The 57,485-nt window shown below is 64.6% G+C and carries 50 protein-coding genes (2 of these 50 cut by a window edge); 14 read left to right on the forward strand and 36 right to left on the reverse strand.

Annotated elements, in window-relative coordinates; translation table 11 throughout:
* From araH to A3CW_RS0103875, 7 genes are all read right to left on the reverse strand, one after another.
* A protein-coding gene (gene araH / locus A3CW_RS0103845) for an L-arabinose ABC transporter permease AraH (RefSeq protein WP_028202386.1) crosses the window boundary here: on the reverse strand, positions 1–253 show its 5' end (the start). It extends 758 nt beyond the left edge of the window; only the first 253 of its 1,011 coding nucleotides appear in the window; the start codon lies at positions 251–253; the stop codon falls past the left edge of the window.
* 81 nt (positions 254–334) lie between these two features.
* Positions 335–1,873: an L-arabinose ABC transporter ATP-binding protein AraG gene (gene araG, locus A3CW_RS0103850; RefSeq protein WP_154677849.1), complete on the reverse strand. Its 1,539-nt coding sequence runs from the start codon at positions 1,871–1,873 to the stop codon at positions 335–337.
* 55 nt (positions 1,874–1,928) lie between these two features.
* Complete coding sequence (locus tag A3CW_RS0103855; RefSeq protein ID WP_028202388.1) at positions 1,929–2,933, reverse strand: arabinose ABC transporter substrate-binding protein; 1,005 nt, start codon at positions 2,931–2,933, stop codon at positions 1,929–1,931.
* Positions 2,934–2,989: 56 nt separating this feature from the next.
* On the reverse strand, positions 2,990–3,919 hold the full coding sequence (locus A3CW_RS0103860) for a Gfo/Idh/MocA family protein (RefSeq protein WP_028202389.1): 930 nt from the start codon (positions 3,917–3,919) through the stop codon (positions 2,990–2,992).
* 56 nt (positions 3,920–3,975) lie between these two features.
* A complete protein-coding gene (locus A3CW_RS0103865; RefSeq protein ID WP_028202390.1) occupies positions 3,976–4,905 on the reverse strand; it encodes a dihydrodipicolinate synthase family protein in 930 nt (309 codons plus the stop codon).
* 40 nt (positions 4,906–4,945) lie between these two features.
* Positions 4,946–6,301, reverse strand: a complete 1,356-nt coding sequence (locus A3CW_RS0103870; protein WP_028202391.1) for an MFS transporter — start codon at positions 6,299–6,301, stop codon at positions 4,946–4,948.
* 142 nt (positions 6,302–6,443) lie between these two features.
* Entirely contained in the window at positions 6,444–8,195 is a 1,752-nt protein-coding gene (locus A3CW_RS0103875; RefSeq protein ID WP_028202392.1) for an IlvD/Edd family dehydratase, read from the reverse strand.
* A gap of 166 nt (positions 8,196–8,361) precedes the next feature.
* On the opposite strand from A3CW_RS0103875, the gene A3CW_RS0103880 reads away from it, so the two are divergent.
* Complete coding sequence (locus tag A3CW_RS0103880; protein WP_028202393.1) at positions 8,362–9,345, forward strand: LysR substrate-binding domain-containing protein; 984 nt, start codon at positions 8,362–8,364, stop codon at positions 9,343–9,345.
* Between the two features lie 33 nt (positions 9,346–9,378).
* Positions 9,379–10,239 (forward strand): class I SAM-dependent methyltransferase, encoded by an 861-nt coding sequence (locus A3CW_RS0103885; RefSeq protein WP_028202394.1) that lies wholly within the window; start codon positions 9,379–9,381, stop codon positions 10,237–10,239.
* 269 nt (positions 10,240–10,508) lie between these two features.
* On the opposite strand, the gene A3CW_RS0103890 is transcribed toward A3CW_RS0103885, so the two are convergent.
* The 3 genes from A3CW_RS0103890 to A3CW_RS0103900 are packed head-to-tail and all read right to left on the reverse strand — an operon-like array spanning position 10,509 to position 15,870.
* Positions 10,509–11,501, reverse strand: a complete 993-nt coding sequence (locus A3CW_RS0103890) for a PoNe immunity protein domain-containing protein (protein WP_028202395.1) — start codon at positions 11,499–11,501, stop codon at positions 10,509–10,511.
* A 2-nt stretch (positions 11,502–11,503) separates the two neighbouring features.
* A complete protein-coding gene (locus A3CW_RS0103895) occupies positions 11,504–13,048 on the reverse strand; it encodes a hypothetical protein (protein WP_028202396.1) in 1,545 nt (514 codons plus the stop codon).
* Positions 13,045–15,870 (reverse strand): type VI secretion system Vgr family protein, encoded by a 2,826-nt coding sequence (locus A3CW_RS0103900; protein WP_028202397.1) that lies wholly within the window; start codon positions 15,868–15,870, stop codon positions 13,045–13,047. Before A3CW_RS0103900 ends, A3CW_RS0103895 begins: the two co-directional genes overlap by 4 nt.
* Positions 15,871–16,320: 450 nt before the next feature.
* Here A3CW_RS0103900 and A3CW_RS0103905 point away from each other — a divergent pair, with 450 nt between their 5' ends.
* A complete protein-coding gene (locus tag A3CW_RS0103905; RefSeq protein WP_028202398.1) occupies positions 16,321–17,322 on the forward strand; it encodes an alpha/beta fold hydrolase in 1,002 nt (333 codons plus the stop codon).
* Positions 17,323–17,472: 150 nt separating this feature from the next.
* Here the strand turns inward: A3CW_RS0103905 and A3CW_RS0103910 are convergent, their stop codons facing one another.
* The 12 genes from A3CW_RS0103910 to A3CW_RS0103965 form a co-directional block, all read right to left on the reverse strand.
* Positions 17,473–18,279, reverse strand: coding sequence for a tetratricopeptide repeat protein (locus tag A3CW_RS0103910; protein ID WP_211254041.1), 807 nt, complete (start codon positions 18,277–18,279; stop codon positions 17,473–17,475).
* A gap of 29 nt (positions 18,280–18,308) precedes the next feature.
* Entirely contained in the window at positions 18,309–19,235 is a 927-nt protein-coding gene (gene ku / locus A3CW_RS0103915; protein ID WP_028202400.1) for a non-homologous end joining protein Ku, read from the reverse strand.
* A gap of 76 nt (positions 19,236–19,311) precedes the next feature.
* Positions 19,312–21,828, reverse strand: coding sequence for a DNA ligase D (gene ligD / locus A3CW_RS0103920; RefSeq protein ID WP_028202401.1), 2,517 nt, complete (start codon positions 21,826–21,828; stop codon positions 19,312–19,314).
* A 73-nt stretch (positions 21,829–21,901) separates the two neighbouring features.
* A complete protein-coding gene (locus A3CW_RS0103925) occupies positions 21,902–23,278 on the reverse strand; it encodes an amino acid permease (protein ID WP_028202402.1) in 1,377 nt (458 codons plus the stop codon).
* Positions 23,279–23,395: 117 nt separating this feature from the next.
* Positions 23,396–24,337, reverse strand: coding sequence for a citrulline utilization hydrolase CtlX (gene ctlX / locus A3CW_RS0103930; protein ID WP_028202403.1), 942 nt, complete (start codon positions 24,335–24,337; stop codon positions 23,396–23,398).
* Positions 24,338–24,384: 47 nt separating this feature from the next.
* Positions 24,385–25,455 carry an ornithine cyclodeaminase gene (locus A3CW_RS0103935; protein ID WP_028202404.1) on the reverse strand — a complete coding sequence of 357 codons (1,071 nt, stop codon included), beginning with the start codon at positions 25,453–25,455 and terminating at the stop codon, positions 24,385–24,387.
* A gap of 176 nt (positions 25,456–25,631) precedes the next feature.
* The gene (locus A3CW_RS0103940; protein WP_028202405.1) at positions 25,632–26,063 is read right to left on the reverse strand and encodes an Lrp/AsnC family transcriptional regulator; all 432 of its coding nucleotides are present in this window, start codon (positions 26,061–26,063) and stop codon (positions 25,632–25,634) included.
* A 311-nt stretch (positions 26,064–26,374) separates the two neighbouring features.
* Complete coding sequence (locus A3CW_RS0103945; protein ID WP_028202406.1) at positions 26,375–27,115, reverse strand: 3-ketoacyl-ACP reductase; 741 nt, start codon at positions 27,113–27,115, stop codon at positions 26,375–26,377.
* 375 nt (positions 27,116–27,490) lie between these two features.
* Positions 27,491–27,742 carry a hypothetical protein gene (locus A3CW_RS45140; RefSeq protein ID WP_051481208.1) on the reverse strand — a complete coding sequence of 84 codons (252 nt, stop codon included), beginning with the start codon at positions 27,740–27,742 and terminating at the stop codon, positions 27,491–27,493.
* Positions 27,743–27,826: 84 nt separating this feature from the next.
* The gene (locus A3CW_RS45145; RefSeq protein WP_081771519.1) at positions 27,827–29,782 is read right to left on the reverse strand and encodes an AI-2E family transporter; all 1,956 of its coding nucleotides are present in this window, start codon (positions 29,780–29,782) and stop codon (positions 27,827–27,829) included.
* Between the two features lie 170 nt (positions 29,783–29,952).
* Complete coding sequence (locus A3CW_RS0103960; RefSeq protein WP_028202407.1) at positions 29,953–30,603, reverse strand: MlaC/ttg2D family ABC transporter substrate-binding protein; 651 nt, start codon at positions 30,601–30,603, stop codon at positions 29,953–29,955.
* A gap of 148 nt (positions 30,604–30,751) precedes the next feature.
* Complete coding sequence (locus A3CW_RS0103965; protein ID WP_028202408.1) at positions 30,752–30,982, reverse strand: hypothetical protein; 231 nt, start codon at positions 30,980–30,982, stop codon at positions 30,752–30,754.
* 373 nt (positions 30,983–31,355) lie between these two features.
* On the opposite strand from A3CW_RS0103965, the gene A3CW_RS0103970 reads away from it, so the two are divergent.
* The 9 genes from A3CW_RS0103970 (at position 31,356) to A3CW_RS0104010 (ending at position 39,714) form a co-directional block, all read left to right on the forward strand.
* The gene (locus tag A3CW_RS0103970; RefSeq protein ID WP_028202409.1) at positions 31,356–32,222 is read left to right on the forward strand and encodes an STAS domain-containing protein; all 867 of its coding nucleotides are present in this window, start codon (positions 31,356–31,358) and stop codon (positions 32,220–32,222) included.
* A gap of 39 nt (positions 32,223–32,261) precedes the next feature.
* On the forward strand, positions 32,262–32,621 hold the full coding sequence (locus tag A3CW_RS0103975) for an STAS domain-containing protein (protein WP_028202410.1): 360 nt from the start codon (positions 32,262–32,264) through the stop codon (positions 32,619–32,621).
* 42 nt (positions 32,622–32,663) lie between these two features.
* Positions 32,664–33,089: an ATP-binding protein gene (locus tag A3CW_RS0103980; protein ID WP_051481209.1), complete on the forward strand. Its 426-nt coding sequence runs from the start codon at positions 32,664–32,666 to the stop codon at positions 33,087–33,089.
* The gene (locus A3CW_RS0103985) at positions 33,074–34,231 is read left to right on the forward strand and encodes an ATP-binding protein (protein WP_028202412.1); all 1,158 of its coding nucleotides are present in this window, start codon (positions 33,074–33,076) and stop codon (positions 34,229–34,231) included. Before A3CW_RS0103980 ends, A3CW_RS0103985 begins: the two co-directional genes overlap by 16 nt.
* On the forward strand, positions 34,224–35,633 hold the full coding sequence (locus tag A3CW_RS45150; RefSeq protein ID WP_051481210.1) for an ATP-binding protein: 1,410 nt from the start codon (positions 34,224–34,226) through the stop codon (positions 35,631–35,633). Before A3CW_RS0103985 ends, A3CW_RS45150 begins: the two co-directional genes overlap by 8 nt.
* On the forward strand, positions 35,630–37,153 hold the full coding sequence (locus A3CW_RS0103995; protein ID WP_028202413.1) for an ATP-binding response regulator: 1,524 nt from the start codon (positions 35,630–35,632) through the stop codon (positions 37,151–37,153). Before A3CW_RS45150 ends, A3CW_RS0103995 begins: the two co-directional genes overlap by 4 nt.
* Before the next feature lie 154 nt (positions 37,154–37,307).
* A complete protein-coding gene (locus tag A3CW_RS0104000) occupies positions 37,308–37,685 on the forward strand; it encodes a DUF2306 domain-containing protein (RefSeq protein ID WP_028202498.1) in 378 nt (125 codons plus the stop codon).
* Entirely contained in the window at positions 37,682–38,818 is a 1,137-nt protein-coding gene (locus A3CW_RS45155) for a sensor histidine kinase (protein ID WP_051481211.1), read from the forward strand. The genes A3CW_RS0104000 and A3CW_RS45155 overlap by 4 nt, the downstream gene beginning before the upstream one ends.
* Positions 38,815–39,714 (forward strand): LytR/AlgR family response regulator transcription factor, encoded by a 900-nt coding sequence (locus A3CW_RS0104010; RefSeq protein WP_081771512.1) that lies wholly within the window; start codon positions 38,815–38,817, stop codon positions 39,712–39,714. The genes A3CW_RS45155 and A3CW_RS0104010 overlap by 4 nt, the downstream gene beginning before the upstream one ends.
* A gap of 27 nt (positions 39,715–39,741) precedes the next feature.
* Here the strand turns inward: A3CW_RS0104010 and A3CW_RS0104015 are convergent, their stop codons facing one another.
* The 5 genes from A3CW_RS0104015 to A3CW_RS0104035 form a co-directional block, all read right to left on the reverse strand.
* Entirely contained in the window at positions 39,742–40,530 is a 789-nt protein-coding gene (locus tag A3CW_RS0104015; RefSeq protein ID WP_028202415.1) for an AraC family transcriptional regulator, read from the reverse strand.
* Between the two features lie 181 nt (positions 40,531–40,711).
* Entirely contained in the window at positions 40,712–41,473 is a 762-nt protein-coding gene (locus A3CW_RS0104020; protein ID WP_035512255.1) for an ABC transporter ATP-binding protein, read from the reverse strand.
* Complete coding sequence (locus A3CW_RS0104025) at positions 41,464–43,323, reverse strand: branched-chain amino acid ABC transporter ATP-binding protein/permease (protein ID WP_028202417.1); 1,860 nt, start codon at positions 43,321–43,323, stop codon at positions 41,464–41,466. Before A3CW_RS0104025 ends, A3CW_RS0104020 begins: the two co-directional genes overlap by 10 nt.
* A gap of 3 nt (positions 43,324–43,326) precedes the next feature.
* Entirely contained in the window at positions 43,327–44,226 is a 900-nt protein-coding gene (locus tag A3CW_RS0104030; protein WP_028202418.1) for a branched-chain amino acid ABC transporter permease, read from the reverse strand.
* Between the two features lie 16 nt (positions 44,227–44,242).
* Positions 44,243–45,409 (reverse strand): branched-chain amino acid ABC transporter substrate-binding protein, encoded by a 1,167-nt coding sequence (locus tag A3CW_RS0104035; protein ID WP_035512257.1) that lies wholly within the window; start codon positions 45,407–45,409, stop codon positions 44,243–44,245.
* Between the two features lie 273 nt (positions 45,410–45,682).
* Here A3CW_RS0104035 and A3CW_RS0104040 point away from each other — a divergent pair, with 273 nt between their 5' ends.
* Together A3CW_RS0104040 and A3CW_RS0104045 are read left to right on the forward strand one after the other, a co-directional pair.
* Positions 45,683–46,927: a D-amino acid dehydrogenase gene (locus A3CW_RS0104040; protein WP_028202420.1), complete on the forward strand. Its 1,245-nt coding sequence runs from the start codon at positions 45,683–45,685 to the stop codon at positions 46,925–46,927.
* Complete coding sequence (locus A3CW_RS0104045) at positions 46,924–47,712, forward strand: maleate cis-trans isomerase family protein (RefSeq protein ID WP_028202421.1); 789 nt, start codon at positions 46,924–46,926, stop codon at positions 47,710–47,712. The genes A3CW_RS0104040 and A3CW_RS0104045 overlap by 4 nt, the downstream gene beginning before the upstream one ends.
* A gap of 23 nt (positions 47,713–47,735) precedes the next feature.
* Here the strand turns inward: A3CW_RS0104045 and acs are convergent, their stop codons facing one another.
* The 9 genes from acs to A3CW_RS0104085 form a co-directional block, all read right to left on the reverse strand.
* Positions 47,736–49,676 (reverse strand): acetate--CoA ligase, encoded by a 1,941-nt coding sequence (acs, locus tag A3CW_RS0104050; RefSeq protein WP_028202422.1) that lies wholly within the window; start codon positions 49,674–49,676, stop codon positions 47,736–47,738.
* A 60-nt stretch (positions 49,677–49,736) separates the two neighbouring features.
* A complete protein-coding gene (locus A3CW_RS0104055; protein ID WP_028202423.1) occupies positions 49,737–50,315 on the reverse strand; it encodes an acetate uptake transporter in 579 nt (192 codons plus the stop codon).
* A gap of 232 nt (positions 50,316–50,547) precedes the next feature.
* Positions 50,548–51,513, reverse strand: coding sequence for a chemotaxis protein (locus A3CW_RS0104060; RefSeq protein ID WP_035512258.1), 966 nt, complete (start codon positions 51,511–51,513; stop codon positions 50,548–50,550).
* Between the two features lie 140 nt (positions 51,514–51,653).
* Positions 51,654–53,975, reverse strand: a complete 2,322-nt coding sequence (locus tag A3CW_RS0104065) for a sensor domain-containing phosphodiesterase (RefSeq protein WP_081771513.1) — start codon at positions 53,973–53,975, stop codon at positions 51,654–51,656.
* A 473-nt stretch (positions 53,976–54,448) separates the two neighbouring features.
* Entirely contained in the window at positions 54,449–55,048 is a 600-nt protein-coding gene (locus tag A3CW_RS52210) for a hypothetical protein (protein ID WP_154677850.1), read from the reverse strand.
* Complete coding sequence (locus A3CW_RS50550) at positions 55,045–55,611, reverse strand: transglycosylase SLT domain-containing protein (protein ID WP_063750797.1); 567 nt, start codon at positions 55,609–55,611, stop codon at positions 55,045–55,047. Before A3CW_RS50550 ends, A3CW_RS52210 begins: the two co-directional genes overlap by 4 nt.
* Positions 55,608–56,189 carry a PAAR domain-containing protein gene (locus A3CW_RS50740; RefSeq protein ID WP_211254036.1) on the reverse strand — a complete coding sequence of 194 codons (582 nt, stop codon included), beginning with the start codon at positions 56,187–56,189 and terminating at the stop codon, positions 55,608–55,610. Before A3CW_RS50740 ends, A3CW_RS50550 begins: the two co-directional genes overlap by 4 nt.
* A gap of 523 nt (positions 56,190–56,712) precedes the next feature.
* Complete coding sequence (locus A3CW_RS0104080; protein ID WP_028202427.1) at positions 56,713–57,006, reverse strand: hypothetical protein; 294 nt, start codon at positions 57,004–57,006, stop codon at positions 56,713–56,715.
* Between the two features lie 16 nt (positions 57,007–57,022).
* On the reverse strand, positions 57,023–57,485 hold the 3' portion of the coding sequence (locus tag A3CW_RS0104085) for a hotdog family protein (RefSeq protein WP_211254037.1). Its footprint extends 62 nt past the window's final position; only the last 463 of its 525 coding nucleotides appear in the window; the start codon falls outside the window, past its right edge — the gene reads right to left on this strand; it ends in the stop codon at positions 57,023–57,025.

Below are 57,485 nucleotides of genomic sequence, written 5' to 3' on the forward strand. Positions count from 1 at the left end.
CGCCGAGCGCGAGCACGAACATCATCGTGACGGCGATCGAGCCGATCAGCGTGACGGAGAGCAGCAGGCCCTGAATGTTGCGGGTCGTGAGGAAGTCGGGCACCGTTGCGGATAGCACCGCGAACAGCACCACGAACACCACCGCGATGCCCGATTTGTTGATCATGTCCCAGGCCCGCGCGCGCTGGGGGGTAATCGGCGCGGCGGCTTCGTTGACGGTAGGCGTGCCCTGTGGCTGCATGGCTTCACTCATTTCTGGTTCATCGTTTCGGATCGGTCGCGAGCGTCGCTTGAAGACGTTTCAGACGCGACCGGCAAGGCAAAAAAACAGGCTTTAGCGCGGCAGCGCCATCTTGATCAATTCGTCGGGCGAGGCTTCGGCCTTCGGCAGGCTGCCCGCAATCCGGCCTTCGCGCATGACGATGATGCGGTCCGATACGCCGATCACTTCGGCCAGATCGCTCGACACCATGATCACGGTCTTGCCCGCTTCCGCGAGCTCGTACAGAAGGTTGTAGATCTCGGCGCGCGCGCCCACGTCGATGCCGCGCGTGGGCTCGTCCATCAGGAACACCTCGATGCGTTCGGCGAGCCAGCGCGACAGAATCACCTTCTGCTGGTTGCCGCCCGACAGCGTGCCGATTGCCGTGTCGCCGTTGCGCGTCTTGATCGCGAGTTTCTTGATGTAGTCCTGCGCGAGGTCGCGCTCGCGCCGCGCGTCGAGCAGGAAGCGCGCGGGGCTGAAGTGGCGGCGCGCGCTGATGTTGAGGTTGTCGGCCACCGAGGCGATCGCGACGATGCCTTCCTGCTTGCGGTCCTCGGGGCATAGCGCGAGGCCCGCGCGCACGGCGTCGCGGGGGCTGGCGAAATTGACGCGCTTGCCGTCGAGTTCGACGTGGCCCGCGCTGGCGCGCGTCGCGCCGTAAATCAGCTTCATGAGTTCCGAGCGCCCCGCGCCCACGAGCCCGAAGAAGCCGACGATCTCGCCGCGCCGCGCCGCGAACGACACCGGCTCGGCCAGCCCAGGACCTAGCAGGCCCTTCGCTTCGAGCAGCACGTCTCCCGCTTCGCGCGCACGATAGCCGTACACGTCCTCGATCGAGCGGCCCACCATCGCCGCAATCAGGCGATTGCGGTCGAGATCGGCCACCGAATCGAACGTTTCGATGCGCTTGCCGTCGCGGAACACCGTCACCCGGTCGCAGAGCTCATAGACTTCGTCCATGCGGTGCGTGACGTAGATGATCGCGCGGCCATCCGCGCGCAGCGCGTTGATGATGCGAAAGAGGTTCTCCGTCTCGCGCGCCGAGAGCGAGCTGGTCGGTTCGTCGAAGGCGATCACGCGCGCGTCGCGCATGAGCGCCTTGCCGATTTCGATCATCTGGCGCTGGCCGATGGAGAGATTCTTCACCGGCGTGCGCGGATCGATGCGCTCGCCAAGCCGCTTGAGTTCATCCATCGCGCGCTTGACGAGCGTGCCTTCGTCGAGCACGCCGAGGCGGTTGGGCAACTGCCCGAGCATCAGGTTTTCCGCCACCGTCAGCTCGGGCACGAGATGCAGTTCCTGATAGATGATCGCGATACCCGCTTCGAGCGCCGCCTTCGTGGTCGTGAAGCGGTGCTCCGCGCCACCCAGCTTGAGCGTGCCTTCCTGCGGCTGGTTCACGCCCGAGAGCACCTTGAGCAGCGTGGATTTACCCGCGCCGTTCTCGCCCATCAAGCCGTGCACTTCGCCGGCACGCACTTCCAGCGCCACGCGATCGAGCGCGCGCACGCCCGGGAAGCTCACGGTAATGCCGTCGAGTTCCAGGTACGCGCGATTCCCCTGTTGAGCGCCCTTCACCGCGTTCGCTTGCGCGTTCGCGTCAGTCATGGTTTCAGTCATTGCATCCCTGCCCTTTGCTTCGCCTCAGTCTTCTACGCAGTGCTTAGATACCCAGCTCGCTGCGCACGGCCGTCCAGTTGTCGCGCGTCATCAGCTTGCCGGTGGTCTGCGTGTCGGCGGCCGGCTGCTTGCCGTCGCGAATCCACTCGACGAGGTTCTCGGCGCTTTCCTTGCCGTGGTTCGTCGAGCTCACGGCGATCGTGCCGTAGAAGCCCGTAGGCTGCTTCTTCTGGAACTCGGCGAACGCTTCGCCTGCGCCGTTGATGCCCACGCCGATCACGTCAGCCGAAGGGATGTGCAGCTGTTCGGTCGCGCGCACGGCGCCCAGCACGCTTTCTTCGTTGAGTGCGAACACCACCCACTTCTTGATGGTCGGATGCTGTGCGAGCACCGGCGACGCCGCATTGAAGCCGCCTTCGTCGTCGGTGGTCTTTTGCGGGGCGTCGAAGATGTTTTCCTTCTTGAAGCCGCCGGCCAGCAGCGATTGCGTCGCGCCATCCGTGCGCAGCTTCGCCGTGGGCAGTTCATAGTCGGTGATACGCAGCGCGCCCACTTCTTCCGGCTTCCAGCCGCGGCGCTTCATTTCGTCGGTGATCGCCTGACCGACCTGATTGCCGATCTTGACCGCCGACATGCCAAGATGCGGCACGCTGGCGATCGGCTTGCCCGACGAGTCGACGAGCTGGTCGTCCACCGTCACGAACTTCATGTTGTAGCGCTTGGCGCGCGCCTGGATCGCCGGTCCGAGACGCACGTCGGGCGCGCAGATCACGAAGCCCTGTGCGCCTTGCGCGCCGAGGTTGTCGATAGCGGCGAGCACCTTCTCGCCGTCCGGCGTGCCGATGTTCACCACCGAGAAGTTCTCCTTCTGGCCGAGCGCCGTGGCGGCCTTCTGCTCGTTGATGAACCATGCCTGTTCCGGCATCTTCACGAGGAAGCCGATCTTCACGGGCGAGTCGGCGTGCGCCGCCACGTTCATGCCGAGCGGGGCGATGCACATCGCCGCGAATGCGGCACGAAGGGTCAAACGGCGGATCTTGCTGGTCATGCTTCTGTCTCCTCAGGTGTGGTTTGCTGCGTGTGTAGTGCTTGAAAGAAGTGTCGTCAGTGGCCGAAGGCCTCGACTTCGACGTGCCTGCCGAGCAGGAACGCGTCTGCCACGAGGCGCAGCGGGCGCACGTCCACGTCGTCGGTGCCGTGGGCGATCAACCAGTGAAAACGCTCATAGAGCGCCGAATATTCCCGTTCCGCGTCGAGCGCGACCGGCTCGCCCGCAATCGCGAGGCGCTTGCCGCCTTCGGCGATCGAGAGCAGGCCGTCCGTGGTTTCCACATCGATTTCCCATTGCTCGACCGGACCGTGGCGCCAGTCGAACTCGGCGCGCACGGGCACGCCATCGGTGTCGATGCAGTCGAGTTCCGCCGCGATCGGCGTTGCGCAGTCGCCCGGCACGTGCAGCGTCGCGCCCTGCAGCAGCACTTCGCGCGGCAGGATGCGCGTGACGATGGAAAGCGCGTTGATGCCCGGATCGAACACGCCGAGGCCGCCCGGCTCCCAGATCCACTGCTGACCCGGATGCCAGCGGCGCACGTCTTCCTTCCAGCGCACGTGCACGGCGCGAATGGTGCGCTCGGCGAGCCACGCGCGCGCGGGCTCGACAGCGCTCGCGCAGCGCGAATGCCACGTGGTGAACAGCGTGCGCCCGCGCTTTTGCGCGAGTTCGCGCAGCGCCTCGACTTCGCTCACGCTCGCGCCAGGCGGCTTTTCGAGCATGACGTGCTTGCCCGCTTCGAGCGCGGCGCGCGCCTGCGCGTAGCGCACCTGCGGCGGCGCGCACAGCGAGACGGCGTCGAGATCGGACTCGGCGGCCAGCAGCGCACCGATGTCCTTGTAGTTGCGCACGTTCTCCACTTGTGCGTTGCGGCTCGCGCTCGCGACGAGTTCGAAGCCCGGATTGCCCGCGATCGCGGGCAGATGCTGGTCGCGCGCAATCTTGCCGACGCCGACGATACCCAACGTATAGGACGCTTTCATGACGTATCTCCGCCCCTTCTTTTCAGGGAGATTTTTTATTCTGGATGACGAATGATTTATTTACCCCAGCGCAGCACGAGCGGATCGAGGCGGCGCGCAATGTCGATCAGCTCGGCGCGCGTCGCGGGATTCATCACGGGCAGCGGGTGGCGCGGCAGTTCGCACTCGATCACGCCGCCTTCCTTCATCAGCGACTTGCAGGCGAGCATGCCCGCCTGGCGGTTTTCGTGATTGATGAGCGGCAGCCACTTCTGGTAAAGCGCGAATGCGTCGTCGGCGCGGCCTTCGCGGTGCGCTACGATGATCGGGCGAATGCCGTCCGGGAAGCCGCCGCCCGTCATCGAACCGGTCGCGCCGGCGTTCAGGTCGGCGAGCAAGGTGATCGCTTCTTCGCCGTCCCACGGGCCTTCGACGGCCTCGCCTGCCAGCTTGATCAGCTCCCGCAGCTTGTTCGCCGCGCCCGGCGTTTCGATCTTGAAGTACGAGACCTGCTCGATCTCGCGGGCCATGCGCGCGAGGAATGCGGCGGAGAGCACCGTGCCGCTCGCGGGCGCATCCTGGATCATGACCGGAATGTCGATCGCGTCGGACACGCGCGCGTAGAAGTCGTAAATCTGCTGCTCGGGCACGCGGAAGGTCGCGCCGTGATACGGCGGCATGAGCATCACCATCGCCGCGCCCTGCTCCTGCGCGCGCTTGCTGCGCGCGGCGGCAACCGGCGTGCCGTAGTGCGTGGTCGTCACGATCACGGGTACGCGGCCCGCCACGTGCTCGAGCACGGTGCGCGTGATGAGTTCGCGCTCGTCGTCGGAGAGCGAGAACTGCTCCGAGAAGTTCGCGAGAATGCACAGGCCGTCCGAGCCCGCGTCGATCATGAAATCGACGGCGCGCTTCTGGCTTGCCAGATCCAGTTCGCCCGTTTCGGTGAACGTGGTCGGCACGACGGGGAAAATGCCCCGAAAGCGGGGCGTACGGCTCGTAGTCATGTCTTCAGTCCTGCTTGAGAAAAGGTGTCAGGCCGCGCCTTCACGATTCGCTCGCCAGCTCTCCGGTGCCGCGCCCAGGCGTGCGCAGCACCGCGCGCACGGCGAACGTCACGAGCACCGCGAACACCAGCGTGGCCGCGAGAAAGTAAAGCCCGGCCGCCAGGCTGCCCGTCGCGTCCTTGATGAGCCCGATACCATAGGGGCCGAGATAGCCGCCGAGATTCGCGAGCGAGTTGATCGTCGCGATCCCCACGGCCGCGCTCGCGCCGGTGAGGAACTCGCCGGGCAGCGCCCAGACCACGGCCTGAATCGAGTAGATCGAAAAAGCGGTCAGGCAGATGAACAGCAGTTGCAGCGCCGGCGCGCGAAACCACGCGCTCGCGGCCATCGTCAGCGCCGCGACGCCCGAGACCACGACGATGTGGCCATAGCGTTCGCGATGCTTGTCCGAGTGGCGCGGCACGAGCAGCAAGCCCGCTACCGCGAACAGATACGGCACCGCGGAAAGCAGGCCCGCCGTGGAATCGCTCACGCCGAACGCCTTGATAATGGTAGGCAACCAGAGCGACAAACCATAGATGCACAGCGGAAACGGCAGAAACAGCAGCGCAAGCAGCAGCACGCGGCGATCCTTGAGCGCGCTAAACGGGTTGCGATGCGTGTCGAGCTGGTAGGCGCGCTGGTCGGCGGCGAGTTCGCGCGCGATCCAGCGGCGCTCGGTGTCGTCGAGCCAGGGCGCGTGCGCGGGCGATTCGGGCAACAGACGCAGCGTGGGAATGCACAGCAGCACGGCGGGCAGGCCGCTCACGACGAAGAGCGTCTGCCAGTTCGACATGCCGAAAAAGCCGTGCGTTTCGAGCAGCGCGCCCGCGATCGGGCCCGTGACGATGCCGGCGATGGGCTGCGCGAGCACGAGCAGGCCAATCACGCGCGCGCGGTGGCGCATGGGAAACCACTGCGTGAGGAAATACAGAATGCCGGGATAGAGACCCGCCTCTGCCGCGCCCAGCAGGAAGCGCAGCGCGTAGAAGCTCTTCGGGCCGCTCACGAGCGCCATCAGCATCGTGATCACGCCCCACGTGAAGAGGATGCGCGCGAACCACACGCGCGCGCCGAAGCGCGCGAGCGCGAGATTGCTCGGCACTTCGCAGAGGAAATATCCGATGAAGAAGAGGCCGGCGCCCAGGCCGTAGGCGGCGTCGGAAAGGCCCACGGCCGCGTTCATGTGCAGCTTCGCGAAGCCGACCACTGTGCGATCGACGTACGCCACCACATAGATCAGTGCGAGAAAAGGCAGCAGCCGGCGCGCGATATGGCCGACGATGTGCTTTTCCTCGCTGCTGGCGCTTGCCAGTGCAGCGGGGCTTTCGTGTTGCAGCGCCTGCGGGTTCGTCATCGTGTCTCCTGTCGACAGCACTTAGCGCTTTAGCGCTTAGTGCTGTCCCATGCAACGCATCGTTTCTTTTCACCGGCGCGCGCCCTTCTTTGCCTTCGCGCGCTCAGGGCGCCGGCGCACCCTGACTCATTGCAGCCAACGCTCAGTGCGAATGCCGCGGCACCGCCGCCCCGCGCCTGCCCACGAGGAAGTCGAGGTCGCAACCCTCGTCGGCCTGCAGCACGTGATCGACATAAAGGCGCGCATAACCGCCCTTGCCCAGCTGCTCCGCCACGCCGGGCGCGGCCGCCGGATCGACATCGCTCAAACGCCGCGCGAGTTCCTCGTCGCTGATGTCCAGATGCAGGCGACCCGCTTCGCAGTCCAGCTCGATCCAGTCGCCGTTGCGCACCGCCGCCAGCGGCCCGCCCGCCGCCGCTTCCGGCGCCACGTGCAAGACCACCGTGCCGTAAGCCGTGCCGCTCATGCGCGCATCCGAAATGCGCACCATGTCCTTCACGCCCTGGCGCAGCAGCTTGGGCGGCAGGCCCATGTTGCCGACCTCGGCCATGCCGGGGTAGCCGCGCGGGCCGCAGTTCTTCATCACGAGGATGGAGTCCTTGTCGACGTCGAGCGACTCGTCGCCGATCGTCGCCTTGTAGTGGTCGAAGTTTTCGAACACCACGGCGCGGCCACGATGCTTGAGCAGCTCGGGCGTGGCCGCCGAAGGCTTGAGCACGGCGCCGCGCGGCGCGAGATTGCCGCGCAGGATACAGATACCGCCGTCTGCGATCAATGGATTGTCGAGCGGGCGGATCACTTCGTCGTTGTAGTTGGGCGCTTCGCGCACGTTGTCCCAGATGGACTTGCCGTTGACCGTGAGCGCGCCCGGATGCGGCAGGAGGTTCGCTTCGCCGAGCCGGCGCAGCACCGCCGGCAGACCGCCCGCGTAATAGAACTCTTCCATCAGGAAGCGGCCCGAGGGCTGCAGATCGACGATGGTCGGCGTGTTGCGGCCAATGCGCTGCCAGTCTTCCAGTTCGAGATCCACGCCAATGCGGCCCGCGATCGCCTTCAGGTGAATCACGGCGTTGGTCGATCCGCCAATCGCGGCGTTAGTGCGAATCGCGTTCTCGAACGCTTCGCGTGTGAGGACCTTCGAGAGCTTCAGGTCTTCCAGCGCCATCTGCACGATGCGGATGCCCGACATGTGCGCGAGCACGTAGCGGCGCGAATCCACAGCCGGAATCGCCGCGTTGTGCGGCAGCGAAACGCCGAGCGATTCGGCCATGCAGGCCATCGTCGAGGCGGTGCCCATGGTGTTGCAGGTGCCCGCCGAGCGCGACATGCCCGCTTCGGCCGAAAGGAACTGGTGCAGGTTGATCTCGCCCGCCTTCAGCTCCTCGTGCAGCCTCCAGACCACCGTGCCGGAGCCGATGTCACGGCCTTCGTGCTTGCCGTTGAGCATCGGGCCGCCGGTCACGACGATGGCGGGCACGTCCACGCTCGCTGCGCCCATCAGCAGCGCGGGCGTGGTCTTGTCGCAGCCGCACAACAGCACGACGGCGTCGATGGGGTTGCCGCGAATCGCCTCTTCCACGTCCATGGAAGCGAGGTTGCGCGTGAGCATGGCCGAGGGACGCAGGTTCGATTCGCCGTTCGAGAACACCGGGAACTCGACCGGGAAGCCGCCCGCTTCATAAATGCCGCGCTTCACGTGCTCGGCGAGCTTGCGGAAATGCGCGTTGCAGGGCGTGAGTTCCGACCAGGTGTTGCAGATGCCGATGATCGGGCGACCGTCGAATTCGTGATCGGGGATGCCTTGATTCTTCATCCAGCTTCGGTACATGAAGCCGTTCTTGTCCGTGGTGCCGAACCACTGTTGGGAGCGCAGTTTGGGTTTGGTATCCGACATCGTGTTCGTCTTGTGGAGCGGGTAGTTCGCCGAGTACTTCGAGCGATGGATTCGGCACAGTCTAGGGAGAAGTCTGATAACCTTCTAATGAAATAATGGACGCTTCCGATATCGAAATCGGCATTAGTATAAACACCTAAAACTATTTGGGAAATCAGGCGGAAACATGCTGGATACGAGCCCCTGGTACGTGCGCACGCGGCTGAAAACGCGGCAACTGCTCCTCGTCGTGGCGCTGGCGGAGGAAGGTAACATTCACCGCGCGGCGGCGGCGCTGAACATGACGCAGCCCGCCGCCTCGAAGCTCCTGCGGGAGCTCGAGGACATGCTCGGCGCGGTGCTGTTCGAGCGCATGCCGCGCGGCATGCGGCCCACGCTGTACGGCGACGCGCTGATCCGCCACGCGCGCGCCGTGCTCGGCAGCCTCGACCAGGCGCAGGAGGAACTGAATGCGCTCAAGGCGGGGCGCCTTGGCCACGTGTCGGTGGGTGCGATCACCTCGCCGGGCGTGCGCGTGCTGCCGGCCGCCGTTGCGGCGGTCAAGCGCACGCATGCGAACCTGCGCGTCTCCGTGGAGATCGACGCCAGCAACGTGCTGCTCGAGCACCTGGCGCAAGACAAGCTCGACGTGGTGCTGGGCCGCCTTTCCGCCGAGCACGACAAGCTCCAGTTGCGCTACGAACCGCTCGCGGGCGAGCCCGTGTGCGCCGTGGTCCGGCCGGGGCATCCCATGCTTGGGGCAGTGCAGGACAAGGCCCAGCCGATCGCGCTCGCCGACATCGCGCGCGCCACGTGGGTCGTGCCACCGGTCGGCAGCGTGCTGCGCCACCGCTTCGAGCTGATGTTCCAGCGCGCGAGCCTCGCACCCCCTTCGAACGTGGTCGAAACACCCGCGCTGCTGTTCATCACGCGCGTGCTGGAGCAAAGCGACATGATCGCCGTGCTCACCGAGGACGTGGCGCGCTACTACGCGGCGCACGGCATGGTCGCGATCCTGCCCGTGCCGATGGATTGCCAGATGGACGACTTCGGCATCATCACGCGTGCGGACGGGCTCCTCACGCCCGCGGCGAGTGTGATGATCGAGGCATTGCGGCAGGTGAGCGCCGAGATTTACGGGACGCGCGGCCGCGAGCAAGGCGCGCGATAATCGTGCGACGAAACCCGCGCGAAGGACCGAACCATGCCCGCCAGCCATACCGCCGCTCCCGACAGCACCGCCATTCGCGTCGCGCTGTGGCGCGCGCTGCACCTCCAGGTCGACGATGCGCCCCACGTGCTCGAAGACGAAACCGGCATGCAGATCGCCGCGCCGGATTCGAACTGGCGCGAGCGGCCCGATATGCACCCTGAAGGTACGCGCGGTTATCGTGCTTCGATCGTCGGGCGGGCGCGCTTTGTCGAGGACCTCGTGGCCGAGCAGACCGCAAAAGGACTTGCGCGGCAGTACGCGATTCTCGGCGCGGGACTCGACACGTTCGCGCAGCGCCACCCCGAAATCACCTCACGCTTGCACGTGTACGAGGTGGACAAGCCGGGCACGCAGGCATGGAAGCGTCAGCGGCTCATGGAGCTGGGATATCGCGAGCAGGCGTGGCTGCGCTTCGTGCCGGTGGATTTCGAAGCCGGTGAGACGTGGTGGGAACGGCTCGCCGCGGCCGGGTTCGACGGCGCGAGTCCCGCGGTGATCGCCTCGACGGGCGTTTCCATGTATCTCACGCGTGAAGCGAACCTCGCGACGCTGCGGCAGATCGCGCAGCTCGCACCGGGCTCGACGTTCGTCATGACCTTCCTCTTGCCGCTCGAACTCATCGACGAGCCGGAGCGCTCGCAGCATGCCGCCGTGTATGAGCGCGCGAAGGCGGCGGGCACGCCGTTCGTGAGCTTTTTTGCGCCCGACGAGATGCTTGCGCTCGCAAGCGAAGCGGGGCTGCGTGAGGCACGCCATGTCTCGACCGCGGATCTCACCGCGCGCTATTTCGCAGGACGAAGCGATGGACTAAGGCCGGCTAGCGGGGAATCGATTCTTGTGGCGACGGTTTGAGGCGAGGTTGTCGTGGTCTGTTTACCGGAAGCTGGTTTTTTGCGCACTCAGCCGCAAGCGCGCGCCCGGTGAATCGGTCGGCGAGCTGGGCGGGCGGTGCGATGACTTGCGGATCGTCGTTTGGTGAAAGACTGAACGCCCGGTGCGGTATCGTCACGTCGCCCCATTGGAATCGACGGAGCACAAGTCGACGCCCCCTCAGCCGGCGTGCCTGCCGTATAGCTGAACCTGTTCAACTGCTCATCAGTCTGGCCGAACTCACCTCGCCGTCAGGCCTTACGCTCGAACTCCCACATCGCCGGCTGTGGTCGGTGCGCTCCGCTGCGGTCGGGCGCGAAGACGTCAGGCATCACGTCGCCCTGCTTTACCAGCACACCCGGTACATTGTGCCCTTGCGCTTTCCAGACACCCGTCTCTGGGCAAATCTGTCCAGTTCGGACCGTGACGGGTCCGGTCGGGGGAGTCCCGCTCGGAGCGTTCTTCTGGAAGCTGCGCGCGAAGTCGACGAGGTCTTTGGGGTAGACAACGTGCTCGCGCAGCGAAGTGTCATCCAGCTCAAGCAGATATGCAAGTGCGGCCGCTTCGATGGCCCAGTAACCGAAATAGAGACCCCGGTCTTCAGACAGGTCGAGATGGCTGTCATGCCAGTCGACGCTGCTCATGGATGAGTACCACTGAGCGAGATAGGTGTTCAGGTCCGTCAGACTCTCCTCGTCGGAGTCGCCGAACATGCTATTGATGCAGTCCCGGTACGACTCGTGAAGCCAGCTGTCGATGTCGACCCGGCCATCCATACCGTAGTCCAACAGCTCCTCATACAGTGCATCTCGGCCCCGATAAAGAGGGTCCTGAAGCGCAGCAATGCGCGGAAGCAAGTCCTGGCGGTGCAGCAAAAAGCACAGGCCGATGAGTTGCATCGCGCGCTCATACTCGCCAAGGTCACTAAGCCGGAAGGCGGGCCAGTCCGGGCGTCCAAATGCCAGGCGCTGCCATTTCGCGAGTTGCTCATACTCGGCAACGATACCGTCCATTTCGTCGCGCATTGGTCCAATAGGTTCTCCCGCGGTGTATCGCAGTAGCACCAGTTCGAAGCGGTCACTGGCGCGGAAGGCTGCAGCACCGGCCTGCTTTTCGTCCTCAGAACCGTTGGCAGGCAAGATGCGAGACCATTTGTCTATGGACTCAAGGAGAAAGCGCGAGAGCCATCTGAAATAGGGCTCACTGATGAAACGCTGTCGCCGTTGATTCGAAAAATCACTCATCGTTACGCCCTTCCATATTTCTTGTCTAAACGTGCCTGTTTTTCATTCGCCGCCTTGGCCACTTCGCCTTCAGTGTAATGAAGGGGCACGTGATGGTTGTCGTGGTCGTGCTCTTTGCCCATCATCAGCGCTTCCTCGTGCTGAATCGCACTGGGCAGGTAGAAGGGAACGTACAGGATGTGTCGCGCATAACCCTCTTCCACGATGGTTCTGGCCATGGACTTGCCTACCGCGTCCGGAAGGCTTTGCCGGACCCAGGTCGTCGTCATTTGCGCAATCTTATCGCCTGCTGTGGCTACCGTACCCGTGCTCGGAGTAGGCGTGGATGATTGCGGCGTGGACGGAGCCCCCGAGGTCTCTCGCCTGCCGCCCTTCTTGCCGCCGCCCTTCCTGCCCTTCGGTGTCGCTTGCGCGGATGCCGCTTGCGTTGCGCCATCATCCGCGATAGGCGGCTCGAGCAGTTCCTCGGGCCGTGGAAGCACCTCGTCAGCGATTCGGCTTGCCATCCCAAGCTTGGAGGACACATTGGGCTTGCTGTCCCTCTTCGGCTTTGAAGCGACCCTTGACGACTTTGCTTCAACAATCGCATAGGGCTTTCCGTTATTGTTTGCGGGTGTCGCGCGCCAGACGCCGTCGATGCCTTGCCCACGAGACTTGGGCGCAAAGAGCTTGTTGAGCTGCCTATCGTCGTTTAGCTTGCCAAGGACCGTGGCGCCCGGGGGCGTCGCCCAATGGCCGAGCGCGCCCTGGTCGTGTGAGGTCCAACCGGAGCCCCATTTCAAGTGCTCATAGCAGTAGTAGTCGGCAATGTGTTCACCGAGAAGCCCGGTGATTTTGTTCGTGATGTCCTTGACTGCCAGCTTGGCATTCACAACCCCACCGGCGCTCGGCGCAGACTTCGAGCGGTTGTGCCCGTCTTCGGCTTCTACACCAACCTTCCCTGGCTTCTCGGTCTCCTTTCGGAAGGCAACCGTCCCCTCAGCGGATGAGTTGGGCTGCTTCTTCTTCCAATGCATGAGCTTGCGCTCGACGAACTGGGTGAGCCAGTACGGCAGGTTTGTCTCAACAAATCCGAGCGCCTCGCCGAACGTGGTCTGCGCTGTTGGCGGCATCTCGCGATACAACCACGACTTCTCAATGTGCTCGCGAGACTCGGTCAGCAGCTTTTTCAGTCCCGACGCATCGAACAGCTTGTCGACCAGCTCTTCCGGGCTCGTCGGGCAGTGCGCGCGTTGAAGCACCATCCGCAGAATATCGAAGAGCAGCGGCCCGTAGATGTCCGACTTGTGATTGACGAGCCGAAACGTTCGCTTGACCCCGGCGCCGACCACGGGCACCCAGCCCGCGACCGCGAATACCAGGTCGATGCCTGTCTCAATCTTCGTCATCTCGTCGGTGGCGCTGCGTGCATTCCACACGTTCCAGACGCTTTCCGACGTGTCGTAGACGTTCTGCGCGACGTAGAACAGCGGGAACGCGTTGGCCGCCATCGAGATGCCAATCTGCTCGACCGCGTCTTCGACGGCCTGTTGGTCGTTGTCGTTCATTGGATGTCAGGGCGGCCGGAGAATTGATTGAAGAGGCTCGCGAGGTTTTCCTGGTTGATGCCTTCGTGTCCGCCGGCACCAAGCTCTTTCAGCACGTCAGCCTGGTCGAGCGTCTTCGCTGCGGGCAGCGCTTGTTGCGCGAACGGGCGTGCGTCCTCGCCGAAAAATGCCTTGGCTGTGCCTTCCGGCACATCTCGAAGCACCGCGTGCCCATTTGCATCCAGCTTGCCGGCCAATGTAGTCCCGTTGTCGAACACGACCTTGTACGGCGCACCGGGCACAGGCTTCAGGTTGCTGTCGGTGAGGTTCAGCTCGAGCTTGTTGTGCAGGTCGCCCTTGGGCAATGTGGGCAAGTCGTAGGCACTGCTCGTGGGGCCGTTGAATGCATGCTGCGCACCCTTGATGTCTATCTGCCCGGGAGCATGAATCTCGATGTTGCCGCCCTGGATGCGAATGTAAGCACCGCCAGAGGTGAGCAGGACGCTCTGGCTTGCTGCCACTTCCACGTTTTCGGAGGCGGACAGCACCTTCACTGTCTTCTGCGCAGTCAGCTCGATGTTGTCCGAGTGCGCGCGAATCTCGACCTTGCCTTTCGCAGCGAAAAGCTTCATCCCTGCGTTCTGGACGAAGAGGCTGACTTTGTCCGTGACACTCGCAAGCAGCGACTTGCCCGCGGCAATGTGCGTGCTTTGACCGCTGACCAGAGTGAGCTGCTCGTCGGCACTCACGTGCGCGGATTGCTGCGTCGAGACGGCAATTCCCGCCGGGCTTGCCGCCAGGAGGATGGGCTCCTTGAACGCATTGGCCGAGCCAGTGCCGCCGCCGGCGGTACGCCCGCCGCTCGCCTGCCCTTGGGCACGCTCGGTCGACGCTGCGGCGAATGCCTTGAGCGCGTCCTCGCCAGCTTGCAGGCTTTCGGCCTGATGCGTCGTGCTCGCGCTACTGAGGGATTCGATGAGGGTGCCCGCGCCGGACAACTGACCTCGTGCGGCGCTAACATCGAGCTGCTGTGCGTTCGCACCGCCCGCGGCGTGCGTCGAGATGAGCATCCCCCGGTTGGCACACAGCGCACCGTATGCGTCGGTGCGCAGTTCGAAGCCGCTGCCGAGATAGCTGCCGCGCGTGTTCCCGTCCTGGGCAATGAGGTAGCCCATATGGAGCATGGAGCTGCCTTGGGACGATAGCAATTGAAGCCGAGTCTGGGCTGTTGCGTCGTCCATCACGAACTGGTTGTAGCCGCCCGCGCCACCGTATTCGCGAGAGCGAAAGCCGGAGAGGATGCCATTCGAGTGCCAATGAGGCTGAGTCGCGCCGTTATAAACGCGTCCGGTCGCGATCGGCCGGTCACAATCCCCTCCGACCCAGTCGATGTTCACTTCTTCGCCGATGCGGGGCACGTGGACGCTGCCGTAGCCGCTTCCGGTATCCGAGAAGGCGGCGCGCACCCAGCACGTCGCAGCGGACGCCTCCCGGCGGTCCCAATGCATGCGCACGAGGATGCGGTTGAGCGAATCCGTGTAGACCTCTTCGTTCTCTGGGCCCGTCACCGTTGCCGTCTGGAGATGCATGACGGGCTTGTGGTGTTCGAATGGGCTGCGAAACGGCACTTTCTGGCGCTGCGCCTCAATCTCGACGAGGAAGAAGCCGTCGCTGCCGTTGCCGCTCGAATCCACGACGGAGAAAGCGGCTGCGGTCCGTTCGTAGGTGGCGCGCACCGCCGCCAGCCGTTCAGCGAGGCTATGCGGAAATGGGTGAGTGTCGCTTACCGGGATATTGTTCCGGATATACCACGAGGCTTCGATGACCGCGAACTTCCAGTCTTCGCCGTCATCCTGCTCGTGCGCGGGATGGTCGTCCAGTGAGAACCAGTGGCCGACGTCGATTCCCCGAAGGCCGCCGACGCCGAAAAAGCGCCTGGCGCGCGACTCCCACTCTTCCAGCTTGAGCTTGGTGAGCTTGTCACCTCGGTCGGACTCCTGCCAGCTATAGGCGCCGGTGTACTCATAGACCTCCGCCTGTTGCGGGAGATCGCCCTGATTCCCGACGGTCGGAAACGAAGTCTCCTTGGTGGCGCCGGGCTTCTTGTAGTCGAACGTTCGAGTGCTGAAGGTCGTGCTTTGAAGCGTGCGCGTGCCAGACCACTGCACCAGGGCCTCTGTCTGGCTGGAGATGCCGGCACGGTAAAAGCCGACCTCCTGCGGCGACATCGCCTTGAGCGAATAGAGGCTATCGGTCACGACAAGCGTGTGCGACTTACCATCGTCGGCGTGCTCGAAATAGTAGAACCAGCCTTCCGACTCGAGCAGACGATGCACGAAAGTCCAGTCATCCTCATACTGGACACAGAATGACCGGACCGGCGATGCGTTTTGAATGTCAAACCGGAATGCCCCAGCCGCCTGCGGATGCATCTGAAAGACCGTTTCGAGGATAGCCTCTACCGACTTGTCCTGGAATATCTGCGCGTCCTTGCGGAATTTCAGGAAATGCAGCCACGATGAGTAGACCAGCTGATAGCTCGTCAATTGCCCGTCGGCTCCGAGACGCCGCGCGGTATGGACGTAACCATGCTGCGGGCGATAGGACTTGTCGGCGCGCTGAAGCCAGAGAGCGACCGGCTGGGCAATAAGAGACTTCAGCTCAAGCGAGCTATTCGTCGAGACAGCGTCGATGACGTATTCGAAGTTGCGGCCAAGGCGTGATGCACCCATCACGGCTTGCGGCAATAACGCATTTTCCCCCGCAGGGGAGTCCAGCTTTACGAGCCGGTCAGTCTGAAATAATGCAGACTGCATAAATGAGATAATGTCCTGCGCCCCCATTTAGATTTTCCTTGTCGGGATATCCCTTAAAGTCGACCGAAATCATAAGGGGATTTTCCCGACCCGACAATTCTGACTGGTTGAGTTTCTCAACTTTTAACATTCCCCGATGAAAGCGTTATGACCGGCGCGCTCACCTTGGGGACAATCCTCTGCAGCTCCCGCACCAGACGTCGCCGTATGCCACGACTTGATATGCCGGTACTCTCTCTATATAGAAGCAGTTGAACAGGGGCACACGGCGACTTGCCGGTGGTGTCGGTTCTCGTTGAAAAACCGCCGCCGGTGAGTCGTTTGATGACGCATCTCGCCGGCGTCGCAGATAATCTGCGCGGAATGATTTCATCATTAGCGTCCGCCCCACTTGAATAATCGCGCGAAGACCCAACCATCTCCGTACTTTGCAAGTCCGTCACAAATCCAAAAACCTCACATCCAGGGACCTGGACCATGCGTCTGATATTCCGCATTGGCCTGCTTTTGCTCTCAATTTTCATCGCGGCACTTATCGCCGGAAGCGGCTACGAAGCGCTTCAGCGGCACCTCGCGCGGGAGAACCATCAACCGCCGGGTGAGATGGTGAACGTCGGAGACCGTCGCATACAACTCAACTGCACGGGCAGTGGCTCTCCGACGATAGTGTTCGAATCCGGCCTGGGCATTAGCGGTTCGCTGGACTGGTCCGCCATCCAGCCATCCGTTTCGAAGGTCACCCGTGCCTGTTCATACAGTCGCGCAGGAATCATGTGGAGCGACCGCAGTACTGGGATGCAAGACGCCAAATCGGTTGCTGGGGATTTGCATCGAGCGTTGCAGGTAGCAGGGGAACGTGCTCCCTTCGTGCTGGTCGGTCAGTCGCTGGGTGGCGCTTACATCATGAATTTTACGGGCTTCTACCCTGCGGAAGTATCAGGCCTTGTGTTTGTGGATGCATCGCATCCGGACCAGCTCCAGCGACTCCAGAAAGTCATGCCTTCTGTTGACACACGGTTGCCCAAACTCGGAGCGTCGCTGTCATGGACGGGCGTTGTCCGCGCGCTTGCTCCTGGCATGGTTCAACGAGCCCCCAATCAAAGCGACGCTGACTATCGCGCAATCGTGGCTTATGCGCCGATGTCGCTGGGGCCAATGCTTCAGGAAAATGATTCGCTGCCCGCGACGCTGGCCCAAGCCGGCCGTTTTCGAAACCTCGGCAGCCGTCCAATTTACGTACTGACGGCGACCGCGCCGTTTTCTGCGGCGGCGCTGAAGTCGATGCACATAACAGCCGTCCAAGGCCAGCAGGTACGAGAAATTTGGACCCAACTGCAGAACGATGAGGCGTCCTGGTCTTCGAACAGCCGACATGAGTTCGTTGACTCGGACCACGACATCCAGTTTGAGCGGCCGGATGTTGTCATCAAGGCGGCGCTCTCAGTCGTCCATGAGGTTCGAAGCCGTGCCCAACTCTAATAAATGCGCAGAGGCCCTGGACCCTGCAACGTTGGACGAGCGTTGCACGTTGCAGCGTCGAGCGATGGCTTGGCCGTGGTCTGCACATGGATCTCAAGCCCCTGACAGATCTCGGTGAAACGACTTCACGAAGCCACCTTCTGCACGGGTTTAAGTAGTCAGCCGTCGATACGCGCTCAAATGACGAACCAGGCCTTGCGGGTCGCCACGTCTTTCGAGCAGCATTGCCAGATTGTGGTGAGCGTCCGCGTACGTCGGGTCGAGTTCGAGGCAGCGTGTATAGCTTTGCTCAGCGTCTTCGAAGCGGCCCAGCTCCTCGAACGCAATCGCGCGATTGAAGTGCAACACGGCATCGTCGGGGAAGTGTGCTAACGCTTCGTCCGACAGTTGAAGCGCATCCTCGCAACGCGCTTCGAGTTCACATAGCAGCGCGCCCAAATCAACGTAGGCAGCATAAAAAGGTTGCGGCGATAGCGCGATGGCCTTCCTGTACGCCCGTTCAGCACCGTTCACATCGGATGCTCTTAACTGCTCGCCGAGGTCGTACCACTCCTGCGCCTGGTGCGCGAGATTCTTCTGCGCAGGCGCCGAATCAAGAAAAACGACATCGCCCTTGATTTGCGCAACTTCGAAATCCAGCAGGAACTGACCGGTGGCGGCGTCCCATTGCGAAGGGCCGGTTCGCACGGCCACGTCGTTGCCGACTGCCGATACGCGAATCCCTGTAAGCGGCAACTCATCGGGCAACTCGTCTCTCAGCCGCGTGAGCGCCATGATGATCTTGCGCGGCGCAATGCGCGCCTCGCGTAGCTGCAATGCCGTACGCAGCAGCACGACATCCTGGAACGTGAAGCGGTATGCGTTTCGCGGTCCCCGTGACGGCTTCACGAATCCTGCAGCAACGAGACCCGATACCACCCTCCGGGAAACGCCCAGCGTAGCCTGCAATTCGCGCATCGAAATCTCGCGCGCGTCGACTTGCGGCGTCACTTGCGTGCCCGGACCTTTGCAGGCGCTTCAGCGGGCGCCTTGGCGGCACGCGCCGGCGGCTTGCGCGTCTTGGGCGCGACAGGAAGCTCGGTAACGGGCTCCGCGCTCTTGCTACGTTTCGGCGCCGGGGCGGCTTTCGCTTTCGCGCCACCCTTCAAGCTCGCGCGCAAGGCATCCATCAGGTCGATAACCTGTCCGCCGCCGGCCAGCTCTTCGTGAGCCTCGTGAACGACGACCTGCTTGCCTGCGATCTTTTCGTCGATGGCGGCAAGGATGCGCTTCTTCTCTTCGTCTTCGTACGCAGTCGGGTCGTAATTGTCTTCAGCACCCTGCTCGATAATCTGCAGCGCGAGTTTCATCTCGGTATCGGATACGTCGACACGTTCGACATGCAGGTCAGCCAGCGAGCGAACCTCGTCGGCGTACAGCAATTGCTGAAAGACGAGTCCATCTTCTTCGGGGCGCACCTGCACGATCCGCGTCCGTCCTTTTGACGCCCATTTCGCCAACGCGCAGCGGCCGCTCTGCACGAGCGCCTGCTGCAACAGGCTGTACGGCTTGCCGCCTCGCTTGTCAGGCGCAATGTAATAGGCCTTGTCGTAGAAGACCGGGTTAATCGCCTCTCCCGGGATGAAGGCCATGATTTCGACGACGTGGCTCGCAGCGTCTTCCAGCGCTTTTAGCTCGTCGGCGGTGAAGACCACGAAGCGGTCCTTTTCGAATTCGTAGCCCTTGTTCATGCTCGAGCGCTCGACAACATCGCCCGTCTTCTCGGAGACGTATTGCTGCTTCACGCGCGAGCCGTCGGGCGACAGCATGTGAAACCGGACGTCAGACGAACTCTCGGTCGCGGTATAGAGCTTCACCGGTATCGAAACGAGCCCGAAGGACAGCGTCAGGGATGCGATTGAGCGGGCGGGCATGGACTTCTCCTCGCGGATTTGCACGTTCGGCACGTCGCGTACGCAAAGCGCGTGCCGCCGCCGACCAGCGGTGGTTTCATTTTAGGAGCTTTATCGCCGATGCCAACGATTGCGCCCCCGACCAGTAATCCGCCCACGGGTCCCGCTGCTGGAAGCTGAGGTACTCGCGGGCCGTTTGTACCGTCCACTGCGCCCCGCTCTTGAGGTCGTTCAACTGCGCCCAGGAGACCGGCATTGAGACGCCCATTCCGGGCCGCGCCCGCGCGGAAAATGCCGCGGCGGTGGTCTGGGCCTTGCCGTTGCGCAGGTAGTCGACATAGACCTTTCCGACCCGGTTCGAAGCCCCGGAAGTCGCCGAAAAGCGCTCGGGAATCGTCTTCGCCAGATGCCGCACGAATGCCTGCGAGAACGACTTGACCGCATCGTAGTCCAGCCGCGGGGCAAGCGGCACGACGACGTGCAAGCCCTTTCCGCCGCTCGTCTTCAGCCAGGCCTGCAGACCCAGTTCCGACAACAACGTTTGAACGAGGAGTGCCGCTTCCTGAACGCGTCCCCATTTCACGCCCTCGCCTGGGTCCAGATCGAAGATGACCCTGTCGGGCTTGTCGAGTCGTCGAACGGTCGAATTCCAGGTGTGAAATTCGACGGTGTTCATCTGTGCCGCCGACAGCAATGCGTCGACCGTGTCGACGGTCAGCAGGGGCGGATGATTCGGCCAGAGACTGCGGTCGTGAGCCGTCAATCCGGGCATGCCTGTTCTCTCGGCATGCTTCTGAAAGAACAGTTCTTCGGCAATGCCTGCGGGCGCGCGGACCATCGTAATGGGCCGGGCCTTCAGGTGAGGCAGCATCCGCTCCGCAAGACTCGCGTAGTAGCGGACCAGGTCTGCCTTCGTCGTACCGGTCGATGGGTCGACGACGCGTTCCGGATGCGTGATTTTCAGCTTCGGTTGCGGCTCCGGCGCCTGCGTCTTTCCACCCTCCCGGACGACGCCGGTTGGCGGCTTGTCGATGCGCAGGCCTCTGAACGAGGCCTGCCGGATGACGCCATCGGCCGTCCAGTCCGCGAATTCGACCTCTGCGACGAGTTCAGGGCGAACCCATCGTTCGCTGCCGGCCGAGCGCCTGGACCACCGGCGCCGCCTGGCGACGTCGACATCAAATGGTGCCGCATCGACTTCGAGCGGCGTCAGCCGCACCCACAGGTCCCGCGCGGTCCTGGCGTCCCAGCCGGTGCCGACGCTTCCGGCGTCGTGAAGCTTGCCCTCCGCGTAATAACCGAGCAGCAGGCTGCCGACCTCCCCGTCTTTGCCGCCTCGGCCCGTGAAGCCGCAAATGACCAGTTCCTGCCGGAGTCGGGACTTCGCCTTGAGCCACGTCTGGGTCCGCCCCGATTCATAAGGCGCGTCGCGGCGTTTGAGCATGAGGCCTTCCAGGCCCAGGCCCGAGGCGGCCTCGAACAGTTGGGCAGGGGGCGCCTCAAAGTCCTGGCTGAACCGGATGTGCTCACCGGCATGCTCAAGAAGTTGCGCGAGCAGCATGCGCCTCGACCACAGCGGCACCTTCCTGAGGTCTTTCCCGTTGAGGTACACCAGGTCGAACAGGAAGTAGACGATGTCCTGATTCGCGTTGCCGTCTATCGCATCTTGCAGCGCAGCGAAACTGGGAAGGCCATTTTTGAGGACGGTGATTTCGCCATCCAGCCACGCACTGTTGAGCGCAAGCGCTTCGACCTCTGCTGCAAGCGCGGGAAAACTGGCTGTCCAGTCATGACCGCCTCGTGTGACGAGTCGCACTCGTCCTTTGGCGACGCGGGACAGCATGCGATAGCCGTCGAGCTTGGCCTCGGTTATCCAGTCGCCACTTGCAGGAAGTGAAGGCGCCAGGGTCGCGAGTTGGGGCTCGAGTCTGGCAGGCAACGGAGCAGCCACCGCCGCGGCAAGGTTTATTTCAGACGCGGCACCATGGACAGGGCTCGTCTGCCGTGGCTCGCGTTCCTCGATGAGCCCCAGCGGCTTCGCGGTAACGCTGTCGGGAAGCGCCTTGATGACATCGTATTCGTCAAGCGGCTGCGCCCAGGCATCGCGCTTCTTGAACAACATCCACTGGTCTTGCCTGTCGCCGGGCTTCGATATGCGAACCAGTTCCCAGAGTCCGGCAAGCTTTTCGCCGTGGAGACGGAAAACCAGCTTGCCAGCTGTCATTCCCTCCCGCGGATCACCGACGGGTTCCCAGGTGCCACGGTCCCAGGCAATCACGTCGCCGGCGCCGTATTGTTTTGCCGGAATCGTGCCTTCAAAGCCCGCGTAGTCGACCGGATGGTCCTCCACGTGAATGGCCATCCGCTTTTCCTTCGGGTCGTAGCACGGACCTTTGGGTACGGCCCAGGACAGAAGCACCCCGTCGAGTTCGAGCCGGAAGTCGTAGTGCAGTCGGCTCGCCCAGTGCTTCTGCACAACGAAGCCCAGATGTCCATTTTCAACGGGCGGGCTGGCAGCCGACGGCGCCGGTTCAGGCGTGACCCGGAAGTCCCGCTTTTTTCCATAGCGGGAAAGCGGCGGTGACGGCGGATTGCGGTCGCGGGATGAGGCCATGACGATAGTCTAGGAAGAACTATCGCCTCGTGCGTCGCAAACGGAACGCGTGGCGCGAATGCTCGCGCCCGCGTCATGTGCCCTGCGCTGCGGTTTGCGGCCGCCGCTTCGTCACGAAATAGACGAGCGCCACGAGCGCGATCCATAGCGGCCCCACGATCACCGCAACGCGTGTGTCGTCGAAGCGTGCCATCAATGCGAGCACGACAAGGAGAAACGCACCGGCAAGCAGGTTTCCATACGGGAAAAACGGCACCCGGCACACGCGCGACGCGCCACGAGCAGCCAACGGCGCCTTGCGAAAGCGGTAGTGTGAGAAGAGGATGATCGCCCATGTCCACAGCGCGCCAAACGTGGAAATGGCGGTAAGCCACACGAACACCTGTTTCGGACTCGCATAGTTGAGGTAGACGCCCAAAAGCGAGCAAGCACACGAAAACAGCAGCGCAAAGACCGGGATGCCATTCGGCGAAACGCGCGCGAATACGGCGTGCGCCTGCTGTTGCTCCGCGAGGTTATGGAGCAGACGCGACGTACCGTAAATGTTGCTGTTGCACGACGAAAGCGCCGCGGTCAACACGACGAAATTGATGACGCCGGCAGCGTAATGAATGCCGAGCCTGTCGAAGGTGAGCACGAACGGACTACCGTTTGTTCCGATCTGATTCCAGGGGTAAATCGACATGATCACGAACAGCGCGCCCACATAAAAAATCAATACACGCCAGAAAACGGAATTCACAGCGCGTGCGAGCGTTTTCTGCGGATTGCGCGCCTCGCCGGCGGTCACGCCGAGCAACTCGATGCCCTGATAGGCGAACATGACCATCGGCAGCGCTTTCAATATGCCGGTCCAGCCGTTGGGCATGAAGCCGCCGTGCGCCCACAGATTGCTCACGCCTGTCGCTACGCCGCCGTTGCCCAGGCCGAATACGATCATGCCCGCACCCGCCACGATCATCAGCACGATCGTGACGACCTTGATGAGCGCAAACCAGAACTCGAATTCGCCATACGCTTTCACGGCGGCGAAATTGATCGCCGCCACCGCACCCAGTGCGGCAAACGTCCATATCCACGTGGGCACATGCGGGAACCAGATATTCATGTAAATACCCGCGGCCGTGATCTCGCACATGCTGCCAACCAGCGCCGTAAGCCAGTAGGTCCAGCCTGTGAGATAGCCGGCGAGCGGCCCGACGTAGTCTTGCGCGTAGCGGCTAAACGACCCGGCCACGGGATTGGCCACGGCCATTTCGCCGAGCGCTCGCATGATGATGAATATCGCCACGCCCGCGAGCGTATAGCTGACGAGAATGGCCGGACCGGCCATTCTGATCGCGCTGGCCGAGCCGAGAAATAGCCCGACTCCGACGGCTGCGCCCAATGCCATCAGGTTGATGTGACGTTCTTCGAGTCCGCGATGAAGCGCAGGCTGTCGATCCGGCATGGTGTCTCCTTCCATGGCTTTGCGCGCCGTGCAGGCTTTGCAGGCGCCAGCCTCGATGTATGTTCAGATTTGCATGGCCCGGCGTCGCGCAATGCGCTGGCGCCGCGGCCAGCAGGCTCAATCGCGCTTCGAGAGATGAATGCCCGCAAGCATGCAGCGCACCGATCCGCCGGCCATCTCGATCGTCGGCACGTCGAGTGGCAGGAGTCGCGCCGAACGCTCGATCAGGCGACGCTGGCGCTGTGAAAGGCTTTCGAGAGCACGTCGCGACAGCGCCAGCACGCGCCCGTCGCGTCCGGACAATTCGATGGCGTTGCCGGCGAAGTCGTCGATCTGCGCGTTCTCGAGAACAATGACCGTACGCCCCGTCTGTGCGAGACGGCGATGAATCTCCTCGCGGCGCGCGGCCTCGCGGATCACATCGAGGCCGATCAGCACAAAATCGGTCGCGACGCTCATCATCACGTTGGTGTGATAGATGGGCGTGCCGTCGCTGCCCGCCGTGTCGAAGCACATCGGCTCGAAATTGAAGTGCGTGCAGAAGCGTTCGAGCGCGACCGGATCGGCGCGGCGCGAGCGCGCCGTGTAAGCCACGCGCGCGACATGGTCAAGCACCATCGCCCCGGTACCTTCGAGAAACAGATCGTCGTATTCGAGTCCGGAAAAGTCGATCACATCCTGCACCCGATACTCGGACTTGAGCATGTCGATCACGTCCGTGCGCCGTTCGCGCCGACGATTGCCGCTATACATCGGATACAGCGCGACATGGCCCCCGGGATGGGTAGAGAACCAGTTGTTCGGGAACACCGAATCCGGCGTGCTGCGCTCGCCGAAGTCGTCGAAGACGTGCACGTGCACACCGGCGTTGCGCAACCGTTGCGCCGCTTCGGTGACTTCGTCGCGTGCCGCTTCGGCGAGGGCTTCTGTGGCCGCGTCGCCGCATGCGGGCAGTTCGCGCTGGAACGCGTTGTCGGCCGCGGTTTCCGGATTGGGGTGAAAGCGGTGCGGCCGGATCATCACGACAGCGCACGGCGCCTGAATCGAAAGAAGGCTCATAGGGAGTAACGAAATTCGGGCAACGATTACCGGGCGATGCGGGGCGGTCAATTCACCAGCGCCGTCACTTCAGCCACACTTGCGGCGGGCAACGACGGGACGTGTTCGGCGATCAGCGCAAACAGGTTCTTGGGATCGGCGGCCGGCGGAATCAGCGCGATGTCGTCGCCCGCACCCTGTTGCATCGCGCGTGCATAGAGGTAACGCAGCGCCGAATAGTCTTCCAGAGCGAAGCCCACCGAATCGAAGATGGTCACTTCCGATGCGCTCTCCCGGCCCGGTGCTTCTCCCTGCAGCACGCGCCAGAACTCGACCACGGGGAAATCGGCCGGCAATTGCTGGATCTCGCCTTCGATACGGCTCTGGGGCTCGTACTCGACGATCACGCGTGCCATGCGCACCACGTTCTCGTGCAACTCGGTTTTGCCAGGGCAGTCGCCGCCAACCGCGTTCAGATGCATGCCGGGTTCGATCATCTCCGGCGTGATGATCGTGGCATACGCCTTGTCGGCCGTGACCGTCGTCACGATGTCGGCGCCCCGCACGGCCTCTGCGGTCGAGCGGGCGCGCACGAGCTTCAGATGAGGAAACGCGGCGAGATTGCGCACGAGCTTGTCGGTCGCCTGCGTGTCGATATCGAACACGCGAATCTCTTCGATGCCCAGCAGCGTATGAAAGCCGATTGCCTGGAATTCGCTTTGCGCACCGTTGCCGATCAGCGCCATCGTGCGCGCGTTCGGACGCGCCATCTGCTTTGCAGCCATGACCGAAGTCGCGGCCGTGCGCAACGCGGTGGTCAGCGTCAGTTCGGCAAGCAGCACGGGGTAGCCGGTAGCGACGTCGCCGAGCGCGCCGAACGCCATGACGGTGTGTATGCCGCGCTGCGCGTTGACGGGATGACCGTTCACGTATTTGAACGCGAACAGCTTCGAATCGGCGACGGGCATCAATTCGATCACGCCATCCCGGGAATGGCAGGCGACGCGAGGCGATTTATCGAATTCGCTCCATCGGCGGTAGTCGTGTTCGAGCGCATCGACGAGTTCGCTGAGGCAGCGAGGCACGCCTATCCGTGCGATGAGTTTGCTGGTGGCAGGAACGTCGAGAAAGCGGGTCATGAAATGTCTCCTGGGTTGGCTGTGCCGTGCACGGCGCTCGTGCGGCACGCAATGAGGAGATTATTTCGATGAAGCACGCCAACTGACAGATGGCAAAGCTGGCAAAACGCGCAGGAAACCGGTCACTTTGCCAGCCCGCGCTGCCATCTTGCGCAGGTTGATCCCGGCGCGGCCGTTCAGGCCTTGTGCGTCGAAAGCAGAATGCTGGTTTCGGTATTGGCGATGCCGTCGAGCAGGCGGATCGAAGCCAGTACCCGGTCGAAGCTTTCCAGAGAATCAGCCTGCAATTCCGCCACCAGATCCCAACGCCCGTTCGTGCTGTGGATGGTCGCCACGTTCGGATAGCCGCGCAGCGCCTTCACGACGTCCGCCGCACGGTTGCCCTCGACGGCGATCGACATGAGCGCACGAATGCGGTGCTTCTCCGCCGAGGGTTTCAGGCGCAGCGTGTAGCCGACGATTACGCCGTTTTCCTCGAGCCGCGTAATGCGGTTCTGGACGGTCGCGCGCGCCACGCGCAACTGCTTCGCCAGTGTGACGACCGAAGTGCGGGCATTGTCGCGCAGCAGCGCGATGAGCTGTCGGTCGATGTCGTCGAGGCTGATCATATTGATATTTCCTGGCTGAAACCTGAGAGCCGCGAATATGCCGTGAGGCGAGCAGCGGCGCCACGCGAACTGGTCAGACTGCTCGCTGCGCGTGGCAAATTGCCAGGATTATGGGCGATTTCGACCCGTTTGCCACGTCTATGCCGACAGCCTGGCGGGACTCAGTGCTGGCGCTGGCGAACCGAAGCGTTCCCTGTTGCAAATCGCCATCCAGCCAGACCCAAAATACAAAGCGGGAGCCGGCATGTCGCCGCTCCCGCCAGATCACTTCGTTGTGCTCACAAGCACCGCGCAAGAAGCCGCGGCAAAGCTCAGCTCATGTGCAGACCGCCATTGAGCGAGAAGTCCGCGCCGGTCGAGAAACCCGCTTCGTCGGACGCGAGCCATGCCACGATCGAGGCGATCTCCATCGGTTCGCCGAGGCGCCGCACCGGAATGCTGTCGACGATCTTCGAGAGCACTTCGGGCTTCACCGCCTTCACCATGTCCGTGCCGATATAGCCGGGCGAAACGGTGTTGACGGTCACGCCCTTGGTCGCCACTTCCTGCGCCAGCGCCATGGTGAAGCCGTGAATGCCGGCCTTGGCCGTGGAGTAATTCGTCTGACCGAACTGGCCTTTCTGCCCGTTCACCGACGAAATGTTGATCACCCGCCCAAAGCCCCGCTCGATCATGCCGTCGATCACCTGCTTGGTCACGTTGAAGAGGCTCGTGAGGTTGGTGTCGATCACCGCGATCCAGTCTTCGTGCGTCATCTTGCGGAAGACGACGTCGCGCGTGATGCCGGCGTTGTTGACCAGGATGTCGATTTCGCCGACGTCCTTCTTCACCTTCTCGAACGCGACAGCCGTGGAGTCCCAGTCGGCCACGTTGCCTTCAGACGCGACGAACTCGTAGCCGAGCGCCTTCTGCTCGTCGAGCCAGCGTGTTTTGCGCTGCGAGTTCGGGCCGCAGCCCGCGACCACCGTGTAGCCATCCTTGTGCAGACGCTGGCAGATGGCCGTTCCGATGCCGCCCATGCCGCCGGTCACGTAGGCAATACGCTTTGCCATAGATCCTCCTTTTGCTTTAGGGGGTAGGTGAGTTGGGAAAGACTCTGGAGGATGGAGTCAGTTTGACGAGCGCCACCAAGCCGGGCGATGGGGACATACCCGTACAGGAAAACGCTGCCGCAATCCTTCCGTAAGACAGCGTGTGCCGGCCTTCGCTCGATGCCGCCGAAAAACCGGATCAGCGTAGCAGCGTCCTTTGGGGGACACAAGACGATCACGCCCTCGGGCGTGCGCAAAAGCACACAATTACCTGGCATGCCTCAATAAATGCATACGCAGAAAATGTGTTTTGCATAAAGACACGGCCCGGCTCCATTCGAGACCGGGCCGCACGCAGGCTCACTGCGTAAGAATCGAGCAAGCATCAAACAAGCATCAAAGGCCGGCGGCGAGGCGCTCGTTGCCATGCCCCTCGGGCAAACCCGTCACGTATTCCAGCCGCCCCACCGCTTCGAGCAGCGAGCGGCCGGCAATCGTGAGCGACAGCCGGCGGTGGCCTTCCGTCCATTGCTCGAGCGCAACCAGCTGACGCTCGAGCAGCGTGTCCAGTTCCTGACGGTTCATGTCGATCTGGTCCGGCGAATGGCGGACGAGCATCAGCGTGGCGAATTCTTTCGGGCTCAGCAACGTTGTCTCCCAGTAACTTTCATGCCGCAACCAGGGGCACAGGGCCGCATATATTCGAGCCTCAATGTGACACGGGCATGACTGTCACAATTTCGCTCCCGCACTATATTGACCCTGCATATCCGGCGTTGCTGCCCTCTTTTCGGTCGGCGGCGTCTGTACCGGTACGAGCGCCACGCCGCATTCCTCCACGAGGTTGCGCAGCGAGGTCGGGAAGAGCGTGCCGGGGTCGTCGGCAATGCCTGCGCCGTCGTCGCGCAGCGCCGCGCCGATGCCCACCACGATGGTCGCGTCGGGGGCGCGCTCGCGCAGGCGGCGCACGAGATTGCGCAGGTACGGCGCCGACTCGGGCGCATCGAGCGACACCACGCAGATGGCCGGCGAGCGCTCGTCGATCATGGCCCCGCGCGTGGCGCGCACTTCGTCGTAGGTGGTGGCCGCGCAGGGAATATTGCGCCGCATGAGCAACTGGCCGACGATCGCCACCGCCACGTCGTCGAACGCGCCGCGTCCGGGCACGCACAGCACCTCGCCCGCGTCCGGCGAGAGCGTGAACTCGATCACCCTCGCGCCTTCGTCCGCGCCTTCAACGGACTTCTTGGCGCTCTCCCCCTCGGGTGCGGCGTGACGCGAATCGTCCACGGATTCGAGGTCCTCGACGATATCGAGCAGCGCCTGGTTGATACGCGCGACCTGCTCGGCGGGCAGCACGCCGCGCAAGGCGTCGTTGCGCGCGAAGCGCAGGCCCTCGAACGCCACCTGCTCGTAATAGTCGATGAGCGGCATGCCGGTGAGCAGCCGGTCCGCCTGCAGCAGTGCCTCGTGGGGATCGTCGGCGAGCAGGCGCTGGTAGCACATTTGCGCGGGCGTGAGTGCGGGCTGGTCGCCAAGCAGGATCGTGAGGAAGTTCAGGCGGTCCACGTAGCGGCCCAGCGTGACGATGCACAACGTGAGCGGGGTGGAAAGCACGAGCCCCACGGGCCCCCACAGCCAGCTCCAGAAGATCGCCGCCACCACCACCGCAAGCGGTGAGAGGCCCGAGCGCTTGCCATAGAGCATCGGCTCGGCGAACTGCCCCGCCACCACGTCCACGACGATGAAGAAGATCAGCGTCGTGACGCCCATGGTCCATTGCGGCTGCGTGGCCGCGGCGACGATCGTCGCCATGATCGCGGCGATCCAGATGCCGATGTACGGCACGAAGCGCATGAGCGCCGCCACCGCGCCGAACAGCAGCGCGCCCGGTACGCCGATGCCGGCCAGCCCCAGCGCGATCACCCCGCCCACCGTGACGTTCACGCCGACCTGCGCGACGAAGTAGCGCGAGAGCCGCTGTGAGGCGTCGTTGATGGCGGTCGTGGTGCGGTGCAGGTCGTCGGAGCCGAACACGCTGATGAGCCGGTCGCGCAGATCCTCGCGCTGGAACAGGATGAAGATCGTCACCACGAGCACGATGAAGGTCGTTTCGAGCGGCGCGATAGCCGGGGCAAGCGCCTTTTGCGCGAGCGTAAGCGGCGTGGGCGCGGGCGTATGGACCTCCACGGGCATCGGCTGCTGCGGCTGGTTGCGCGCCGCGCGCCCGCGCGGCTGCGGCGGCGCGGGCGGCGGCGTGGGCGTCACGCGCTGCAGCGCGGTGGCGGCCCGCGACATCAGCGAATCGGCGCGGCCCACGGTTTTTTCCTGCACCGTTTTCACTTTCTGCTCGATCTCTTCCTGGTACTGCGGCAGGGAGGCGGAAAGCTGATACACCTGCGCGGCGATCAGCGCGCCCACGCCGGCAAGTGCGAGCACGGTGGAGAGCACCGCAATCAGAATGGCGAGGAACTGCGGCACATGAAAGCGCCGCAGCGTGGTCACGAGCGGCGCCAGCAGAAAGCTCAGCAGCACCGAGAGCGTAATGGGAATCAGCACCGCGCGCCCGAAATACAGGCCGCACACCACGACCACGCCGGTAATGACGGAGGCGAGGCTGTGCAGCGTAGGCGGGCTCGGCGGAAACACCCGGTTGCGTCTGCCCTGCGGCGGCAGCGGGAAATTCATGTCGGATCGGATCGGCAAAAAAAGAAACATCGGGGCCGCGCCGGCTCGGGCAAGCGCACGGCCCATCTATACGCACGAGGCGCACCTCGAAATGGTACAGCGCCTCCCCACGTGAGGCGCTGCCGTCCAGATTTTCGCAGGTCGCGAGAGGGGCACGCAAAAACCGCGCGTCACTGCGTCTGCGTCTTGCCCGTGACGAGTTCCTGGTTGCGCGCGGTGAGGAACTGGATGAGCCCGTCCACGCCGCCCTGCTGGATCTTCTCGTTGAACTGCTGGCGATAGGTCTGGATCAGCCATGCGCCGAGCACGTTCAGGTCGTAAAGGCGCCAGCCCTGCGGCGTCTTGTACAGCCGGTAATCGATTTCAATCGGATTGCTGCTGGTTTGCGCGAGCGTGCGCACGACGACGTCAGTGTCGCCCGGCGAGCTGCGCATGGGCGGGTACTCGATCTTTTGGTCAGGCTTCAGTTGCGCGATGGCGCCCGAGTAGAGATGGATCAGCAGCAGCTGGAACTGCTGCTCGATCTGCGCTTGCTGCTCGGGCGTCGTGGTGCGCCAGTGCGGCCCCATGGCGAGGCGCGTGGTGCGGCGAAAATCGACGTACGGAAGAATGTCGCGGTTGACGATATCCTGGATGCGCGCGATATCGTCGGGCGCGACGGACTTCGTGCGGACTTCGTCGAGGATCTGCTGCGTGGCGGTCTTGATGAGCGCCTGGGGGTCCGACTGGTCCACCGGGACCGATTGAGCAAACGCCGCAGTAGCGGGCAGGAACGACAGACACCACGCAAGCAGCGCGGTCACGCGGAATAACCTGGTCATCGATATCTCTGGGCAATGGCGGGAGGGGCGAACGGGCGCGAAGTCGACAGGCCGCACGCATCGCGCGAGCGCACGCCAGCGCTCAGTCTAGCGGGTCGGGCGCACACAGGTCGGATCGTTGTGCCGCTCGTGGGCTCATGCCTTCACTTCACGCGCGCGGCGTGCGCGCCCGCGCATCGGACTCCGCAAGGAATGCCTCGAGCCCGAAAAGCCAGGCAACACAGAACGAGAGGCGCGAGAGCACGGCCGGCATCGGGTCGCCTTCGCTGTCGTCCGCGCCCTGCTCCAGCGTGTTCTCGCCAGAAGCGAGCGCGCCTGACAGTGGCACGGACGTCGTCGATAACGGCGATTGCTGGCGGGAAATGGCTTCGGGCTCCATGGCTGCGGTGCTCCTCGGTGCGGACCGGATTGTGATTGGCGCTACTGTGAAGCAAGACACATACCATGCGATGACATCGCGCAGAGCCCCGCTCGCAGCAATGCTCGTGCATCCGCACGCAATCTCCCCCCCTGTAAAAACTACAAGCGCGTCACGGCAAAGTGGGGCGTCCCGCGCGCACCCGGCCCAGCAGTCGTTGCGCGGGCAAGCAGGCACGAAAAACGCATGCAGCCACACGCCCGCCCGTTCGCTTGCCTTGCCTGCCCGCGTAATCGGTTCAATTGCGGTTCGATTGGGATCGAATCGATACGATGACGTAAGGTTCAGCGGTTCGTCTCGATGACGAGGCGCGCCCCATCGCTCAGGAGATCGCATGAACACACCGGAACAGGTTCGCATTGCGGACATCCTCGGCCAGCATCGCGACACGCTGCTCGCCGAATGGCTGCGCCTGCATCTGCCGATCGCGCTGCGCCGCGGCCTCGCGATGGAAGGGGAAATTCGCGAGCAGTTCTCCGCGTTCCTCAATGTCTTTCTCGACACGCTGCCGAATACCGAAACCTTCGATTCGGCCCGCCCGGAATGGGAGCCGGTGCGCGCGTTCCTGGCGGAAATGTCGGCGCACCGCGCGCGTCAGGGCTACACGCCGGTCGAGACGGCCACCTTCGTGTTCTCGTTCAAGGAACCGCTCTACGCGCGGCTGCGCCAGGCGTATGCGAGCAACGCCGCCGAGCTTGCCCAGGTGAGCTGGCAGGTCAACCTGCTGCTCGACGGCTTCGGCATCTACACCACCGACATTTTCCAGAAGAGCCGCGAAGCGATCATCGCGCGCCAGCAGGAAGAGCTGCTGGAGCTTTCCACGCCGGTCGTGCAGCTTTGGGAAGGCATCCTCGCGCTGCCGCTCATCGGCACGCTCGACTCCGCGCGCACTCAGGTCGTCATGGAGAGCCTGCTGCAGAAGATCGTCGACACGGGCGCGGGCCTCGCGATCATCGACATCACGGGTGTGCCCACCGTCGACACGCTCGTCGCGCAGCATCTGCTCAAGACCGTGGCCGCCGCGCGCCTGATGGGCGCGGACTGCATCATCAGCGGCATCCGCCCGCAGATCGCGCAGACCATCGTGCACCTGGGCGTCGATCTCACCAACGTCACGACCAAGTCCACGCTCGCCGACGCCTTCGTCATCGCGCTGCAGCGCATTGGCGCGACCATCACCTCGCCGAAGGCCACGGCCTGAGAGCCACTGAGCAACCTCGACGCACGGGAACCGCACACGATGGAACGCATTCCGATTCTGCGCCTCGGCGACTGCCTGATCGTCACGATCCAGGTGGACATGCACGACCGCCTCGCGATCACACTGCAGGACGACCTCACCGAGCGCATCGTGAAGGAGTCGGCCAAAGGCGTGCTGATCGACATCTCGACCCTCGACGTGGTCGACTCGTTCATCGGCCGCATGATCAGCAACACGGCCGCCATGGCGATGGTGCTCGACGCGCAGACCGTGGTGGTCGGCATGCAGCCGTCCGTGGCGATCACGCTGGTCGAGCTCGGCCTCACGCTTTCGGGCGTGCGCACCGCGCTGAACGTCGAAAAAGGCATGGCGCTGCTCAAGCAGCGCCAGCTCCGTTAAGTCCCATTATTCCGTTAGCTAGCACGTCTCTTGCGTTCGACCATGAATAGCAACGACACGACCGGAAGGCTTGCGGCCCAGGTGAGCCTGCGTTCGGACGAGGAAATCGTCCGGCTGCGACAGATCGTGCGCGACGCCGCCATCGCGCAGGGATTCTCGCTCATCGAGCAGACCAAGTTCGTGACGGCGGCGAGCGAACTCGCACGCAACACGCTGCAGCATGGCGGCGGCGGCGATGCGCGCCTCGACGTGCTGGAAAGAGGCATGCGCGTGGGCCTGCGGCTCTCGTTCGTCGATCAGGGTCCGGGGATTGCTGACATCGAGCGCGCGCTGCAGGACGGCTTCACGAGCGGCAATGGCCTGGGCTTGGGCCTTGGCGGCTCGCGGCGCCTGTGCGACGAGTTCACGATCGAATCGACTCCGGGTGCCGGCACGACGGTCACCATCACGAAATGGAAACTACGCTAGACGGCGCGGCCGGTTCTGCCGGCGGCAGCCACCGATCCTTCGAGATAGGCGACGCCAGCGGCGTCGCCTATGCACGGCGCGGCGCCGCCGAAGCCGCGCGCATTGCCGGGCTCAGCGAGACCGATACCGGACGCCTCGCGATCGTGCTCACGGAAGCGGCCACCAACATCCTCAAGCATGCCGGCCATGGCGAGCTGCTCGTGGGCGCGCTGGAGGGCGCGGTGGAGCTGATCGCGCTCGACAGCGGCCCCGGTATGACCGACGTGGGCATCGCGCTGGCCGACGGCCACTCCACCACCGGCACGCCCGGCACCGGGCTCGGCGCGATCCGGCGGCTCTCGAACCAGTTCGCCATTTACTCGCAGCCGGGCGCGGGCACGGTGTTGCGCGTGCTCGTGCAGAAAAGCGGCGGCAACGCAGCGCACGCGGCATTCACCAGACCCGAGATCGGCGGGGTCTGCGTGCCTCACCCCGGCGAGGAAGTCTGCGGCGACGGCTGGCAGGCGCAGGCCGACCAGAGCGGCCTCACGCTCGCACTCGCCGACGGCCTCGGCCACGGCGCCGAAGCGCACGTGGCCGCGGTGGCCGCGCTCGACATGCTGCGCCGCCGCGCCGGCCTCGCGCCGGCCGCGCTCATGGAACTCTCGCACGCGGCCCTGCGCCACACGCGCGGCGCGGCGCTCGCGCTCGTGCGCATCGATCTCGCGCGCGGCGCGCTCGCGTTCTGCGGCACGGGCAACATCTCAGCGGTCGCGTATGGCGCGGGCCGCCCCACGCAACGCCGCCCGCCGGACGGCCGCCCGTTCGATAGCCGCACCTCAGCCGGCCACGCGCACTGGCCCGCCAGTGCAGGCGCACCTTCCGCGCGCGAGTGCTACCAGCTCGTCTCGCGCAACGGCATCGTGGGCCACACGATGCGCGGCATCCAGGAGTTCGAGCTGACGTGGGGCGAGAACGCGCTCCTTGTCCTGCATTCGGACGGCATCGGCACCCGCTGGGACCTCGCCGCCTGGCCCGGACTCGCCAACCAGCCCGCGGTCGTGATCGCGGCCGTCCTCTACCGAGACTTCGCGCGCCGACGCGACGACGCCACCGTCGTCGTCGTGCGCGCCCGCCCCGGAGTACAGTTGAATCATGAATAAGCCCCTGCTGCGCATCCGGCTGGAAACCGCCCAGGACGTCGTCGCCGCGCGCCGCCGCGCGCGCGAGCTGGCCGCCGGGCTCGGCTTCTCGCCGCTCGACCAGACGCGCATTGCGAGCGCCGTCTCCGAAATCGCCCGCAACGCGTTCGAATATGCGGACGGCGGCGAGGTCGCCTTCGCGCTCGAAGGCGAGCGGCCACGCGAAGCGCTCGCCGTGCAAGTGCGCGACCAGGGCCCCGGCGTGCGCGATCTCGAAGCCGTGCTCGACGGCACCTGGCGCTCGCCCGGCGGCATGGGTCTCGGCATCACGGGCAGCCGCCGCCTCATGGACCGCTTCGAAATTCACTCGTCGGCTCGCGGCACGACCGTCACCATGGCGCGCGACTTGCCGCACGAGCGCAGCGAGGCGAGCGGCCCGGAACTCGAGCGCATCGTGCGCGAACTGGCCGCGCGCAGTCCGCAGGAAGGCGCGCACGGCGACTCGCTCGAAGAGCTGCAGCAGCAGAACCGCGAACTCGTCACCGCGCTCGACGAACTGCGCGAACGCCAGGAAGAACTCTCGCGCCTCACGCAGGAACTGGAGGCGACCAACCGCGGCGTGGTGGCGCTCTACGCAGAACTCGACGAGCGCGCCGAAGAACTGCGCCGCGCCGACATGATGAAGACGCGCTTTCTCTCGAACATGAGCCACGAACTGCGCACGCCGCTCAGTTCGATCCGCGCGCTCGCCAACCTGCTGCTCAACCGCCTCGACGGCGACCTGAGCGTGGAGCAGGAGCGCCAGGTCAAGCTGATTCTTTCGTCTGCGGAAAGCTTGGGCGAGACCGTCAACGACCTGCTAGACCTCGCGAAGATCGAAGCCGGCAAAACCGAGGTCGTGCCCACGTGGTTCGAGGCCGCCGACCTCTTCGCCGCGCTGCGCACGATGCTCGCGCCGCTGCTCGATACGCCGGACGTCACGCTCGAATTCGGCTCCACGGCAGGCCTGCCGCAGCTTTACACCGACGAGCCCAAACTCATGCAGATCCTGCGCAATTTCGTTTCGAATGCGCTCAAGTACACCGAGTGCGGGCAGATTCGCGTGGGCGCCCAGTGCCTGCCCGGCGACGGCGACGAGGCACGCATCACCTTCTTCGTCGCGGACACGGGCATCGGAATTGCTCCCGAACACCACCAGATCATTTTCGAGGAGTTCGGCCAGGTGCAGAACCGCCTGCAGCAGCGCGTGAAGGGAACGGGTCTTGGCCTGCCGCTGTGCCGCAAGCTCGCGGCGCTGCTGGGCGGAGAAGTGGGCGTGGAAAGCGAGCCCGGCGTGGGCTCGACGTTCCGTCTGAGCGTGCCGGTGCGCCTTGCGACGTCCATCGAGGACGAACCCGAGACCTCCGGGGACGCGGCGCCATGAACGCGCACACCACGCTCATCCTCAACGTCGACGACAACGAAGGCGCGCGTTACGTGAAGTCGCGCGTGCTGCGCCACGCCGGCTACCCCGTGATCGAAGCCGCGACGGGCCAGGCCGCGCTCGAAGCCGTGCGCGCGCAGGCGCCTGCGATCGTGCTGCTCGACGTGAAGCTGCCCGACATCAGCGGTATCGAGGTGTGCCGCCTCATCAAGGCGGACCCGGAGACGAACTCCACGCTCGTGCTGCAAACCTCCGCCGCCGCGGTGCAAACGCGCGACAAGATTCTCGCGCTCGACGGCGGCGCCGACAGCTACCTCACCGAGCCCGTCGAGCCCGCCGAGCTGGTGGCGAACGTGCGCGCGCTCCTGCGCCTCTACGCTGCCGAAAAGGCGCTGCGCGACGCCGACCGCCGCAAGGACCGCTTTCTCGCGACGCTCGCGCACGAACTGCGCAATCCGCTCGCGCCGATTCGCAACGCCATCGAACTGCTCGATCCGCGCCACGGCGCGAACGACGCCATGCGCGCCGACGCGCGGCAAATCGCGAGCCGCCAGGTCGAGCATCTCGGCCGCCTCGTCGACGACCTGCTCGACGTCTCGCGCATCTCGCACGGCAAGATCGCGCTGCAGATGAGCACGCTCGACCTGCGCGAGATCGTCCAGATCGCCGTGGAAACGAGCCGGCCCTTCCTCGACGCGAAATCGCAAACGCTCACGGTCGAGATCGACTGCGAGCCGTGCCATGTGACCGGCGACGCGATACGCGTGGCGCAGATCATCAGCAACCTGCTCTCCAACGCCGCGAAGTACACGGCCGCGGGCGGCCAGATCGCATTGCGGCTCGAAGCGGACGTCTACGAGATCCTGATTCGCGTGCGCGACAATGGCATCGGCATCGCGCCCGACGAGCTGCCCTATGTGTTCGAGCTTTTCATGCAGTCGCGCGAAGCCGTGAAGCGCGCCGATGGCGGCCTCGGCATCGGCCTCGCTCTCGTGCGCGAACTCGCGGAACTGCATGGCGGCTCGGTGGGCGCGCATTCGGACGGGCTTGGGCACGGCTCGGAGTTCGTCGTGCGTCTGCCGCTCGCGCGGGCGCCGCCGTGCGAAGCGCCGCACGACGACACGCGAGGCGCCGGGGAACAGACTGCGCCGCCGCGCCGCCGCGTGCTGATCGCCGACGACAACGTCGATTCCGCGTCCTCGCTGCTCATGCTGCTGGAACTCGAAGGGCACGAGGTGCGCGTGGCGCACGACGGCCAGAGCGCGCTCGCGCTCGCGCAGAGCTTCCTGCCCCACGTGGCGATTCTCGACATCGGCTTGCCCGGCATGGATGGTCACGCGCTGGCGAAAGCGCTGCGCGCCGAACCAGCCACCGCGCACGTGCAATTGATCGCGCTCACGGGCTACGGCCAGGAGAGCGACCGCCAGGCGGCGAGCGAGGCTGGCTTCGACCGGCATCTGGTCAAGCCCGCGCCGTTCGACGAGATCCTGCGGGAAATCGAAAGCGCACCGCCGGATTGAGTGACGCCGTGCGGTCCGCCTGCCGACCGTTCGCGCCACCCGATCCCCGTTCGCGCCCGTTTCCCCACGCTTCGTCGCATCCCGCTCGCCCGCCCCGCCCCCATTCACCACACTGCAGACATCGCCCCCGCTCGACCCGCGAAGGAGAGCCAGCATGTCCGCCATCATTGCCGCGCACATCGTCGCCGCAACGCTTTCTGTCATACTCGGAACCGCCGTCATGCTGGCCGAAAAGGGCAGCGCGCGGCACAAGTGGCTCGGCCGTCTCTGGGCGCTGACGATGTTCGCCGCCGCGCTCAGTTCGTTCGACATCCGCGAGCTGCATCCGGGGCATCTGTCCTGGGTGCACGGCCTGTCGCTGCTGACGTTCGCGAGCGTTGGGCGCGCCATCTGGGCGATCCGCCACGGCAACGTCCGCGGCCATCGCCTCGCCATGCGCGGTTCGTTCTTCAGTCTCATCGCTGCCGGTCTCGCCGCCGTTGCGACGCCGCACCGGCTGCTCAACCTCATCGTCACGAGCTGGATCGCATGATTCCTGGCATGCACGTCGAGTTTCCGAACGCCGCCGCCCGCCTCCCCGCGCCGGCGGCCAATGTCCTGATCGCCGGATTCGCGCGCGAGGGCGTGATCGTCGTGATCGGCAACGCGCTGATTGCGGTCGCGCTCACCGCCGCGGGCGTGCACGAGCGATTCATCGACAACCTCGTCTTCAGTCAGGCGATCGGGCTTTCGATCATGCTGCTGCTCGACGTCGGCCGCTTTTTCCTGCAACGCCACAATGCGCTCACGGGCCCGCGGCTCGCCCTCGCGATGGTGCTCGCCATCGTGCTCGGCGCGTCGCTCGGGCGCGGCATCGCGAGCGTGGTGCTCGGGATCGGCTTGCACAACGCGTTCGCGACGAAGGATCTCGCGCTCACCGGCTGGATCGCGCTGACCGCCACGCTGCTCGTCACCTGGTACGGCTGGTCGCGCACGCGCATTGCCGAGCTGAGCGAGCAGGTCGCGCACACGGCATGGCAAAAGGAAGCCGCCGAGCGCACGGCGCTCAGCGCGCGCCTGCAGGCACTGCAGGCGCAGATCGAGCCGCACTTTCTCTTCAACACGCTGGCGACGCTCGACAGCCTGATCGCGTCCGACCCGCCGCGTGCGCGCGACCTGCTCGCGAGCCTCAACCGCTTCCTGCGCGCGACGCTGGAGGCCTCGCGCGCGCAAAGCGAAACGCTCGCGGTGCAGTTCAAGGTGCTCGAATCGATGCTCGCCGTGCACGCCATGCGCATCGGCCCGCGCCTCGCGTATGCGCTCGACCTGCCGCGCGATTGCGCAGAACTCCCGGTGCCGCCCATGCTCTTGCAGCCGCTCGTGGAGAACGCGCTCAAGCATGGCATTCAGGGTGCGCTCGAGGGCGGCAGAATCGACGTCCTCGCACGCCGCGACGGTGAGCATGTCGAGCTGAGCGTGACCGATACGGGCCCGGGCTTCGGCGCGACGCCGGGCACCCAGGGCGCGGGCGTCGGGCTCGTGAACGTGCGCGAGCGGCTTGCGGCGCTCTATGGCGAGCAAGCGTCGCTCACGCTGATCGAGAACGTTCCGCATGGCCTCGTTGCGCGGGTGCGCCTGCCGCTGCGCGATACCGTTGGCGCAAGCGTGCAGGAGTCCAGATCATGAAGCGCCACACGCCCGCCGATACCGCACAGCAAAGCGACGCCGCGCACCGCTCGCCCGACACCCCGACCGCGCTGATCGCCGAGGACGAGCCGCTGATCGCCGCCGCCCTGGAGCGCGAACTCGCCGCCGTGTGGCCGGAACTGCGCATCGTGGCGACGGCCGGCAACGGCCACGACGCCATCGAGCGCATCGGCGCGCTCGCGCCCGACATCGCGTTCCTCGACATCGCCATGCCGGGCGCGACCGGCCTCGATGTCGCGCGCGCGTGCGCGAATCTCGCCGCGCCGCCGCAGATCGTGTTCGTGACCGCCTACGACGCCTACGCGCTCGAAGCCTTCGAGGCCGCGGCCATCGACTATCTGCTCAAGCCCGTGGAGACGGCGCGGCTCGCGCGCACGGTGGAGCGCCTGCGCGCCCGGCTCGCGCGATCGTCGGCGAACGACGCCGAGGCGCCGCAGATGCAGGCCGATCTGCAACGCGTGCTGCGCCAGCTGGAAACGATCACCGAGGACGTCCGCGAAGCGCGTGCCGGTGCGCGAGCGGGCAATGCCGAGAGCGCACCGCGCGGGACGCCGCTGCGTTATCTGCGCGCCTCCAGCGGCAATGACATCCGCATGGTGCCGGTGGAAGATGTTTTGTACTTCGAAGCAGCCGACAAATATGTCGTGGTCACGACGCGCAGCGGCGAACTGCTGATCCGCACCAGCCTGCGGGAGTTATGCGCGCAACTGGACCCGGCGCGCTTCTGGCAGGTTCACCGCGGCACGGTGGTCAACGTGGACCAGGTGGAATGCGCCTCGGTCAGCGCGATCGGGAAGATGACGTTGAGGCTGCGCGGCCACGCGGGCGCCCTCGACGTGAGCCGCCAGTACGCCCACCTGTTCAAGCAGATGTGACGCGCGCCGCGACAACGGCAAACGCCTTCAACGCGGCTCGCTTTTCAAATACCGCTGGGGCGGCTCGCCCATCGTCTTGCGGAACATCGAGATGAACGCACTCGAATTCGCATAGCCGAGTTCGGCCGCGATCTCCGCCACGCGCACGCCCTGGGCGAGCTTCGACACGGCCTCGACGATGCGCAGCTGCTGGCGCCAGTGGCCGAACGTCAACCCGGTCTCGTCCTTGAAGCGCCTCGCGAGCGTGCGCTCGCTCGCCCCCACGCGCTCGCCCCAGATCGCGAGCGAGTCGCCATTGGCCGGTGCCGCCAGCAGGAAATCGCAAATCTGCCGCAAACGCCGGTCGAGCGGCAGCGGCAACCCGCCGCCCGAGGCCTCGCGCGAAGCGCGCATTTCACTGAGCAACAGCGGCGTAATGAGCGCGTGGCGGCTCTCCGGGTCGTGCTCGCAGTCTTCGACCAGCGCCGCCACCAGTTCGCGCAACAGCGGCGAAACCCGCACCGCGTGGCACGCGGATTCCGGCCACGGCGACGCCTCCGGCTCGAACGACACGCTATGCATGCACACCGCGCTCGTCGCGATCCACTCGTGGCCCAGGCGCGGCGCGATCCACAGTCCGCGCTGCGGTCCGAGCGTCCACATGCCGATGGGCGTCATCACGCGCAGCACCCCGCTCATCGTGAAGACGAACCGCCCCTGATCGTGCAATTGCCACGTTCCCCTATGGGCGGCGTCGTATTCATAGCTTGTCGCCATGATTGGCCGTTCGCGCTTGCGGTGCGGGATTTCGGGCCGTTGCCGCCAGATCTGATCCACGATCGGAAATTCCTTCGCTGATTTTCCAGAAAAATAGCTATTTCGCGCAATTTATGTCCGGCACGTCGCGCGCCGGGTCGTCGTGTCTCTTATTTTGCATCGGATGACGATTAATTGCTAATGCGAACGATAATGATTCTCTATACGCTGAACGGATAGTCCAGAGAACCGGTTTGGCGGCCTAGACGGCCCCTCCCTCCTGCGCCGCGGCACTGCCGCCGAGATACGTGGCGCGCACGCGGTTGTCGTCGGCCAGTTCATGGGCCGAACCCGCGAGCGCCACACGGCCGCCTTCCAGCACATAGGCCCGGTTCGCGATACGCAGCGCCTGGCGCGCGTTCTGCTCCACGAGCAGCACCGCCGTGCCCGCGTGGCTGATGCGCGCGATCACTTCGAAGATCGCGCGCACGAGCTTGGGCGCGAGCCCCATCGAAGGCTCGTCGAGCAACACGAGCTTTGGCTTGAGCATGAGCGCGCGCGCAATCGCGAGCATCTGCTGCTCGCCGCCGCTCAGCGTGCCGGCAAGTTGATCCTTGCGCTCGCGCAGCCGGCTGAATGTTTCGTATGCCTGAGCAATGCCCTCGTCGAGCGCGCCGGCGTCGCGCCGCAACAGGTAGCCGCCCAGGCGCAAGTTTTCCTCGACCGTCAACCCGCCGAAAATGCGCCGCCCTTCCGGCACGTGCCCGATCCCAAGCGCGACGATGCGATGCGACGGCAGCCCGACGAGCGCCTGCCCCTCGAACGCAATGCTGCCGCCACGCGGACGCAGCAACCCGGAGATGGTGCGCAGCGTCGTGGTCTTGCCCGCGCCATTGGCCCCGAGCAGCGCGACGATCTCGCCCGGCCCGACGTCGAGCGAAACGCCGTGCAGCGCTTCGATGTTGCCGTAATTTACGCGCAGGTCGCGAACGTCGAGGAGTTTGCCGGTCGTGTCTACCCCCATAGCGACTTCTCCCCGTCCGTGGCGTCGGGTCCGTCGTCTTCCTCGGTCGTGCCCAGGTAGGCGTCGATCACCACCGGGTCGTTCTGGATCTGCGCGGGCGTGCCCTCAGCAATGATCTCGCCATGATCCATCACGATGATGCGGTCGGACACGCCCATTACGAGCGCCATGTCGTGCTCGATCAGCAGCACCGTCACGCCGAGGTCGCGGATGCGGCGGATCTGCGCCATCAATGCGTGCTTTTCGGTTGGGTTCATGCCGGCGGCGGGTTCGTCGAGCAGCAACAGGCGTGGCTGGCTCGCCAGCGCGCGGGCGATTTCCAGCCTGCGCTGATCGCCATACGGCAGGTCCGAGGCATATTCGCTCGCGCGCGCGCCGAGCCCCACGAGATCGAGCCAGCGCTGCCCGAGCGCGCCATGCTCGGCGGCTTCGGCGCGCGCGGCGCGCGTGCCCACCAGTTCCGCCACGAGGGCCGTGTGCAGGCGATGATCCATGCCGATCAGCACGTTCTCGAACGCACTCATATGGTTGAACAGGCGGATGCCCTGAAACGTGCGCGCAATGCCGCGATGCACGTTGCGATGGGGCGCACCGCCGCCAAGCGGCTCGCCGCGCCAGACGAGGCGGCCGCCGCTCGGGCGGATCACGCCCGTCAGGCAGTTGAACACCGTGGTCTTTCCCGCGCCGTTCGGGCCGATCAACGCGAGAATCTCGCCGCTGCGCACCTGGAAGGTAATGCCACCGATCGCTCGCACGCCGCCAAAGCGGCGCTCGAGGCCATGCACCTCGAGCAGGGTTTCGCGCGCGGCGGCGGCTTCGAGGCCGCCGCTATCGGCGAGAGAAACGGCCGCCCCGGTTTCCTTGCCCGCCGCTTCCGCCGCTTCCGCTTCGTGCGCTACCGTCTCTTCTTCGGGCCGCGGGGCGGCACGCCTCACGCGCGCGGGCCACAGTCCTTGCGGGCGCAACAACATGAGCACGACGAGCGCCACGGCAAAGCCGAAAATACGCCACAGGTTCAGGAAGCGCAGCATTTCCGGCAGCCCCGCGACGATCAGCGCGCCGAGTATCACGCCGGGGATGCTGCCGCGCCCGCCCATCACGACGACGATAAGGATCGTCACCGACTGCAGATACGTGAACGCCGTGGGGTCGATCGTGCCGAAGCGTGCCGCGAACAGACTGCCCGCGAGGCCGCCGATCAGCGCGCCGATCACGTACGCGAGCATCTTCACGCGCAAGGTCGCGACACCCACCGCCTCGGCGGCGGCTTCGTCCTCGCGGATGCTGGTCCACGCGCGCCCGAGCCGCGAGCGTCCGAGCCGCACCGCGAACACCAGCACGGCGATGAAGAACGCCATGCCCAGCACGTACACCGAGCGCGGCGAGCTGAACTCGAAGCCGAACAGGTTCGGCGGCTCGATGCCGTAGATGCCGTTCGGCCCGCCGGTAATGTCGAGATTGGTGGCGACGATGCGCGTGATCTCGCCGAAGCCGAGCGTGACGATGGCGAGATAGTCGCTGCGCAGGCGCAAGGTGGGATAGCCGATCACGACGCCGGAAGCGCCCGCGAACACCAGGCTGAACGGCAGCGTCGCCCAGAACGAGAAATGCAGCAGCGTCTCGAGCAGCGCCGTGGTATAGGCGCCGATGGCGAAAAAGGCCGCGTAGCCGAGGTCGAGCAACCCGGCATAGCCCACGACGATGTTCAACCCGAGGCCCAGAATCGCGTAGGTGATGATGGTGAGCCCGACGTCGACGATATAGCCGCTTGCGAACTTGGGCAGCGCGATCGCCAACGCGATCAGCACGCCGGAAACGACCCATGAGGTGTCCGTGGCCCGCGTGCGCATGTCTCACATCCTCTCGACCACGCGTTCGCCGAACAGCCCGGTGGGCTTCACCACGAGCACGGCGATCAGCACACCGAACACGAACACGTCGGTCCACTGCGAAGACACATACCCCGCGCCGAACGCCTCCAGCAAGCCGATCAGGAAGCCGCCCACCATCGCCCCCGGTATATTGCCGATACCGCCGAGCACGGCCGCCGTGAACGCGCGCAGCCCGAGCACGAAACCCATGAAGAAGTTGATCTGCGTGTAGAAGAGCCCTTCCATCACGCCCGCGACCGCGGCGAGCGCCGAGCCGATGAAAAACGTGAGCTGGATGAGCCGCTCGACGTCGATGCCCATGAGCCGCGCCGCATCCTGGTCGATGGCGAGCGCGCGCATGGCCGTGCCGACAAACGTATGGTGTACGAACAAATACAGCGCGATCATCAGCGCGAAGCTCGCCGCGATTATGCCGATCTGCGCAAACGTGATGTGTACTTGCGCAATGTCGAAGCCGGTATGCGTGAGCAGGTGCGGATACGTGCGAAAGCCCGCGCCGTAAGCGATCAGCACGCCATTCTCCAGCAGCAGTGAAACGGCTAGCGCCGTAATGAGAATGGACAGGCGCGGCGCGCGCAGCAACGGCTGATAGGCCACGCGCGCGATCGCCACCCCGAGCACGCCGGTCGCGAGCATGGCCGCCGCGAAGGCCACGACCAGCGCGAGCACGAGCGGCAGGCGAGCGGCCGCGAGCACGGAGAGCGCGGTCCAGCCCACGAACGCGCCCACCATGAAGAGATCCCCGTGTGCGAAGTTGATGAGCCGGATGATGCCGTAGACCATCGTATAGCCGAGGGCGACGAGCGCGTAGAACGAGCCGATCGTCAGCCCCTCGATGACGAACTGGAAAAAGGTGCTCATGAGCGGCCCGGCGCGCTTACTTCATTACCACCCACTTGCCGCTTGCATCCTGGCGTTGGTAAGGCTCGAACTGATCGTTATGCACGACGACCGTGATGTACACGGCGCGGCTGCGGTCGCCCTTCGGATTGAAGCCGATCGTCCCGGTGGCGCCCTGGTAGTTCGTGACCTTGTGCAACGCGGCACTGATGTCCGCGGGCTTTGCCGACTTGCCATCGGCGATGGCCTTGGCGGTCACGCCTACGGCGTCGTACTCGTACACCGAGTACGGCCCCGGCCCCTGACCATAGGACTTGTTGTACTGATCCAGGTAGTCGTGCGCGCCAGGCAGGAACTGCGCGAGCGGCGCAGTCGTGATGATCATGCCGTCGGCGGCCGGCCCTGCCGTCTTCATGAGCGTGGGGTCATTGGTGCCGTCGCCGCCCATGAAGGTCATCTTGAGGCCCACCTGACGCGCTTCCTTCACGAGCAGGCCCGCTTCGGAGAAATAACCCGTGTAATAGATCACGTCCGGCTTGAGCGAGGAAACCTTGGTGAGCGTAGGCGAATAATCCATCTGGCCCGGCGTGATCGAGTCGGCATAGACGACATCCACGCCCATCTTCTTGAGCGACTCCACGGTGTTCTGCGCGAGACCTTTGGCATAGGTCGTGTTGTCGTCGATCACCGCCGCGCGCTTCACGTGCAGCGAATTCTTCATGAAACTGGCCGCGAAAGGCCCTTGCTCGTCGTCACGGCCAATCGTGCGAAACACGTTGTCGTAGCCCATTTCCGTGAGCTTCGGATTGGTCGAGGCATCGAGCACGTAGGGAATGCCGGCGCGGTGGAAGGCGGTCAACTCGGGCAAGGCCGCGCTCGAGCAGTAGCCGCCCGCCACGGCAACCACGCCCGCGTCCACGAGTTTCTGCGCGGCCTGAACCGCCGTTTGTGCGTCGCACGCGTCGTCTTCGGGCACGAGTTCGATCTGCTTGCCGAGCACGCCGCCCGCCGCGTTGATCTTGGCGGCCGCGAGCTTCGCGCCGTTCAGGATATCGGTGCCCGCAGCGGCGCTGCTGCCCGAAAGCGGCACCGGCACGCCGATCTTGATGGTCTGCGCTTGTGCGAATCCAGGCGCCAGCGCGGCAAGCGAAAAGAGAGTGAGCGCGAGGGTTGCGTGCAGCGCGCCATTGTTCTGAGGATTCATATGAGCGGCTCCTGAGCGTGGACCCGACCGGGCGATGCCGCAACGCAGGCGAGCCCGCGCGGTCAGTTAGCGAAACGAAATAATTCGTCCGGTGCGATGCCCTGCAGGTCTTGCTCGCTCATGGCGCGCAGCTTGCATGGGTACCGGCGCATAACGACTTATCCATGATAGATGCATGCCATCATTTAGCTGCCATAGGGTATGCGCGTATACAAATTGCGTGCGCTCGCGGCAGCGTGAAGGTACTTTGTATGCACGCAGGGAGGGGCGCGAATGAAGACCATCGTACTGGGCGGCGGCATAGCAGGCGTCACGAGTGCGTATTACCTCGCGCGCGACGGCCGCGACGTCACCGTTATCGAGCGACGCGCGGGCGTTGCGCTCGAAACCAGTTTCGCCAACGCGGGGCTCGTCGCGCCGGGCCACTCGTACACGTGGGCCTCGCCCCGTGCGCCGAAAATCCTGCTCAAATCGCTGTTCGTCGAGGGCCAGGCGCTGCGCCTGCGCCTGAACGCCGATCCGCACATGTGGGCATGGTGCGCGCAATTCCTGCTCAACTGCACCGAGGCGCGCTCGCGCGAAAACACCTCGCGCAAGGTGAGGCTATGCCGCTATTCGCAGCATCAACTGCAGGAGGTCACAGCGCGCGAGCAGCTCGAATACGACCTCATCAGCCGCGGCCTGCTCTATCTCTATCGCGACGCCGCCTCGTTCGAGCGCGGCCGCGCCCATATGTCGATCCTCGTGGAAAACGGACTGCCGCTCGAAACGCTCGACGCCGCCGCGGTCGCGGCACGCGAGCCCGCGCTCGCCCACGCGCGCGAGCGCATTGCGGGCGCGATCTACTGCCCGAGCGACGCAAGCGGCGACGCCCACCGCTTCACTCGTGGGCTCAAGGAAGTTTGCGAACGTATGGGCGTGCGCTTCGTGTTCGACGCCCCCATCGAGGCCATCGAAGCTGCCGGCGACCGCATTGCCGGCGTGCGCACGAGCGCGGGCGTGATCCAGGGCGACGACTACGTGCTCGCACTCGGCTCCTGGTCGCCGATACTCGCGCGGCCACTCGGCTACCGCATCGCGGTCTATCCGGTGAAGGGCTATTCGGCGACGTTCCCCTGCGGGCCCGAGCACCGCCCGCCCGAGATGGGCGGCGTGGACGAAAATCACCTCGTGGCATGGGCGCGTTTTGGCGCGCGCCTGCGCTTCACGGCCACCGCGGATTTCGCGGGTTATGACACGCGCCACACGCCCGCCGATTTCACTTCCATGATGCAGGCGGCGCGCGAACTCTTTCCCGAAGGCGCTGACTACACGCAGCCGGCGTACTGGGCCGGGCTGCGCCCGATGACTCCGGAAGGCACGCCGCTGATCGGCCGCACGCGCCATCGCAACTTCTTTCTGAACACGGGTCACGGGCACATGGGCTGGACCATGTCGTGCGGCACCGCAAAACTGCTCGCCGACATCATGGCCGGGCGCGAGCCTGAACTCGACATGACGGGATTGACGCTGAGATGAACACTACCGCACCGCCGCAAAGTCACGAGGATGCCTACACAAAGCTCGATTTCGCGCTGGACGGCGGCATTGCCCGCCGCGCCGCGATCGGCCTCGTCGTGCTGGCCACCGATCATACGATCGAATACGAATGGCGCGACCTGTTGCGCCAGCCAGGCGTGGCGTTCTACGAGAGCCGCCTCGAGAATTCGCCGGACATCACGCCGCCCCGCCTCGCGGAAATCGAGGCGCGCATCGCCCCCGCGGTGAGCCTCATGCTGCCTGGCGAGCGCCTCGACGTGGTCGCGTTCGGCTGCACGTCGGCTTCGATGGTGATAGGCGAGGAAAAGGTCGCGGCGCGCATCCGCGAGGCCCGGCCGGAGATTGCCTGCACCACGCCGATCACGGCCGCGCTCGCCGCGCTAAAGGCGCTCGAGGTCCGCCGCGTGGCGCTGCTGACGCCCTACGTGCGCACCATCAACGACTTCATGCGCGATTACATCGAGGCGCGCGGCGTGGCTGTCACGCGCATGGCTTCGTTCGAGCACGCGGACGATAACGAGGTGGCGCGCATCGATGCGAAGTCGATTCGCAGTGCGATAGACACGCTGGCGCGCCACGACGACGCCGACGCGGTGTTCGTGTCGTGCACCAGCCTGCGCGTGGCCGCGCTCGTGCCTCAGATCGAAGCGCAGACCGGTAAGCCCGTGCTGTCGAGCAACTACGCGATGGCGTGGCACGCGCTGCGGCTCGCGGGGGTGCAGGATAGCGAGCCGCAGCTGGGGCGCTTGTTCGCGCGCCAGTGAACCTCAGTGAGCCTCAGCGGGCTTCAATGCGCAACGCGATGATCGATCAACTCCTTCACGACTCGCGGGTCGGCAAGCGTTGAAACGTCGCCGAGATTGTCGTAATCGCCATCGGCGATCTTGCGCAGAATGCGGCGCATGATCTTGCCCGAGCGCGTTTTCGGCAGCACCGGCGCCCACTGGATGAAGTCCGGGCTTGCAATCGGCCCGATCTCCTTGCGCACCAGCGCGACCAAAGCGGCGCGCAGCGTTTCGTCCGGCTCCACGCCCGCCTTCAGCGTCACGTATGCGTAGATGCCCTGCCCCTTGAGCGAATGCGGGAAGCCCACCACGGCCGCCTCGGCCACGTCGGGATGCGAGACCAGCGCGCTCTCCACCTCCGCCGTGCCGAGCCGGTGGCCCGAGACATTCACCACGTCGTCGATACGGCCCGTGATCCAGTAGTCGCCATCGGCGTCGCGATAGCAGCCGTCGCCCGTGTAGTACTTGCCTTCGAACTGGCTGTAGTAGACCTGGCGCATGCGGTCCGCATCGCCATACACGTAGCGCATCTGCCCCGGCCACGAGTCGAGCATGCAAAGGCTGCCCGCCGCCGCGCCTTCCAGCACGGTGCCCTTTTCGTCGACGATGGCCGGGCGGATGCCGAAGAACGGCCGCGTGGCCGAGCCGGGCTTGAGCGTGGTCGCGCCAGGCAGCGGCGTGAGCATGATGCCGCCGGTTTCAGTCTGCCACCACGTATCGACCACTGGGCAGCGCTTGTCGCCCACCACCTCGTAATACCAGAGCCACGCGGCCGGATTGATCGGCTCGCCCACCGTGCCGAGCAGCCGCAGCGACTTGCGTGACGTGCGCTTGACCGGCGCTTCTCCATCGCGCACGAGCGCGCGGATCGCGGTCGGCGCCGTGTAGATGATCTGCACGTTGTGCTTGTCGCAGACCTGCCAGAAGCGCGAGCTGTCCGGATAGTTCGGCACGCCTTCGAACATGAGCGTGATCGCGCCGTTGGCGAGCGGTCCGTACACGATATAGCTATGCCCCGTCACCCAGCCGACGTCCGCCGTGCACCAGTAGACGTCGCCGTCGTGATAGTCGAACACGTACTGATGCGTGAGCGAGACGTAGGTCAGATAGCCGCCCGTGGTATGCACGACGCCCTTGGGCTTGCCCGTCGATCCGGAGGTGTAGAGGATGTAGAGCGCATCCTCCGCGTTCATTGGCTCCGGCGGACAATCCGCAGGACTCCGATCGATCAGATCGTGATACCAATGGTCGCGTCCTTCGCGCCAGTCGACCTTGCCGCCGGTGCGCCGCACCACCACGCACGTCGTCACGGCGGGACATTTCGCCATGGCGTCGTCGGCGCTGGCCTTCATCGCGATCGTGCGGCCGCCACGCACGCCTTCGTCCGCGGTGATGAGGAGGGTCGAGGCGCAGTCCTGAATGCGGTTGGCAAGCGCCTCGGGCGAGAAGCCGCCGAACACGACCGAATGGATCGCGCCGATGCGCGCGCAGGCGAGCATGGCCACGGCGGCCTCGGGAATCATCGGCATATAAATGGTCACGCGCTCGCCGCGCTTTACGCCCAGCGACTTCAGCGCGTTGGCGAACTTGCAGACCTCGCCATGCAGTTCGCGATAGGTGAGCGTGCGGCTCACCTTGGGATCGTCGCCTTCCCAGATGATGGCGGGACGATCGCCGCGCGTCGCCAGATGCCGGTCGAGGCAATTGCTGCTGGCGTTCAGCGTGCCGTCGTAGAACCAGCGTATGTGCAGATCGCGGCTCGCGAACGACACGTCCTTCACCTGTGTATAGGGCTTGATCCAGTCGAGCCGTTTGCCCTGCTCGCCCCAGAATGCTTCGGGGTCCTCGGTCGAGCGGCGGTACATCGCTTCATAACCGGCCTGGTCGACCCATGCTTTTGCGGTCCATTCCGCGGGCGGCGGAAAGACCCGATGCTCATCCATGATCCACTCCTCGGGATGAGGCGCCGCCGCGCCGCAACGGCGTGGCGGCGTCGGGAACGCTCAAGCCGCGCGCGGCTGCGGCGCGACGTAGGGATGCGTGGGCAGCACGATGCGCCCAAAGCTTTCGTTGATCACCATGGCCGCCGATGCATAGAAGGCCAGCGCAGCGGTGATGAGGCCCGTATAGCCGCCCAGGCGCGTGATCATGCCCATGCCGGTCCACACGCCGATTGCCAGCAGTCCGAAGGTAATCCAGAGCGCGAGAAACACGAGCTGGACCGAGGTGCTCGTATGCATGGAGCCAATCCACATATAGAACGTGAATACGCCCCAAACGAACAGATACCAGCCGACGAACGACTCGGGAACCTTCGTGCCGAGGAACGAAACGAACAGCGCGAAGGACCACCAGAACGCGCCGTAGCTCAGGAACGCCACGGTGCCGAGCGTGTTGCCGCGCGGAAACTCCATCACGCCGGCAATCATCTGAGCCGTGCCGCCGAACGCGAACGCGAGCGCGAGCACGAGGCCCATCGAATCGGCGCTGTACCAGCCCGCGTTGATCATGCTTAGCATCCACGTGGTGAATGCAAATCCGGCAAGGCCTAGCGGTGCCGGGTTGGAAAGATTGCCACCCATGGTCCATCCTCCTCCTGCGCGCCGCAAACGCGCAAATAAGTGCACCTGCCAAGTCATTATAGGCAACATATCACAACGTGATATTTATGCCGACAATGTGGCGTGGGATAGCGCGCATATGGCGTGCCTGGCGGGTACAGGTCTGAGGAATCGGGTTGGCGCACGCGCCTTCAACAAGAGAAAAACAACGCGCCGGCACTTGATGCACCGGCGCGAACATCAGCTGATGAAATCAGGCGTAAATGGGCCTTCCCGCCAGCGCGCTGCGAATCGCACCCGCGAGGTCGCCGGCGGCGAATTTCGCCACATAGCCGCTCGCGCCGGCATTCTTCACGTGCGCTTCATTCGCGGTGCCCGTGAGCGATGAGTGAATCACCACGGGAATATCCACGGTGCGCGGGTCCGCCTTGATCTTGCGTGTCAGCGTGAAGCCGTCCATCTCCGGCATTTCGAGGTCGGTCAGCACGAGCGCAATGCGATCCTTCGCGCGCACGCCGTCGCGTTCCGCGCTCGTCGCAATCGCGTCGAGCTGCTTCCACGCTTCGAGGCCCGTCTTCGCCATCGTGTATTCCACGCCGAGCGCCTTGAGGCTCTGGCCGATCAGCTCGCGCGCGAAACCCGAGTCGTCGGCGGCCAGCACCTTCGCGCCCGGCGGAATCATCGCGGGCTCGCCCACGTCCTCCGCCACGACCGCGCCGTGCTGCGCCGGGAACACGTCGCGCAGCACCTGCTCCACGTCCACCACCTGCACGAGCTTCTTGCTCTCGGGGTCGTTTTCGAGGCGCGCGATGCTCGTCACGCGGTTGCCCATCGTGACGTCGGCGGTCAGCACCTGGCTCCATTCGAGCCGCACGATCTCGTCCACGCTTTCGAGTGCGAAACCCTGGGTGGAGCGCGCGAATTCGGTCACGAGCAGGATATTCAGGCCCGTGGCCGGCTCGCAGCCCATGAGCCGCGGCAGGTCGATCACGGGCATCACCTGGCCGCGGATGTTCGCCGCGCCCAGCACGTAGGGGGACGACGCCGCGATCGGCGTGATCGCCGGCATGCTCAGGATTTCCCGTACCTTGAAAACGTTGATGCCGAAGGCTTCGCCAACCTCGCTGCCCGGCGCCGCGCCGAGTCTGAAAAGCAGCAGCTCGAACTGGTTCGTGCTCGTCAGGCGGGTTCGTTCGTCGATTGCGAAGCCGCTGTCCATGATTCTCTCGTGTCCTTTTCCTCTGGCGTGATGCGTGCGGCATCCGCTTCCTGCCCTCGTCTACGGCCTGGCGCGGGAAATCTTGAGCCCACTGCTTTGAGCCCGCTGCTCCCGCACGGCCGTGCCGGATCAGGACGCGCTCACACGTCTTCGCGCACGCGGCCAGCGGCGTGCTCGCGCAGCTGCGCCGCGCAGGCCTGGGCGCTTACCGGCCTGCCGAACAGGTAGCCCTGCTGGCGCTCGCAGCGCAGCGAGCGCAGAAACGACGCCTGCTCGGGCGTTTCCACGCCTTCGGCGGTCACGCGCATGCCGAGCGAATGCGCCATCGCCACGACGGCCTGGGTGATCGCCACGGAGTCGCGGTTGTCGGGCAGGCCCGCCACGAACGTGCGATCGACCTTCAGGTGGTGCAGCGGAAAACGCTTCAGATACGAAAGCGACGAATAGCCGGTGCCGAAGTCGTCCACCGAAATGCGCACGCCAATGTCGTTCAGCGCGTGCAGGAGGGGCAGCACGCTCTGGCTGTCGCTCATGAGAATACCTTCGGTGATCTCCACTTCGAGCGCATCGGGCGCGAGCCCCGTGCGCGCGAGGCAGCCCTCCACCTGTTCGACCAGGCCGTCCGCGATCTGGCGCGGCGAGAAGTTGACCGCCATGACGAAGTCGGGCGCGAAGAGGCGCCGCCACTGCGCGGCCTGGCGGCACGCGTGCTCGAGCACCCACTGGCCGATCGGGATGATCATGCCGGTGTCCTCGGCCACGGGGATGAACTCCACCGGCGAGACCTGGCCCAGCTCCTCGCTCTCCCAGCGCAGCAGCGCCTCCGCGCCGATCATGCGGCTGCTTTCGCCATCCACGATCGGCTGATAGACGAGGCGCAGCTCGCCCGAAGCGAGCGCGCGGCGCAGCCCCCGCTCGATCTGGAAGCGGCGCTGCAGGCGCTGGCGCAGCTCGGTCGTGAAGAACTGGAACTGGTTGGTGCCGCGCTGCTTGGCCGCGTACATGGCCGAGTCGGCGTTGCGCATGAGCGCGGCGGCGCTGCGGCCGTCGTCGGGATACAGGCTGATGCCGATCGAAGCGCCCAGGTAGTACTCGTTGCCCGCCACCGCGAACGGCGCGGCAATCGCGCCGAGGACGCGCTGCGCGAGCGCGACGAGTTCGTCCACGCTTTTGTAGCAGCACACCGCGATCACGAATTCGTCGCCGCCTACGCGCGCGAGCGTATCCCCCTCGCTCACGCAGCTGGTGAGGCGCCGCCCCACGTCGAGCAGCAGCGAGTCGCCGGCTTCGTGGCCGCCCGTGTCGTTGACCTTCTTGAAGCCGTCGAGATCGACGAAGAGGAGCGCGGGCTTCGCCGAACACGTCGCGCGCTCCAGCAGCGCATGCATGCGCTCGGCAAGAAAGGTGCGGTTGTACAGGCCGGTGAGCGCGTCGCGCGTGGCGAGGTAGCGCAATTGCTGCTGCGCTTCGCGCACGGGCCCGATATCCGTGAACGAGACCACCACGGAAACCGGCTCGCTTTCGCCGGGCCGGAAGATCGGCAGCACGTTCTCGCTCACCCAGACGATCTCGCCATCCGCGAGTTCGAGGCCGACCGTCTCCCCGAGCACCGGCTCGCCCGTTTCGAGCGCCTTCATGCTCGGGCGCTTCGAGGTGGGCAGGGGCTTGCCGCTTTCGTCGAGCACGCGCGGAATCACCTTCATGATGCTCAGGCCGATGGCGTCCTCGGGCAGGCGCAGGAGGCGCCGCGCGCTGCGGTTGCAGGCGAGCACGGTGTCGTCGCGGGCCTGCATTACGATGCCTTCGTTGAGGTGGTCCACCACGAGGCGATGGTGCTCCTCGCTGAGCGCGAGACGCTCGGCAATGGTCTGCTGGTTGAGCATGGCCGCGACGCTGCGGGCGATGTCGCACAGCAGCGCCTCCTCGGCAGCGCTGGGCCGCCAGGGCCGGCTCTGGTACACGGCGAGCGCGCCCAGCACGCCGCCGTGGTCGTCGTCGAGCGGCGTGGTCCAGACCGCGCGCAGGCCGCTGTCGAGCGCGATGCGGCGGTACTCGCCCCACTCGTGCGCGAGTTCGTAGTCCTCCACGCACACCGTGCTCCGCTCGGCGATCGCGGTGCCGGAGGGGCTCGTGCCGGAACCGACCGGCGTGCCGTCGAACGCGGCGTGATACTGCGCCGGCAAGTTCGGCGCGCTGCCGATGCGCAGGCGCTGGCCGTCGGCATCGAGTTGCAGGACCGCGCAGTTCGCGCCCGCGCCCAGCAGCCGGCCGGCGCGGCAGCAGACCTCCGCCAGCAGTTCCGGCAGCGGCATGCTGCGCGACACCAGCCGCAATACGCTGCGCTCCTGTGCGAGCGCTTCATCGGCGCCGCTGGTTGCCCCGTCCGATTCTTTCGACACCTCCGACTGACCGCCCCGTGATCCCGCTGCGCCGAACGCTCCCGCCGCTTGGGAATAGACCATACCTTCGTCCCCTCTTGTTGCCGCGGCGCGTGCAGTGCACGCAGCGCCTGTGGCCGGCTCGATCTCAAGTGTGGTGCGCGGCGAACCGCCCGCCGTCAGGCGAGCGACTTCGCCGCCCCTGCGTTAACGGCAAGGGCGGAGCAATTCTTGAAGCCTTGGGAGGGAAAGGCGCGGGGCCGGTGGCGAGCCGGATAACAGGGCGCGGACGGGAAGGCGCGCCGGTTGGGCGGGTATGCGCGGCGCGTTGGCGGTCGCGAGGGTAAACACTGAGGGAGCTCGGCTCGTCCTGGTCAAATGCGCGCCGCACTTGGCTCGATCCACGAGCTTGCCCAAGAGCCGCAGATGTAAGCGCGCCCGTTTCGATCGGCGCGGGAACGTGCAACAACGCGGACGCACTTCCCATACAACCGCATTTCTCCGGCCGCGATGCGCGGCTACAAACGCCGCGTATTTCGAAAGCGCTTTCGATCGAATCAACGACGCGCATCATCAGGGCGCGCTATTCGACCGGTTTTCAGTTTGTATTCTGGAATACGTGTCGCGCGCAGCTTTGGAACACGATCCGAATAGGTCTGTTCGGCATTTCCCGTGTTAGCGTCGTATCGGTAAATAATGTATCGCTCGGGCGACTCGTTGCGATCGGTGTTCGGCAACAGGACGGATAACCCCTTAGCGTCGAAATAGACGCTTGCCGGGCGGGTTCGCTCTGCGAAGTCGATACGTTCCCATCGCTTCGCCCTGGCGTTGTAGCGAACGGCGACACCCTGTATGAAGTTCGAAGTGAATTCGCCAGATAAGACGAATGCACGCTCCCTCTCTCCTACGCAAACTGCTTGTACTTCGTCGCCCCGCGATTGACCCTCATCCCCTGGATAAAGCCTCACGGGCGAGGCTCCGTCTTTGCTGAGATAGTAAACCGCGGTGCCTTCTATGGGATGGTCGCGAAGCAACATGAGCGTATGACTTCCGTCGCTTCCAAGTGTGCAACGCGCGACTGGCTCCATACCAATAGCGGATTGCGAAGCGGAGAAAACGCCAATGCACATGACCGGTATCAATACGGTTTTCTTCATTTCACCATATCGCGCAGTGGTTGCATTGAATCAGGATCAGCGCTCAGCTGGTCCGCACACGCTTTGATCTTTTGATAGTAAATTCCGTTAGATAGACCGCGATAGAGTTTGTAAGCGCCATCGACCGAACGCGCCTTGTCTATCCAGTATTGCATGTACTCGGTTCCTAGCCCAATGTTCGTTGCATCATCGGTAAGCTGAGAGGAGGCATGCGCCACCGCAGCCTCGGAGAACAATTGGTGTGTCTGCGCATCGCTCGGCATATGGCCCAAGCTTTTCTGCGCGCGATATTTGTAGACCTGTTGAACAGCGCCTTTTGTCATTTGCATTAGTCCTCTTGCGGTGCTGCCGCTTGGGGCTGCAGTAGAATCGAAACGCGATTCCATATAGATTTGGCAGATGACCAGATTCTCATCGAGCGTTGATCTGTTGTTAGTCTGTACCAGTTTCCGAATTTCGCGCAAGCGCGCCGAATCGTCAACCATTACCGTTACGGGCGTCGTGTTGGACTTCGGCGTAAATCTTGCCGTGTGCCTCTTGATTGCCTTTTTTGCGGCGCTCATAGGAATTTGTCCCACTCTGGATTGATCGGGGTGTACTCTTCAAGAACGTGCAGGGTTGCCGACGTATCCCGATCGTTCGACACGCGCAGCGTATGGCCACGCGCATCCGTTATGCCTTCGTGTTCGTCGCCGTCCGATGTGACGATCCGATACGGAACCCCCTTTAGAGGCTTTCCGGTTCGTTCGTCAGTCAAACGGAAGTGCTGGTCGAAGGCATCGACTCGCGCGCTCGATGTCGTGGTTTTCGTGCGTTGCCCCATTAGCGCAGCTGCTTCCTCTGACGTGAAACTCATCGTCATGTTGCGCTCGGCGCGGAACACGGGCGGCGGACTACAACCGCAAAGGTTGACATCGCCGCTCAACGCCCATTGACTGCCGTTTGGCCCGGTGCCGGGCCAGCGCGGACCGCGCGGAGCAATGTGGCCTTCCTGCTCGCAAACGGGACAATATGTCCGCATGCCGATTGTTGAAATCTGCACGCACGGCGGCGGATTGGAGCAGCTAATTGAATCCAGCCCTTCCGCAACGAGCGCGCCGTTATCGGCCTTGTCTCCAATCCCTGGAAATGAGCGCTCCATACAGCCTCGCCTAACGAACTGAGTGAAAACGACCGGCGCCGCGATGCGACCGGCGAGCTAAACGGGCGAACATGCATGCCCGCTCAAGCCAGGTTCGGGCCGGAGCCACTAGCGGGATATGGGATTCATCCGAAAAAATACTTTCATGGGGACGCAACGATTCACTGCGCATCGCCGCGCAACATTGATTTGACGTTCGCCAAATCGTGACCAATAAGGCAACCAAATTGGAATGCCTAAATTTGCCCAGATCATTTGAGAAGCCATCTAACTTGTGGTCGTTGAATAAGACAGCTCAGCAAGTCCGACCGGGCGTAAGGTGTGCTCAATCGCGAAGGAACGGGCCACAAGCATCAAAAAGAAAAGGCCGCCCATCAATGAGCGGCCTTTCTGTTCACAAACGCTACGGGGGCCTTCGATCCCCCATGCACTCGCGAGCGACACCGTACAGGAAACGATGCCGTCGGATTGCATTGCACGAATACGGGCGCCGACCAACGCCGGCGCCCGGCAACGCCAAGGCTTACGCCTGGCTCTTTTCGCTGCTTTCGCCGCTGCCGTCCTTGTGGAACACGCGCTTGGTCGCGCGCTTCGTGGCCTCGTAGCCTTCGCGCGACGCATGCGCGATGCCGTGGCCCACTGTCTTCGCCGCGTGCGCGGTGGCGTGGCCGAAGTCGCGCGCGGCGTGGCCGGTTTTCGTGGCCGCTTCCTTCGAGTCGTGCTTGATGTTCTCCTTCACTTCGTGAAGGTCGGCGTGCGCCATCGTGCTGGCCATGCCCAGCACGAGCGCGGCAAGTATGAACCGTTTGGATTTCATCATCGGGCTCCCTTTTCTATTGTGATCGAATGACTGCGGACGCGTCGAGCATGACTGCCGCGCGTCCCGTGAGCAGCACGCGGCCCTCGCCGCGCACCGTAAAACCATAGAGTATCGTGTTGCCGCCGCCGCTCACGCGCTCGGCTTCGATCGCGAGCGGCGCGGCGAGCGTGTCGAGGCGCTCGACATGCGCCACGACGCTGCGCACGCTCGCAAGAAAACCCACGCGCGGGCGGCCCGCCGCTGCGCCATCCAGCGCGCCGAGCAATGCGCCATGCACCGCCATCGCCTGCGCCGCGTACTCCACGCCACACACCGCAGCAAGGCGGCCGCGCGAGCGCAGCGGGTTGTGCGGATCGCGATGGCTGGTCGCTACGCAGCGGATACGCGTTTCGTCCCACGCCAGTACCGCGTCGAGCAGGCACATCGCGCCGCTGTGCGGGATGCGCGCCGCGATCCATGCGCGGTCGAGCGGCGCG

This window comes from Paraburkholderia nodosa DSM 21604 (genome assembly GCF_000519185.1).
Classification (GTDB): domain Bacteria; phylum Pseudomonadota; class Gammaproteobacteria; order Burkholderiales; family Burkholderiaceae; genus Paraburkholderia; species Paraburkholderia nodosa.

Coding starts and splice junctions, on each gene's coding strand:
- A3CW_RS0104035 (WP_035512257.1), bottom strand. CDS start 45,409: ATGAATCCTCAGAACAATGGCGCGCTGCACGCAACCCTCGCGCTCACT.
- A3CW_RS0103875 (WP_028202392.1), bottom strand. CDS start 8,195: ATGTCGGATACCAAACCCAAACTGCGCTCCCAACAGTGGTTCGGCACC.
- A3CW_RS0103985 (WP_028202412.1), top strand. CDS start 33,074: ATGGAAACTACGCTAGACGGCGCGGCCGGTTCTGCCGGCGGCAGCCAC.
- A3CW_RS0104060 (WP_035512258.1), bottom strand. CDS start 51,513: ATGGACAGCGGCTTCGCAATCGACGAACGAACCCGCCTGACGAGCACG.
- A3CW_RS0103995 (WP_028202413.1), top strand. CDS start 35,630: ATGAACGCGCACACCACGCTCATCCTCAACGTCGACGACAACGAAGGC.
- A3CW_RS0103965 (WP_028202408.1), bottom strand. CDS start 30,982: ATGGAGCCCGAAGCCATTTCCCGCCAGCAATCGCCGTTATCGACGACG.
- A3CW_RS0103975 (WP_028202410.1), top strand. CDS start 32,262: ATGGAACGCATTCCGATTCTGCGCCTCGGCGACTGCCTGATCGTCACG.
- A3CW_RS0104030 (WP_028202418.1), bottom strand. CDS start 44,226: ATGAGCACCTTTTTCCAGTTCGTCATCGAGGGGCTGACGATCGGCTCG.
- A3CW_RS0103940 (WP_028202405.1), bottom strand. CDS start 26,063: ATGATCAGCCTCGACGACATCGACCGACAGCTCATCGCGCTGCTGCGC.
- acs (WP_028202422.1), bottom strand. CDS start 49,676: ATGGATGAGCATCGGGTCTTTCCGCCGCCCGCGGAATGGACCGCAAAA.
- A3CW_RS0103890 (WP_028202395.1), bottom strand. CDS start 11,501: ATGAGTGATTTTTCGAATCAACGGCGACAGCGTTTCATCAGTGAGCCC.
- A3CW_RS0104000 (WP_028202498.1), top strand. CDS start 37,308: ATGTCCGCCATCATTGCCGCGCACATCGTCGCCGCAACGCTTTCTGTC.
- A3CW_RS0104010 (WP_081771512.1), top strand. CDS start 38,815: ATGAAGCGCCACACGCCCGCCGATACCGCACAGCAAAGCGACGCCGCG.
- A3CW_RS50550 (WP_063750797.1), bottom strand. CDS start 55,611: ATGAGCGCCGCAAAAAAGGCAATCAAGAGGCACACGGCAAGATTTACG.
- A3CW_RS45150 (WP_051481210.1), top strand. CDS start 34,224: ATGAATAAGCCCCTGCTGCGCATCCGGCTGGAAACCGCCCAGGACGTC.
- A3CW_RS0103925 (WP_028202402.1), bottom strand. CDS start 23,278: ATGCCGGATCGACAGCCTGCGCTTCATCGCGGACTCGAAGAACGTCAC.
- A3CW_RS0104040 (WP_028202420.1), top strand. CDS start 45,683: ATGAAGACCATCGTACTGGGCGGCGGCATAGCAGGCGTCACGAGTGCG.
- A3CW_RS0104055 (WP_028202423.1), bottom strand. CDS start 50,315: ATGGGTGGCAATCTTTCCAACCCGGCACCGCTAGGCCTTGCCGGATTT.
- A3CW_RS45155 (WP_051481211.1), top strand. CDS start 37,682: ATGATTCCTGGCATGCACGTCGAGTTTCCGAACGCCGCCGCCCGCCTC.
- A3CW_RS0103905 (WP_028202398.1), top strand. CDS start 16,321: ATGCGTCTGATATTCCGCATTGGCCTGCTTTTGCTCTCAATTTTCATC.
- A3CW_RS0103895 (WP_028202396.1), bottom strand. CDS start 13,048: ATGAACGACAACGACCAACAGGCCGTCGAAGACGCGGTCGAGCAGATT.
- A3CW_RS0103970 (WP_028202409.1), top strand. CDS start 31,356: ATGAACACACCGGAACAGGTTCGCATTGCGGACATCCTCGGCCAGCAT.
- A3CW_RS0104020 (WP_035512255.1), bottom strand. CDS start 41,473: ATGGGGGTAGACACGACCGGCAAACTCCTCGACGTTCGCGACCTGCGC.
- A3CW_RS0103855 (WP_028202388.1), bottom strand. CDS start 2,933: ATGACCAGCAAGATCCGCCGTTTGACCCTTCGTGCCGCATTCGCGGCG.
- A3CW_RS0103945 (WP_028202406.1), bottom strand. CDS start 27,115: ATGGCAAAGCGTATTGCCTACGTGACCGGCGGCATGGGCGGCATCGGA.
- A3CW_RS0103910 (WP_211254041.1), bottom strand. CDS start 18,279: ATGCGCGAATTGCAGGCTACGCTGGGCGTTTCCCGGAGGGTGGTATCG.
- A3CW_RS0103935 (WP_028202404.1), bottom strand. CDS start 25,455: ATGACCCGCTTTCTCGACGTTCCTGCCACCAGCAAACTCATCGCACGG.
- A3CW_RS0103865 (WP_028202390.1), bottom strand. CDS start 4,905: ATGACTACGAGCCGTACGCCCCGCTTTCGGGGCATTTTCCCCGTCGTG.
- ligD (WP_028202401.1), bottom strand. CDS start 21,828: ATGGCCTCATCCCGCGACCGCAATCCGCCGTCACCGCCGCTTTCCCGC.
- A3CW_RS0103885 (WP_028202394.1), top strand. CDS start 9,379: ATGCCCGCCAGCCATACCGCCGCTCCCGACAGCACCGCCATTCGCGTC.
- A3CW_RS50740 (WP_211254036.1), bottom strand. CDS start 56,189: ATGGAGCGCTCATTTCCAGGGATTGGAGACAAGGCCGATAACGGCGCG.
- A3CW_RS0103980 (WP_051481209.1), top strand. CDS start 32,664: ATGAATAGCAACGACACGACCGGAAGGCTTGCGGCCCAGGTGAGCCTG.
- araG (WP_154677849.1), bottom strand. CDS start 1,873: ATGACTGACGCGAACGCGCAAGCGAACGCGGTGAAGGGCGCTCAACAG.
- A3CW_RS45145 (WP_081771519.1), bottom strand. CDS start 29,782: ATGAATTTCCCGCTGCCGCCGCAGGGCAGACGCAACCGGGTGTTTCCG.
- ku (WP_028202400.1), bottom strand. CDS start 19,235: ATGCCCGCCCGCTCAATCGCATCCCTGACGCTGTCCTTCGGGCTCGTT.
- A3CW_RS0104045 (WP_028202421.1), top strand. CDS start 46,924: ATGAACACTACCGCACCGCCGCAAAGTCACGAGGATGCCTACACAAAG.
- A3CW_RS0104065 (WP_081771513.1), bottom strand. CDS start 53,975: ATGGTCTATTCCCAAGCGGCGGGAGCGTTCGGCGCAGCGGGATCACGG.
- ctlX (WP_028202403.1), bottom strand. CDS start 24,337: ATGAGCCTTCTTTCGATTCAGGCGCCGTGCGCTGTCGTGATGATCCGG.
- A3CW_RS0103960 (WP_028202407.1), bottom strand. CDS start 30,603: ATGACCAGGTTATTCCGCGTGACCGCGCTGCTTGCGTGGTGTCTGTCG.
- A3CW_RS0103880 (WP_028202393.1), top strand. CDS start 8,362: ATGCTGGATACGAGCCCCTGGTACGTGCGCACGCGGCTGAAAACGCGG.
- A3CW_RS0103900 (WP_028202397.1), bottom strand. CDS start 15,870: ATGGGGGCGCAGGACATTATCTCATTTATGCAGTCTGCATTATTTCAG.
- A3CW_RS0104025 (WP_028202417.1), bottom strand. CDS start 43,323: ATGCGCACGCGGGCCACGGACACCTCATGGGTCGTTTCCGGCGTGCTG.
- A3CW_RS0103870 (WP_028202391.1), bottom strand. CDS start 6,301: ATGACGAACCCGCAGGCGCTGCAACACGAAAGCCCCGCTGCACTGGCA.
- A3CW_RS52210 (WP_154677850.1), bottom strand. CDS start 55,048: ATGAAGAAAACCGTATTGATACCGGTCATGTGCATTGGCGTTTTCTCC.
- A3CW_RS0103860 (WP_028202389.1), bottom strand. CDS start 3,919: ATGAAAGCGTCCTATACGTTGGGTATCGTCGGCGTCGGCAAGATTGCG.
- A3CW_RS0104080 (WP_028202427.1), bottom strand. CDS start 57,006: ATGAAATCCAAACGGTTCATACTTGCCGCGCTCGTGCTGGGCATGGCC.